Source organism: Mangrovimonas spongiae, assembly GCF_003944795.1.
In the GTDB taxonomy this organism is placed as follows: Bacteria; Bacteroidota; Bacteroidia; order Flavobacteriales; family Flavobacteriaceae; genus Mangrovimonas; species Mangrovimonas spongiae.
In genome coordinates this window covers 288358-346028 of sequence record NZ_RWBG01000004.1, presented here as the reverse complement: position 1 = coordinate 346028, position 57671 = coordinate 288358, and the positions used below count along the sequence as shown (strand labels likewise).

The 57671-nt window shown below is 33.2% G+C and carries 54 protein-coding genes, 2 tRNA genes and 1 riboswitch (2 of these 57 only partly in view); of the genes, 31 read left to right on the top strand and 25 right to left on the bottom strand.

Annotated features, from left to right (window positions below; all coding sequences use genetic code 11):
• Positions 1 to 383: the 3' portion of a phosphoribosyltransferase family protein gene (locus EJA19_RS10600; RefSeq protein WP_125468335.1), read on the top strand. Its footprint begins 121 nt before the window's first position; only the last 383 of its 504 coding nucleotides appear in the window; its start codon lies off the left edge, out of view; its stop codon occupies positions 381 to 383.
• Here EJA19_RS10600 and EJA19_RS10595 read toward each other — a convergent pair.
• On the bottom strand, positions 375 to 893 hold the full coding sequence (locus EJA19_RS10595) for a shikimate kinase (RefSeq protein ID WP_125468334.1): 519 nt from the start codon (positions 891 to 893) through the stop codon (positions 375 to 377). The genes EJA19_RS10600 and EJA19_RS10595 overlap by 9 nt on opposite strands.
• Positions 894 to 1021: 128 nt before the next feature.
• Between EJA19_RS10595 and EJA19_RS10590 the strand changes: the two genes are divergently transcribed.
• Positions 1022 to 1094 (top strand) — tRNA-Lys (locus EJA19_RS10590).
• Between the two features lie 60 nt (positions 1095 to 1154).
• Positions 1155 to 1240, top strand: a tRNA-Leu gene (locus EJA19_RS10585).
• A 6-nt stretch (positions 1241 to 1246) separates the two neighbouring features.
• Here the strand turns inward: EJA19_RS10585 and EJA19_RS10580 are convergent.
• The 6 genes from EJA19_RS10580 to EJA19_RS10555 all read right to left on the bottom strand — a co-directional run bounded on the left by EJA19_RS10580 (position 1247) and on the right by EJA19_RS10555 (position 9552).
• Positions 1247 to 1810 carry a TlpA family protein disulfide reductase gene (locus EJA19_RS10580; RefSeq protein WP_125468333.1) on the bottom strand — a complete coding sequence of 188 codons (564 nt, stop codon included), beginning with the start codon at positions 1808 to 1810 and terminating at the stop codon, positions 1247 to 1249.
• Between the two features lie 77 nt (positions 1811 to 1887).
• Positions 1888 to 4152 carry an aconitate hydratase gene (locus tag EJA19_RS10575; protein WP_125468332.1) on the bottom strand — a complete coding sequence of 755 codons (2265 nt, stop codon included), beginning with the start codon at positions 4150 to 4152 and terminating at the stop codon, positions 1888 to 1890.
• Positions 4153 to 4367: 215 nt separating this feature from the next.
• Positions 4368 to 5321: an AAA family ATPase gene (locus EJA19_RS10570; protein ID WP_125468331.1), complete on the bottom strand. Its 954-nt coding sequence runs from the start codon at positions 5319 to 5321 to the stop codon at positions 4368 to 4370.
• Positions 5322 to 5324: 3 nt separating this feature from the next.
• Positions 5325 to 6782, bottom strand: a complete 1458-nt coding sequence (locus EJA19_RS10565; protein WP_125468330.1) for a peptidylprolyl isomerase — start codon at positions 6780 to 6782, stop codon at positions 5325 to 5327.
• Positions 6745 to 7602 (bottom strand): peptidyl-prolyl cis-trans isomerase, encoded by an 858-nt coding sequence (locus tag EJA19_RS10560; protein WP_125468329.1) that lies wholly within the window; start codon positions 7600 to 7602, stop codon positions 6745 to 6747. Before EJA19_RS10560 ends, EJA19_RS10565 begins: the two co-directional genes overlap by 38 nt.
• A complete protein-coding gene (locus EJA19_RS10555) occupies positions 7603 to 9552 on the bottom strand; it encodes a peptidylprolyl isomerase (RefSeq protein WP_125468328.1) in 1950 nt (649 codons plus the stop codon).
• Positions 9553 to 9776: 224 nt separating this feature from the next.
• Here EJA19_RS10555 and EJA19_RS10550 point away from each other — a divergent pair, with 224 nt between their 5' ends.
• Positions 9777 to 10637, top strand: a complete 861-nt coding sequence (locus tag EJA19_RS10550; protein WP_125468327.1) for a hypothetical protein — start codon at positions 9777 to 9779, stop codon at positions 10635 to 10637.
• Positions 10638 to 10716: 79 nt separating this feature from the next.
• Complete coding sequence (locus EJA19_RS10545; protein ID WP_125468326.1) at positions 10717 to 11172, top strand: SRPBCC family protein; 456 nt, start codon at positions 10717 to 10719, stop codon at positions 11170 to 11172.
• A 2-nt stretch (positions 11173 to 11174) separates the two neighbouring features.
• Here EJA19_RS10545 and EJA19_RS10540 read toward each other — a convergent pair whose 3' ends face one another.
• The 3 genes from EJA19_RS10540 to EJA19_RS10530 form a co-directional block, all read right to left on the bottom strand.
• On the bottom strand, positions 11175 to 13607 hold the full coding sequence (locus EJA19_RS10540) for a T9SS type B sorting domain-containing protein (protein WP_125468325.1): 2433 nt from the start codon (positions 13605 to 13607) through the stop codon (positions 11175 to 11177).
• Between the two features lie 149 nt (positions 13608 to 13756).
• Positions 13757 to 14989 (bottom strand): glycosyltransferase, encoded by a 1233-nt coding sequence (locus tag EJA19_RS10535; protein ID WP_125468324.1) that lies wholly within the window; start codon positions 14987 to 14989, stop codon positions 13757 to 13759.
• Between the two features lie 5 nt (positions 14990 to 14994).
• Entirely contained in the window at positions 14995 to 15471 is a 477-nt protein-coding gene (locus EJA19_RS10530) for a heme-binding domain-containing protein (protein ID WP_125468323.1), read from the bottom strand.
• A gap of 35 nt (positions 15472 to 15506) precedes the next feature.
• On the opposite strand from EJA19_RS10530, the gene EJA19_RS10525 reads away from it, so the two are divergent.
• Positions 15507 to 16073, top strand: coding sequence for an adenylosuccinate lyase (locus EJA19_RS10525; RefSeq protein ID WP_125468322.1), 567 nt, complete (start codon positions 15507 to 15509; stop codon positions 16071 to 16073).
• A gap of 70 nt (positions 16074 to 16143) precedes the next feature.
• Complete coding sequence (gene purB, locus EJA19_RS10520; protein ID WP_125468321.1) at positions 16144 to 17487, top strand: adenylosuccinate lyase; 1344 nt, start codon at positions 16144 to 16146, stop codon at positions 17485 to 17487.
• A gap of 256 nt (positions 17488 to 17743) precedes the next feature.
• Here the strand turns inward: purB and EJA19_RS10515 are convergent, their stop codons facing one another.
• The 4 genes from EJA19_RS10515 to EJA19_RS10500 are packed head-to-tail and all read right to left on the bottom strand — an operon-like array spanning position 17744 to position 19885.
• Positions 17744 to 18295, bottom strand: a complete 552-nt coding sequence (locus tag EJA19_RS10515) for a DUF4252 domain-containing protein (RefSeq protein WP_125468320.1) — start codon at positions 18293 to 18295, stop codon at positions 17744 to 17746.
• Between the two features lie 20 nt (positions 18296 to 18315).
• Entirely contained in the window at positions 18316 to 18876 is a 561-nt protein-coding gene (locus tag EJA19_RS10510) for a DUF4252 domain-containing protein (RefSeq protein WP_125468319.1), read from the bottom strand.
• 27 nt (positions 18877 to 18903) lie between these two features.
• Positions 18904 to 19389 carry a hypothetical protein gene (locus EJA19_RS10505; protein WP_125468318.1) on the bottom strand — a complete coding sequence of 162 codons (486 nt, stop codon included), beginning with the start codon at positions 19387 to 19389 and terminating at the stop codon, positions 18904 to 18906.
• The gene (locus EJA19_RS10500) at positions 19376 to 19885 is read right to left on the bottom strand and encodes an RNA polymerase sigma factor (RefSeq protein ID WP_125468317.1); all 510 of its coding nucleotides are present in this window, start codon (positions 19883 to 19885) and stop codon (positions 19376 to 19378) included. Before EJA19_RS10500 ends, EJA19_RS10505 begins: the two co-directional genes overlap by 14 nt.
• 133 nt (positions 19886 to 20018) lie before the next feature.
• On the opposite strand from EJA19_RS10500, the gene EJA19_RS10495 reads away from it, so the two are divergent.
• Positions 20019 to 20759, top strand: coding sequence for a hypothetical protein (locus EJA19_RS10495; protein WP_125468316.1), 741 nt, complete (start codon positions 20019 to 20021; stop codon positions 20757 to 20759).
• Positions 20759 to 22186 (top strand): S41 family peptidase, encoded by a 1428-nt coding sequence (locus EJA19_RS10490; protein ID WP_125468315.1) that lies wholly within the window; start codon positions 20759 to 20761, stop codon positions 22184 to 22186. Before EJA19_RS10495 ends, EJA19_RS10490 begins: the two co-directional genes overlap by 1 nt.
• Before the next feature lie 33 nt (positions 22187 to 22219).
• On the opposite strand, the gene EJA19_RS10485 is transcribed toward EJA19_RS10490, so the two are convergent.
• Entirely contained in the window at positions 22220 to 24148 is a 1929-nt protein-coding gene (locus EJA19_RS10485; protein ID WP_125468314.1) for a TonB-dependent receptor plug domain-containing protein, read from the bottom strand.
• A 68-nt stretch (positions 24149 to 24216) separates the two neighbouring features.
• Positions 24217 to 24451: riboswitch (cobalamin riboswitch) on the bottom strand.
• A 67-nt stretch (positions 24452 to 24518) separates the two neighbouring features.
• On the opposite strand from EJA19_RS10485, the gene EJA19_RS10480 reads away from it, so the two are divergent.
• The 9 genes from EJA19_RS10480 (at position 24519) to EJA19_RS10440 (ending at position 33239) form a co-directional block, all read left to right on the top strand.
• A complete protein-coding gene (locus EJA19_RS10480; protein ID WP_240640266.1) occupies positions 24519 to 25661 on the top strand; it encodes an ABC transporter substrate-binding protein in 1143 nt (380 codons plus the stop codon).
• Positions 25662 to 26690, top strand: a complete 1029-nt coding sequence (locus EJA19_RS10475; RefSeq protein ID WP_125468312.1) for a FecCD family ABC transporter permease — start codon at positions 25662 to 25664, stop codon at positions 26688 to 26690.
• A gap of 63 nt (positions 26691 to 26753) precedes the next feature.
• Positions 26754 to 27548 carry an ABC transporter ATP-binding protein gene (locus tag EJA19_RS10470; RefSeq protein WP_125468311.1) on the top strand — a complete coding sequence of 265 codons (795 nt, stop codon included), beginning with the start codon at positions 26754 to 26756 and terminating at the stop codon, positions 27546 to 27548.
• Positions 27549 to 27684: 136 nt separating this feature from the next.
• Positions 27685 to 29010: a DNA recombination protein RmuC gene (gene rmuC / locus EJA19_RS10465; protein WP_125468310.1), complete on the top strand. Its 1326-nt coding sequence runs from the start codon at positions 27685 to 27687 to the stop codon at positions 29008 to 29010.
• Between the two features lie 9 nt (positions 29011 to 29019).
• Positions 29020 to 29388, top strand: a complete 369-nt coding sequence (locus tag EJA19_RS10460) for a 6-phosphogluconate dehydrogenase (protein ID WP_125468309.1) — start codon at positions 29020 to 29022, stop codon at positions 29386 to 29388.
• Positions 29385 to 29939: an acyl-CoA thioesterase gene (locus tag EJA19_RS10455; RefSeq protein WP_125468308.1), complete on the top strand. Its 555-nt coding sequence runs from the start codon at positions 29385 to 29387 to the stop codon at positions 29937 to 29939. The genes EJA19_RS10460 and EJA19_RS10455 overlap by 4 nt, the downstream gene beginning before the upstream one ends.
• A gap of 88 nt (positions 29940 to 30027) precedes the next feature.
• A complete protein-coding gene (locus EJA19_RS10450) occupies positions 30028 to 30645 on the top strand; it encodes a SatD family protein (RefSeq protein WP_125468307.1) in 618 nt (205 codons plus the stop codon).
• Positions 30642 to 31193: a DUF3307 domain-containing protein gene (locus EJA19_RS10445; RefSeq protein WP_317124827.1), complete on the top strand. Its 552-nt coding sequence runs from the start codon at positions 30642 to 30644 to the stop codon at positions 31191 to 31193. The genes EJA19_RS10450 and EJA19_RS10445 overlap by 4 nt, the downstream gene beginning before the upstream one ends.
• Before the next feature lie 150 nt (positions 31194 to 31343).
• Positions 31344 to 33239, top strand: a complete 1896-nt coding sequence (locus tag EJA19_RS10440; RefSeq protein WP_125468306.1) for a BamA/TamA family outer membrane protein — start codon at positions 31344 to 31346, stop codon at positions 33237 to 33239.
• Positions 33240 to 33254: 15 nt separating this feature from the next.
• On the opposite strand, the gene carB is transcribed toward EJA19_RS10440, so the two are convergent.
• Complete coding sequence (carB, locus tag EJA19_RS10435) at positions 33255 to 36107, bottom strand: carbamoyl-phosphate synthase large subunit (RefSeq protein ID WP_125468305.1); 2853 nt, start codon at positions 36105 to 36107, stop codon at positions 33255 to 33257.
• 101 nt (positions 36108 to 36208) lie between these two features.
• Entirely contained in the window at positions 36209 to 36367 is a 159-nt protein-coding gene (gene rpmH / locus EJA19_RS10430) for a 50S ribosomal protein L34 (protein ID WP_097443816.1), read from the bottom strand.
• A 234-nt stretch (positions 36368 to 36601) separates the two neighbouring features.
• Here rpmH and EJA19_RS10425 point away from each other — a divergent pair, with 234 nt between their 5' ends.
• Positions 36602 to 37174, top strand: coding sequence for a tetratricopeptide repeat protein (locus EJA19_RS10425; protein ID WP_125468304.1), 573 nt, complete (start codon positions 36602 to 36604; stop codon positions 37172 to 37174).
• Positions 37175 to 37179: 5 nt separating this feature from the next.
• Here the strand turns inward: EJA19_RS10425 and cls are convergent, their stop codons facing one another.
• From cls to EJA19_RS10410, 3 genes are read right to left on the bottom strand one after another with little or no spacing between them, the layout of a single operon-like run.
• On the bottom strand, positions 37180 to 38631 hold the full coding sequence (gene cls / locus EJA19_RS10420; protein ID WP_125468303.1) for a cardiolipin synthase: 1452 nt from the start codon (positions 38629 to 38631) through the stop codon (positions 37180 to 37182).
• 7 nt (positions 38632 to 38638) lie between these two features.
• A complete protein-coding gene (locus EJA19_RS10415) occupies positions 38639 to 39562 on the bottom strand; it encodes a lytic transglycosylase domain-containing protein (RefSeq protein WP_125468302.1) in 924 nt (307 codons plus the stop codon).
• A 53-nt stretch (positions 39563 to 39615) separates the two neighbouring features.
• Positions 39616 to 40278, bottom strand: a complete 663-nt coding sequence (locus EJA19_RS10410; RefSeq protein WP_125468301.1) for an alpha/beta hydrolase — start codon at positions 40276 to 40278, stop codon at positions 39616 to 39618.
• A gap of 117 nt (positions 40279 to 40395) precedes the next feature.
• On the opposite strand from EJA19_RS10410, the gene EJA19_RS10405 reads away from it, so the two are divergent.
• Complete coding sequence (locus EJA19_RS10405; protein ID WP_206075169.1) at positions 40396 to 40692, top strand: GNAT family N-acetyltransferase; 297 nt, start codon at positions 40396 to 40398, stop codon at positions 40690 to 40692.
• Between the two features lie 14 nt (positions 40693 to 40706).
• Here EJA19_RS10405 and EJA19_RS10400 read toward each other — a convergent pair whose 3' ends face one another.
• Both EJA19_RS10400 and mtaB read right to left on the bottom strand, forming a co-directional pair.
• A complete protein-coding gene (locus EJA19_RS10400; protein WP_125468300.1) occupies positions 40707 to 41231 on the bottom strand; it encodes a hypothetical protein in 525 nt (174 codons plus the stop codon).
• A gap of 105 nt (positions 41232 to 41336) precedes the next feature.
• Entirely contained in the window at positions 41337 to 42665 is a 1329-nt protein-coding gene (gene mtaB, locus EJA19_RS10395) for a tRNA (N(6)-L-threonylcarbamoyladenosine(37)-C(2))-methylthiotransferase MtaB (protein WP_125468299.1), read from the bottom strand.
• 55 nt (positions 42666 to 42720) lie between these two features.
• Between mtaB and EJA19_RS10390 the strand changes: the two genes are divergently transcribed.
• Positions 42721 to 44379, top strand: coding sequence for an ABC transporter substrate-binding protein (locus tag EJA19_RS10390; protein WP_240640265.1), 1659 nt, complete (start codon positions 42721 to 42723; stop codon positions 44377 to 44379).
• Here EJA19_RS10390 and EJA19_RS10385 read toward each other — a convergent pair.
• Together EJA19_RS10385 and EJA19_RS10380 are read right to left on the bottom strand one after the other, a co-directional pair.
• Positions 44376 to 45551 carry a GlmU family protein gene (locus EJA19_RS10385; RefSeq protein WP_125468298.1) on the bottom strand — a complete coding sequence of 392 codons (1176 nt, stop codon included), beginning with the start codon at positions 45549 to 45551 and terminating at the stop codon, positions 44376 to 44378. The two genes, EJA19_RS10390 and EJA19_RS10385, sit on opposite strands and share 4 nt — an antisense overlap.
• Positions 45552 to 45672: 121 nt before the next feature.
• Entirely contained in the window at positions 45673 to 45924 is a 252-nt protein-coding gene (locus EJA19_RS10380) for a type B 50S ribosomal protein L31 (RefSeq protein ID WP_036118055.1), read from the bottom strand.
• 178 nt (positions 45925 to 46102) lie between these two features.
• Here EJA19_RS10380 and EJA19_RS10375 point away from each other — a divergent pair, with 178 nt between their 5' ends.
• From EJA19_RS10375 to EJA19_RS10345, 7 genes are all read left to right on the top strand, one after another.
• Positions 46103 to 46633 (top strand): DUF4199 domain-containing protein, encoded by a 531-nt coding sequence (locus EJA19_RS10375; RefSeq protein WP_125468297.1) that lies wholly within the window; start codon positions 46103 to 46105, stop codon positions 46631 to 46633.
• A gap of 40 nt (positions 46634 to 46673) precedes the next feature.
• Entirely contained in the window at positions 46674 to 47621 is a 948-nt protein-coding gene (locus EJA19_RS10370) for a glycosyltransferase family 2 protein (RefSeq protein ID WP_125468296.1), read from the top strand.
• 54 nt (positions 47622 to 47675) lie between these two features.
• A complete protein-coding gene (locus tag EJA19_RS10365) occupies positions 47676 to 49400 on the top strand; it encodes a phospho-sugar mutase (protein ID WP_125468295.1) in 1725 nt (574 codons plus the stop codon).
• Positions 49401 to 51230, top strand: coding sequence for an ABC transporter ATP-binding protein (locus EJA19_RS10360; RefSeq protein ID WP_125468294.1), 1830 nt, complete (start codon positions 49401 to 49403; stop codon positions 51228 to 51230). It begins immediately after the preceding gene.
• Between the two features lie 266 nt (positions 51231 to 51496).
• Positions 51497 to 52039 carry an RNA polymerase sigma factor gene (locus EJA19_RS10355; RefSeq protein ID WP_125468293.1) on the top strand — a complete coding sequence of 181 codons (543 nt, stop codon included), beginning with the start codon at positions 51497 to 51499 and terminating at the stop codon, positions 52037 to 52039.
• A 32-nt stretch (positions 52040 to 52071) separates the two neighbouring features.
• A complete protein-coding gene (locus EJA19_RS10350; RefSeq protein ID WP_125468292.1) occupies positions 52072 to 52566 on the top strand; it encodes a hypothetical protein in 495 nt (164 codons plus the stop codon).
• 1 nt (position 52567) lies between these two features.
• Positions 52568 to 53017: a sensor of ECF-type sigma factor gene (locus EJA19_RS10345; protein ID WP_125468291.1), complete on the top strand. Its 450-nt coding sequence runs from the start codon at positions 52568 to 52570 to the stop codon at positions 53015 to 53017.
• Positions 53018 to 53032: 15 nt separating this feature from the next.
• Here EJA19_RS10345 and EJA19_RS10340 read toward each other — a convergent pair whose 3' ends face one another.
• On the bottom strand, positions 53033 to 54142 hold the full coding sequence (locus EJA19_RS10340) for a WD40/YVTN/BNR-like repeat-containing protein (protein WP_317124826.1): 1110 nt from the start codon (positions 54140 to 54142) through the stop codon (positions 53033 to 53035).
• 37 nt (positions 54143 to 54179) lie between these two features.
• On the opposite strand from EJA19_RS10340, the gene EJA19_RS10335 reads away from it, so the two are divergent.
• From EJA19_RS10335 to EJA19_RS10325, 3 genes are all read left to right on the top strand, one after another.
• On the top strand, positions 54180 to 55394 hold the full coding sequence (locus EJA19_RS10335) for an RsmB/NOP family class I SAM-dependent RNA methyltransferase (RefSeq protein WP_125468364.1): 1215 nt from the start codon (positions 54180 to 54182) through the stop codon (positions 55392 to 55394).
• Positions 55395 to 55402: 8 nt separating this feature from the next.
• Positions 55403 to 57286, top strand: a complete 1884-nt coding sequence (locus EJA19_RS10330; RefSeq protein ID WP_125468290.1) for an endonuclease — start codon at positions 55403 to 55405, stop codon at positions 57284 to 57286.
• Between the two features lie 73 nt (positions 57287 to 57359).
• On the top strand, positions 57360 to 57671 hold the beginning of the coding sequence (locus tag EJA19_RS10325) for a fructosamine kinase family protein (RefSeq protein WP_125468289.1). Its footprint extends 549 nt past the window's final position; 312 of the gene's 861 nt are visible here — the first part of the coding sequence; the start codon lies at positions 57360 to 57362; the stop codon falls past the right edge of the window.

Sequence of the window (57671 nt, the reverse complement as noted above, 5' to 3'; positions counted from 1 at the left end):
ATAGTAACGGTTATACGCTTGCAAAAAAAATAAAAACTACACTTAGCAAGATTTCTGATTTAGATATTACACTTTGTAAAGTAATTATAGATAAAAAGCATCCGTTAAACGACATTAAAACGTCTTTAAAAGCATCTGAATACACCAACAAGTCAATCGTCTTAGTAGATGATGTTTTAAATTCAGGGAGTACTTTAATTTATGGGGTTAAACACTTTTTAAACGTCCCTTTAAAGCAATTTAAAACAGCTGTTCTGGTTAACAGAAACCATAAAAAATACCCAGTGAAAGCCGACTTTAAAGGTATTTCTCTTTCAACATCACTAAAAGAGCATGTTGAAGTCGTTTTAGAAGGAAAAGTGTTTGAAGCGTATTTAGAATAATAAGGCTACTATTTGGTTTACCACTTTTTCTGGGGATAAATCATCAACATCTATTACTAAATCGCTTTTTAAATAAAATTTGGAACGTTCAAATAAATGTTTCCCTACAAATTCAGTTAAACTAGCACGATCATCTATATGAGAAATAAGTGGTCTCTTCTCCTTCTCTAGGATTAATCTATCTACCAAAGTTGGTATTTTAGCTTTTAAATATACCGTTACAACATTATCCTGAGCTTTAATTTGCTCCATATTATGTCCATAACAAGGTGTCCCTCCTCCCAAAGACACCACATGATTATCATACTTAAAAAGTTCTAATAAGTATTTATATTCTTGCTTTCTAAAGTAAACTTCTCCTTTATTTTTAAAAATAGTCGAAATAATAGCGTCTTCTTTTTCTTCAATAAGATTATCAAAGTCTAAAAAGTTAAAATCTAAAATGGCTGATAATTGTTTACCAATAGTTGATTTTCCGCTTCCCATGTAACCGACTAAAAAAATATTCATATGCTTATAAACTGATAATTAAAACACTAACTAAATTCAATACAAAAAAACGAAAAATTATCTAAAAAAGGGTTTGGAATATTGATTAAAGGTTATATATTTGCACCCTCGTTAAGAGAAACACAGGAGACTTGGTAGCTCAGTTGGTAGAGCATCTCCCTTTTAAGGAGAGGGTCCTGGGTTCGAGCCCCAGCCAAGTCACAAAAAAAGTTAAGCATTTCGCTTAACTTTTTTTATTTTTACTTACCTCTATTATATTAAGCGCACGTGGCGGAATTGGTAGACGCGTTAGGTTGAGGGCCTAATGACCGCTTTTGGTCGTGGAAGTTCGAGTCTTCTCGTGCGCACTTATATTATTCCTTTAGCAATTGGTTTATTAAGCTTCTTACTTTATCACTATTCCAATTTGCTGCTCCTGTTTTATCTATTACAATATTTCCTTCTTTATCTATTAAAAACGTTCTAGGAATACTACTTACATCAAAGTCTGATGGATATTGAGTTATAGAACTATGCACATTAAAAGCATACTTGTTCTTATTTAAAAACTGTTGTAAAGTTTCAATATCTTCATTGGAAACAAAATAGAAATCAATTTTATCATTATAATCCAGATATAATTCGTTTAAGTTAGACATTTCTGCAATACATGGTGGACACCAAGTTGCCCAGAAGTTAATAAGCACTACTTTTCCTTGAGACTCTGAAAAATTAGATTGATTACCGTTTACATCTTCTAAACGCCAATTATACGTCGTTATTTTCTGTCTATCTTCTTTATTTATTGTTGAGGGTGAAATGAGCGCTAAGCCTTTTTGTAGAAACACCTGTATTGGTTGTCGTGTTTGCGGAATAATAAGTAAAGCTATAAACACGAAAAATACTATGTTTTTTATTTGTGTTTTTTTTAATTTCATATGAAAATGAGTTTAGGTACATCATAAAAAAAGCTCCTGTGTTTCAGGAGCTTTTAATAAAAATATCTATTCCTTGATTATGCGTTTTGAGCGGCAATAAGATTTAATGCAGAACCTGCGTTATACCAAGCAATTTGAGCTTCGTTATACGTATGATTTACTTTTATTTCATCTTTACTACCATCTGCATGAACTATTTCGATAGTTAATGGCTTATCTGGTGCAAATTCATTTAAATCTAAGAAATTGAAAGTATCGTCTTCTTGAATTAAATCATAATCACTTTCATTATCAAATGTTAAAGCTAACATTCCTTGTTTCTTAAGGTTTGTTTCATGAATACGTGCAAAAGACTTAACAATTACAGCAGCAACACCTAAGTGTCTTGGCTCCATTGCCGCATGTTCTCGAGATGATCCTTCACCATAGTTGTGATCTCCTACAACAATTGTTTTTATACCTTTAGCTTTATATTCACGTTGTGTATCTGGTACACCTGCATATTCACCTGTAATTTGGCTCTTAACCATATTGGTTTTCTTGTTATAAGCATTAACAGCACCAATTAAACAGTTATTAGATATGTTATCTAAATGCCCACGGAAACGTAACCATGGTCCAGCCATAGAAATATGGTCGGTTGTACATTTTCCGAAAGCTTTAATTAACAGCTTCGCTCCTTTTATTTCGTCACCTATTGGTTTAAATGGTGTTAATAGCTCTAACCTTTCAGAGTCGTCGGCAACAACAACTTCTACATTACTACCGTCTTCAACTGGATTAACATAACCGTTTTCTTTAACTTCAAAACCTTTTGGTGGTAATTCCCATCCTGTTGGTTCATCTAACATGACTTCTTCACCATCCTCATTAATTAACGTGTCTGTCATTGGATTAAAGTCTAAACGACCAGCAATAGCGATAGCTGCTGTCATTTCTGGAGAAGCTACAAAGGCATGCGTATTTGGGTTTCCATCGGCACGCTTAGCAAAGTTTCTGTTAAATGAGTGTACAATACTGTTTTTTGGAGCGTTCTTAGGGTCTTCATAACGCGCCCATTGACCAATACAAGGCCCACAAGCATTGGTGAATATTTTAGCATCTAGTTTTTCAAAAATATCTAAAATACCATCACGCTCTGTTGTATATCTTACTTGTTCTGAACCTGGGTTAATACCAAACTCAGCTTTTGTTTTTAATTTTTTATCTAAGGCTTGCTGTGCAATTGAAGAAGCTCTTGATAAATCTTCGTAAGATGAATTTGTACAAGATCCAATTAATCCCCATTCTACAGCTAAAGGCCATTCGTTTTGTTTAGCTTTATCTGTCATAGTACCTACTTCAGTTGCTAAATCTGGCGTAAACGGACCATTTAAGTGAGGCATTAATGTAGATAAATCGATTTCAATAACTTGATCGAAGTATTGTTCTGGGTTCGCATAAACCTCATCATCTGCAGTTAAATATTCTCTAATTTTGTTTGCTTCATCTGCAACATCTTCTCTATCTGTAGCACGTAAATAACGCTCCATAGAGTCATCGTAACCAAAGGTTGATGTTGTAGCTCCAATTTCGGCTCCCATATTACAAATGGTTCCTTTACCTGTACAAGATAAGTTTTTAGCACCTGGTCCAAAATATTCTACAATAGCTCCAGTTCCTCCTTTTACGGTAAGAATCTCGGCCACTTTTAAAATGACATCTTTAGGTGCAGTCCAACCTGAAATATTTCCAGTTAACTTTACCCCAATTAATTTAGGAAACTTTAACTCCCAAGCCATTCCTGCCATAACATCTACAGCATCGGCTCCACCAACACCAATAGCTACCATTCCTAATCCTCCAGCATTAACTGTGTGAGAATCGGTACCTATCATCATACCTCCTGGGAAGGCATAATTTTCTAAAACGACTTGGTGAATAATTCCTGCGCCAGGTTTCCAGAATCCAATACCATATTTATTTGATACTGATGCTAAAAAGTCAAACACTTCGCTACTGGTTTCGTTGGCACGCTTTAAATCGGCCGCAGCACCTTGTTTCGCTTGAATTAAGTGATCGCAGTGTACTGTTGTTGGAACAGCAACTTTATCCTTACCGGCTTGCATAAATTGTAACAACGCCATTTGTGCCGTTGCATCTTGACAAGCAATACGGTCTGGAGCAAAATCTACATAATCTTTTGATCTTGTGTACGCTTTTGTTGGCTCGCCATCCCATAGGTGAGCGTATAAAATCTTTTCTGAAAGTGTTAATGGTTTACCTACCACTTCACGTGCTTTATCCACGCGCTTTGGCATTTCGGAGTAAACCTTTTTAATCATATCAATATCAAATGCCATATTAATTTTTAGTTTTTTTATTGTAAGTCTCGCAAAAATACAAATTTTGCTACGATTTTAAAAATATGTAACAAATAAGGTTTAAGCTTGAGATATTTTCAATAAAACAACAAAAACAGCAATGTAAAATACGATATTCTTAATTTAAGAATTAAAAATGTAATAAATTAACAACCTAAACTTAAATAAATGAGGATTGAGTTATTTAGAAAGAATTAAAATAAACTTTTGATGATTTCTTTCTCTGAAATTCCTTCGGCCTCTGCCTTATAGTTTTTTATAATTCTGTGTTTTAAAATACTATGCGCTACAGCTTGTACATCTTCAATATCTGGTGAGAATTTTCCATGAATAGCAGCGTGAGTTTTTGCTGCAAGAATTAAATTTTGCGAGGCTCTTGGTCCTGCTCCCCACTCAATGTAGTTTTTTACTAAATCGGCTGCTGTATTAGAGTTAGGTCTTGTTTTTCCTACTACTTTTACAGCGTATTCCACAACATTATCGGCAACGGGTATTTTTCGTATTAAATTTTGAATATCTACAATTTCTTGTGCCGTAAATAAAGGATTAACGGTTTGCGTATTATCTGCTGTGGTAGATTTTACCACATCAACTTCTTCTTGGAAAGAAGGATACTCTAAATCTACAGCAAACATAAATCTATCTAATTGTGCTTCTGGCAATGGGTAAGTTCCTTCTTGCTCTATTGGGTTTTGAGTTGCTAACACGAAATACGGCAAATCCAACTTATAATGATGCCCTGCAACGGTTACTGCGCGCTCTTGCATAGCTTCTAGTAAAGCGGCTTGTGTTTTTGGTGGTGTACGGTTTATCTCGTCTGCAAGAATAATGTTTGAGAATACAGGGCCTTTAATAAATTTAAAATGACGGCTTTCATCTAAAATTTCACTACCTAGAATATCGCTTGGCATAAGATCTGGTGTAAACTGAATACGTTTAAAGTCTAATCCTAAAGCTTGGGCAATGGTTTTTACCATTAAAGTTTTTGCCAATCCTGGAACACCAATTAATAGTGTATGTCCGCCAGAAAAAATAGAAATTAATACTTGCTGAACCACATAGTCCTGCCCAACAATTACTTTAGCTATTTCTGCTTTTAGCGCATTATACTTTGTTACAAATTCTTCGATCTTAGCTACGTCTGACATATATTATTGTTTTAACCAATTTCCTGAAAAATCGCAATCTTTATACTCGCCATTAATTTTAATGTAAGTATCCATTATTTTTTCGTCTTGCCATTTTTCGATTGCTTTAAAACGCTTTTCGTTTAGTGCTAGTTCTTTAATTTTTAAATAGTCTTTGGAGTAATCTGCCACATGTTCGTTGACTCTGTCTGTAACACGCATAATTTTAAATTTCATTATGCCTGTACGCGTCGTCTCGGTAATTATAGGACTAATTTCGGCTTCTTCTAAATCTTGAATTTGCCCATATAACTCTGGATCCATTTTTGTTAATTCAAAGTTATAATCTTGCGTGGCAGGATTAATTAAAAATCCGCCTTCACTTCTGGTTTCTTTTTCGTCACTTGATTCTCTGGCAGCATCTTCAAAAGAAATATCTCCTGAAACTATGCGTTCTCTAATATTTTCTATTTTCTCTCTAGCTTCTCTTACTGCTGATTGAGATACTTCTGGAATAAGTAATATATGTCTTACATCGTATTCTTGCCCTCTAACTTTCTCTAAATAAACAATATGAAATCCAAAATCGGTTTCGAAAGGATCTGAAATTTCACCTTCTTGAAGCGAGAATGCAGCTTCGCGAAACTCTTTAACCATTCGTGGTTTATTTCGGTTTAACGTGTATAAGCCTCCATTGGCTTTAGATGCTTGATCATCTGAATACAGAACAACTTTGGAACGAAAATTCGCTCCGTTTTCTTGAACGTCGGCTTTAAATTGCTTTAATTGATTTATGGCACGTTGTCTGTTTTCTTCTGAAACTTCGGGCTCTATCACAATTTGCGACACTTTAAGTTCTGTACCAAAGGTTGGTCTTTCGCTTTCTGGAATTTTATTAAAGAACTCACGTACTTCTTCTGGTGTAACTTCTAGCTCGCTAACAATTTTCTTTTGCATTTCGCCAGCCAATCGTTCAGATTTATTGATTTCGAACATTTCTTCGCGAAGTTCTTTTTCAGATTTTCTGTTGTAGAAAGCGATTAATTCTTCCATGCTTTTTCCAGATTGTGCCATCATTTGCTGAAGTTGATAATCTACGCTAGAACGTATTTCGGCATCGGTTACTTCAATACTATCTTGTACAGCATGGTGTGCGTATAGTTTATCTTCTAGCATTTTTCCAAATAACTGGCATCTAGACACGCCTTGTAAAGAAGCTCCGCTAGCTTTAAGTTCTAAGATTGTTTTATCTATATCGGAATCTAGAATAATATAATCACCTACTACTGCTGCTACACCATCTATTTTTCTGGTTTGAAATGATGTTAGAGAATCTTTTGTGTTTGTTACAGCTACTTTAGTACTATCGTCTGAAATTATTTCTTGTGCTGTTGAAAACAGACTAAGAAAACAAGTAAGTGCAGTAAATAATATGGTGTTGGTTTTAATGGTAAATTTCAAAGTTTTTATTTTTTGTTGCATCTTTAGTAATATCTTTCTCCAGCTCTTTAATAAGCTCTAACTTTCTTTTATTTATAACAATTTCGTCTATTGTAGGTTTTACGTATTCTAATGGTGCTGTACTGTTACGCGTTAGCACATCGTTTACGTGCATCAAATATAAACCTAATGAATCTTTAAGTTGTATAAAATTAGATTTTTTTAACAGTTGGGTTTTATTTTCGATGGTTATTGCAGGAACTTTGTCGACTACTTGATCTAGTTTAATCCAAACCGAGTCTTTTAACGAATAGGATTTAAATTGAACCGATATCGAATCTAAATGTTTTTTATCGCTTGCATTAAAACGCTTAAATTTTTCTTTAATCGTCTCTAGGTTAATAGCATTTTCATCTATATGAATGTAACGGAATTTTATTAAATCTTCGTTTAAACTAAATACCGACTTATTGCCTTCGTAATAGGATTGAGCTTCGGAAAGCGTTACTGTTGTGTCTATATTTTTATCTACCAAGGCCTCTAAGTAAGCATTGGAAAACAAATCGTTTTTATACTTTACTGTTAAATCTTCAAATGCTTGTATTTGCTCTTCGGATAAATTGCGTTTTGCACCTTCAACTAAAAGTTGTTGGGTTGCCCAACGGTTTATGTAATTAGTTACTAAAACAGTACTATCGTCTTTAGATAAATTGTCTGACAACAACTTTTCTACATCTTCTTTATACAAGTAGGTGTCGTTTACTCTAGCTATGGGAGTTCCTTCTTCTGTTTGTTTAAAAAAGTGACAAGAACTTAGCGTAACTAAAAATAGGCTTAACAGTATATATTTAGATGTGTGCAATTATTGATTAATTTGAGATTTCACTTTACTTAATACGGCCTCGTTAACGACAACAGTATACTTTTCATGAAGTTGTTTTACAAACTCTTGCTCTTTATAATTTTGAAAATCTGTTAAAACAAGACCTTCAATCTCATTAAATTCTTTTAATGTTTTTGGAAGCACATCTTTTACATTAACAACCAAAAAAGCGTCATTTTTATGGTATATTTTCGACACGCCTTTTTTAAAATTAAAGTCTTCTGGTAACGATTGATGATTTTTCTCTAAAACTCCAGAAGTAAAAATTACATTCACCTTATTATCTTGATTGATTTTGCTTTTAATACTTTCTGTCGTTTCGCCGTTGGCAAGCATTTTAGATACTTTTTTAATAACACTTTTCTTTGCCGATGATGCCACTACAGCATCTATTCTTGTATTCCAAAAGTAATTTTCTTTATTTTTTTCGTAAAAAGCTTTTAAGCCTAAGGTATCTTCTTTAGCGGCATTCCAAATTTCTGTCTCCATTAGGTCAAATAATAACAATCCGTCTCTATATTCAGTAATAATATTGGCATACTCTTCATTTACATCTTCTAAATGCGCTTCTCTGTATTCAATTAAATGATTTCCTAAAAACACCTTATATTGTTCTTCTACTAAAACATTAATTGGTTTTTTACCACTTTGTCGTCTTTGTGTCTTGACCAAATAGTTTCCAAAATCTGAATATTTTAATTGCAAATCGCCAATTTTAACTAAGTTTTCTTCCGATTTAAAATCTTCTGGTAATTGCCAGGTTCTTTTAAAGTAATCTTCATTTAAAATTGATTTAAAATAGTCTAAAGCATCGTTATTTGTTGATATTTTATAATCCTGCTTAAGTTTATTTACTAAAGCCTCGTTTATAAGTTGCGACCTGGAATCCCTTTTTACTTTTGCTTCTAATTGAGATTTCATATCGTTAAAAGATCCCATAGGTGATATCTTGTACAACTTAACAATGTGCCATCCAAATTGCGTTTGAAATGGCTTTGATACTTCACCTTCTTTTTGCAATGAAAAAGCAACATCTTCAAACTCCTGAGAACTTAATTGCCCACCTTCAAAAGCAGGTAAAAGGCCACCTTTTTTGGCAGAACTTATATCATTTGAAAATTGTTTAGCTAAAGCTTCAAAATCTTCTCCTTGCTGAAGTTTTTGATATATTGCATTAATTCTTGTTTCGGCATTTTCTTGTGTTGTATTTTCTTTATTATTTGAAATCATGATATGAGCCACCGTGCGTTCTCCCCGAGATGCTCTTTTATCATCGACTTTTACAATATGATACCCAAACCTTGTTTTAAATGGCATAGATATGTCTCCTACAGGTGTATTATATGCAGCATTTTCAAAGTTATAAACCATTTTAAATCCTGAAAAATACCCTAAATCTTCTGCAAAAATAGTCTTTCCGTTATGTACATCGTTTTTTACACTTTCAAAGCCCTCGTTTAAAACTCTTTCTCGCAACTTTATTAACTCGTTATAAGCAAAAAGAGTGTCTTCTGGTTTAGGGTTTGGATTAAGTTTAATTAGAATATGACTTGCTTTAATCTCGTTAGTTACCCTTTCGTAAGCTTCTTCTACTAATTCGGTTGTTACTTGATTGTTGGTTAGGTAGTTTTTGGCTAGTTGCTTTTTATAGCCTTCTAGCTCTCTTTGGTAAGATGTTTTTTCATCAAGGCCTAATGCTTGTGCTTCTTTAAGTTTTAATTTATAATCTATAAATAGTTTTAAATATTCGTCTACATCTTTTTGCGATTCGTCTTTAACCAAATCTAAATTCTTCTTAAAAACTCTTATAAATTCTTCTGAGTAAACGGGGCTATCATCTACAGTAAATAATATATCGTTTTGAGAAGTTTGCGCCTGCAATACACTTGAACAAAAACATATTGCAAGAAAAAAATAAATACGAAGCATACTTTTATTTTAATATGAATACCTGCAAAAATAAAACAATTAGTCTATTAAGCAATGTTTATACGATGCAAGAAAATGTTAAAACAAAATTGCTTATTTAACAATAAAGCAACCCTGTTTTTAATTATTTATTAACACGAAAACGTTGTAGTTGTGTTTTACGCAAAAATAAAACCTCTTATTTGCTATATTGTAAAGACTATTAACTAATAAACAATTTTTATATGAAATTAAAACTACTTTTTCTTATTTATGTAATTTCTATACCTAGCTTAATATTTTCGCAATCTGTAGGGTTTCTTGGAGATTTTAATGACTGGGGAAACGATGTTAACATGAATACGACTGACAACATTACTTTTACCCTAAGTAATTATTATTTGCCTGATACAGGGTTAAAATTTAGACAAGATGATAGCTGGGATAATAATTGGGGTGGCACCACTTTTCCAACCGGTACTTGGGCTGATAACAACATTCCTGTAGAAGCTGGTTTTTACGACATTAGTATCGACATTGGGTCTACCGAGTATATTTTCACACCTGTTTCACCTTCCGATCAAAATGTAGGTCTTATTGGTGATTTTAACGGCTGGTCTAGTGATCTTGTTTTAAGCACAACCGATTATATTACTTATACCGCCAACAACGTAGCTTTAACTGCTGGTGAAGTAAAATTTAGACGAGATGGCAACTGGAATGTTAATTACGGCGGAACTACTTTATCTGGCACCGCTGTACCAAACTCTGGAGACAATATTCCAATTCCTAGCGATGACAATTACGATATTTCATTTAATATTAACACGTTAGAGTACTCCATTACAGAAACTCCAACCATGTCTATTAACAATGTTTCTAAGCAAACTAAAATATTTTTAACAAATAACCATTTACACATTAATGGTTATCAAGGCATGGCTACTATTACCGTTTATGATGTTTTTGGTAGAGTTATACAACAATCAAGTAATACTATAACTAATGACTTTAAAAAGCTTATTTCTTTACCAAAAAACCAGCTTTTACTTATTAAAGTTGAAGGCACTAACCTTAAAAAGGTTATTAAAGTAATTGCTCGATAAATATGCAAAAAACCATCTTAAAAAAGCGATTGTAAATACAATCGCTTTTTTTATTACTTTTAATAAAAGTTCATAAATCATGAAATACCAAGTAGAAGTTGTTGTAGAGTGCCCGATTGAAGAATTTGTAAAAAAATTTGATAATATGTCCAATATGAAACATTGGCAACGGGGATTAAAATCTTATGAATTTTTATCGGGTAACCCTGGGGAAATTGGTTCTAAAACAAAACTTATTTATAACATGGGAAAACGTCAAATGGAACTTATAGAAACCATTACTAAAAAACAACTTCCTAACGAATTTCATGCAACTTACGACACTAAAGGCATGCATAATGTACAAGAAAACTTTTTTAAAGAAACCCAAAACGGCCATACTAAATGGATCTCAAAATCTGAATTTATACCTACAAAATTTATTTATCGGTTAATGACATTACTTATGCCAGGCGCTTTTAAAAAACAATCCAAACAATACATGATGGATTTTAAAAGGTTTGCCGAAGACGGCGTTTCTGTCACAGAAAACTAGCGTTATCTTATTAAAGCAAAGTGTCCTTTTAATATTCTATGTTCTCCGGCATTAGTTATCATTCTAGCCATAAACCAATAGTCTGAGCTCGGTAAGTTTGCGCCTTTCAAGGTACCATCCCAGCCACCTTCAAAAGGAGTTATTGTTTGTATCATTTTACCATACCTATCGTAAATTGTAATGTAAGACGTTAATTTATATCCTTGTCCGGCTCCTTTAATGTTCCAAGTGTCATTTACATTATCTCCATTGGGAGAAAAGAACTTTTGATGTCCTAAGATTGAAAAATCTAATTCAGTCATTCCACAACCATTCTTGTCTCTAACGTAAAGTGTGTAACTTCCATAAGGCAAGTTATTAAAATACGGCATGTCTTGATAAGGACCAGAACTGCTTCCTATTGAAAACTCATAGTGTCCATCTCCTAAATGTTGTGTATTAATGGTTATACTATTAGTCTCACTAAAGTCTGTAATAGAAATATCTTCGTAACTTATATTTGGACTTGAAGAGGTTACAACCGATATGTTTTTAATATCAGAAAAACACCCATTTTCATTCTCTGCAATTACAAAATATTCGCCTCCAGAACCGACTTCTAAAGTAGGTCCTGTTCCTAAAATAGTTCCTGTAATATCTAACCACTCATAATTGTAAGTACCTTGAGGGTTGTAAATACTTAACGCAACTAATTCCTCATTTGAACAGAAAACCGTCCTATCATCTAACTGAAATTCTGGCTTAGGCTGAACTACTAAATTTAAATGCCCACCAATACCATAACAACCACCATTATCATCTTCAATTCTGACATAAAGAACTTCTGAAAAAAGATTTTGATTGGTATAAGGAACTGTAGCATTTATTTCATTTAATTCTAGCTGGGCATCTTCAAGAGTTTCGTAAAAATGAACACTTAAATTTTGAGTATCAGGAAATACATCTAAAACATCTTGTTCAGCATTCAATAGATTAAACTCTTCTATGCCTTCTTCACCAGTATCACATACCTCTAATGTTACTAAAAAATCATCGGGTAAAGCTGTGGTAGAAATCTCTAAATTAACCGTAATAACTTTAAAACATCCATTTTCTCCTTCTACTCTAACATAGATTTCGCTGGAATTAATATTATTATATGGATAAGCCTCTAATGAGTTTATTCCTTGATTGGCATTAGAAATATCGTCATAATATGAAATGGTGTAGGTTGATGTCTCTCCGTTTGTTATTAAATCTCCTATTTCATTTAAATTGAAATTAGTAAATCCGTCGGGAATGCCATCCTCATCGCAATTATTAAATGTAATTGGCGAATTTACTTCTGGTAATGCATAAACCGTAGCTGTTACAGGTACTTTCTCACCTTCTAAACAGTTGTTTGCCGTTGCCAAGGCGTAAAACGTAGTTGTTTCATTAATTTCAGGGGTAACAAACGTATTTCCAGTAGCAATAACATTTCCCGCTTCTGAGCTAAACCAATACACCGTACCTATTGAAGTTTGTACTTCTAAGGTTACGGTACCATTACCACAACGTTCTGCTTCTAATGTATTAATTATTCTAGGAATATTTAATTGCGTACTGGCTGATAAGTTTAACGTAGGATCTCCAGGCATACCGCCATATTCAACAATATAGCCTTTTGGTTCATAATCACCATCACCGCCAACATTAGGTAAGTCGTTCCAAGAACCTTGTACTCCTAATCCTGGTGCTGTAATATGTGCATAATCTTCTTCTCCTAAGTTGTTAGGCTCACCAGTATTCCAAAAGGCAAAATTTGGTGTAGATCCGTTTGTTCCACCATTCCAAAATATAGTCCCAGATTCTGGACCAGTAACCCATTTCCATTCGCCTTCTGTTTCGGCATCACTTCCGCCAATCCAACCTGTTCCAGCCGCTTGCTCTCCTGATAATTGTGCTTCGTCTTCAGATAGAATTGTTACTAAATAACCTTGCAACCCATAATAGGTTCTATTTTCAGCTAAAACTTTTGCGTCGTCCCAAGAAACACCTACATCGGCAACATACTCGTAATAATGTCCTGTAGAAGGCAAATAGTTAGCCTCACCTATGGTGAAAGAAAATGATTTTTCAAACTCTAAATCTATTGTAGTACTTTCAAAAACCACATCGTAAACTGCTGCAATTAAATCGGTATAAGCGACTTCATTTCCCGCAATTCCTGTTAAGGTTAATTTCCCTTGATTAGCATCCCAACTTGTTTGAATATTTGGGTGCGCCCCGGTTAACTCCAAAACATCACTACCAACTTGATATCCTGTAGAAATTTGGATGTAAAGAGCTTCTATTGTTGTATCATCAGGATCATCAATATTAAAAAAAGATACAATAGGCGTTTGGCTTAATGGACAATAAATTTGATTTCCAGTAGCTGTAATATTTGGAGGCTGGTTTTGAGAAAAACTCAAAATGCCATAACATAAAAAGAGAATAGTTATTAAAACACGGTTAAACAAAATAGCATTGATATTTATAAAGAAGGCTAAAAGTAATAAAATTAGATGGTCTACCTAAATTAAGAATAGATAAATACTTATAACAAGTATAAAGCTTGTCTTTATTTATTCTTTTCTTCTATCCATTTAGACATGAACTTGGTACTTTGGTGAAGATGATGTTGCAAAATACTTCCTAAAAAATTGTCTTGACGATGAGATTTTAAATTAGACTTTATGACTTTTAATTTACCCCAAAAATTATCTTGATGCTCATACTTGCAAAATCTTTGTTCTAATACGTTAAATCCATTTTTTTGCGATTCTTCCCAGAAAGATTCTTGACTATAAAGCTGGATTGTTTTTTCTACAAACTCATTAACATCATCACTTACAAAGCCGTTTGGTTGAGATGTTCCAAACATGCCTTCGGCTGCTATAGTAGACATGGCACACGGTGTTCCGTTTCTCATGGCATCAATTAGCTTACCTTTTAAACCGGCTCCAAACTGCAAAGGCGCTAAACACACACGAGACGATTGCATTACGGTATCTAAATCATCGACAAACCCTTTAATTAAAAACCCTTCTTTTATATTATGTAATTGGGTAACTTTTTGCGATTGATAAGCACCATAAATATGAAGTTCGGCATTAGGAAGTTGTGCTTTAATTTTTGGCCAAATAGTTTGCTTTAAATATAAAACCGATTGGTAATTAGGCTCGTGTAAAAATGTTCCTACTGTAATAAAATGATCTCTAGATTGATATCTGGGTAGCTTTTTTAAAGCTTTATTAGAAATTGAATTTAACATAAAAGGCAAATACAATAAAAGTGATGCATCAACATGAAACCTTTCTTGCAATAATGCCATTTCGTACTCCGAAATAAGTAAACTTAAATCGCAACGTAATATACTGGCTATTTCACGTTTTGCAGTATCGTTATAGAGATAATCATCATTAAATAATTCTTTATCTTTAAATGCTTGCTGTCTGCCTTTTCGTAAAAAATGTAAATCCTCTGTATCTAATATTCTTATAGCGTTTGGGCAACATTCTGCGACACGCCAACTAAACTGCTCTTCGGTTAAAAACCTATCAAATAAAACGATGTCTGGTTTTAACTCTGCCAGAAAATCATCAAAACTAGAATTGTTTAGTGCCACCTCAACTTCATGGATACCTATTTGCTCTAAGTTAAAGGCATTTTGGGTTTTCTTGGTTGTTGTAGCAAATGTTACATCGTAATTATGTGATAAGAAAAATGCTATTAACTGCATCATTCTGCTTCCAGCTGCAGAACTTTTTGGCTCTGGCCATACAAAACCAATTATTAAAAGTTTGTGTTTCAAAATGACTACTCTGGTCTTGGCTCTAAGGAATATTTAAACTTTACTTTATTAACCCAAGCTACAACAGCTTCTATTTGTGCATCGGAAAGTTTGGCTTCTTTATGCACCCAAGTATAAGACTCTAAAGGCATTTCTTTTTTTTCAACTAGTTCGCCAACTTCGTCTAATTTATGTTCTTTCTTTTTTGCCGAATACGACTCCCATTTTGAAAAATCTAACTCTTCTTTACCGTGTTCTATATGATCGTTTAACCAATAGTTAACAGGAGTAATTTTACTATACCAAGGATATCTTGTAACACTACTATGGCAATCAAAGCACGTTTCTTTAAGTATTAGTTTAACATCTTCTGGCGGATTTGTCTCTGCTAAAAACGGTTCTAATGTTACTAAATCGCCATCATTTTTTTCTGGCCCAAAAAATTGCGCTATAACAAATACTGCCAAGAGCAAAAACAAGATTTTCTTTAAAGTATTTTTCATTTTGATTAAATTTAGAGATAAAAATAGGAAAAGCCTTGACAACAAAACAACTTTACGACGAATTAAATTATGTTAATCATTCTAGAGAAAAACGTCTAAAGTATGCCAACTTGCTTCTAAATAATACAAATCTAGTTCCTAAAACTTTAGATATTTTATTTATGGTAGATGATAAAATATCGTGTCGCGCAGCTTGGATTATGGAGTTTATGTGTAGTGAACAACTAGATGCTATTATTCCGCATTTAGATTATTTTACAAAAAACATTAAAAAAGTTCATTTCGATTCGGCTGTACGTCCAGTAGCAAAAATTTGCGAATACCTTGCTAAAGCCTATTATGCTAAAACAGATAACGCCATAAAACAAGCATTAACAAACACCCATAAAGAACGTATTATAGAGGTTTGTTTTGATTATATGATTACCGATGAAAAAATAGCACCTAAAGCTTATTCTATGAACACACTCTTTTTATTTGGGCAGGATTACGCTTGGATTCATCCAGAACTTGCTTTAATTTTAGAACGCGACTACCACATACAAAGTTCAGGTTTTAAAGCAAGAGCTAGACACATTTTAAAAAAAATAAAGAATTCTTAAAAACGGGTATTAACCCTTCACTCTTCTACTTAAAACCGTTATCTTTGCCACTTCTTTAAAACAACACATCATGACGTTAACACAACTAAACGCCATATCGCCAATTGACGGTAGATACCGAAACAAAGCCGAAGCGCTTTCAACATATTTTTCTGAAGAAGCACTTATTAAATATCGTGTTCTTGTAGAAATTGAATACTTTATTGCATTATGCGAAATTCCGTTGCCGCAATTAAACAATTTTGACCACACACTTTTTGACGCGTTAAGAAACATATATAAAGAATTTACAGCCGAAGATGCGCTACAAATTAAAACCATAGAAAGTGTTACAAATCACGATGTAAAAGCCGTTGAATATTTTATAAAAGAAAAATTCGATGCTTTAAACATTTCTGAATACAAAGAGTTTATTCATTTTGGATTAACATCTCAAGACATTAACAATACCGCTATTCCTTTAAGTATTAAAGAAGCGATGAACGATGTTTATGTACCTGAATATTTTAAAACACTAAACACGCTTAAAGAGCTGGTTATAGAATGGAAAGACATTTCTATGTTGGCAAGAACACACGGGCAACCTGCGTCGCCAACACGTTTAGGAAAAGAAATTGATGTTTTTGTAAAGCGTTTAGAAGAACAATTTAATTTATTAAACGATATCCCGAGTGCTGCCAAATTTGGGGGTGCCACAGGAAATTACAATGCGCATAAAGTTGCTTATCCTAACATAGACTGGAAAGCCTTTGGTAGTAAATTTGTTCAAGAAAAATTAGGCCTTTACCATTCGTTTCCAACAACACAAATTGAGCATTACGACCATATGGCGGCGTTATTTGATTGTTTAAAGCGTATAAATACCATTATTATAGATTTAAATCGCGATATATGGACATACGTTTCTATGGACTACTTTAAACAAAAGATTAAAAAAGGAGAAGTTGGAAGTAGTGCCATGCCACACAAAGTAAATCCTATAGATTTTGAAAACTCCGAAGGTAACTTAGGAATTGCCAATGCCGTATTCGAGCACTTAGCAGCAAAACTTCCTATATCTAGATTACAAAGAGATCTTACCGATAGTACGGTTTTAAGAAACGCTGGTGTGCCATTTGCACATACAATTATTGGGTTTAAAAGCACACTTAAAGGACTAAACAAACTCCTTCTTAATGAAGCTAAGTTTAATGAAGATTTAGAAAATAACTGGGCTGTTGTTGCAGAAGCTATTCAAACTATTTTGCGTCGTGAAGGTTATCCAAATCCTTACGAAGCTTTAAAAGGGTTAACTAGAACCAATGAAAGAATAACACAGCAATCTATCTCAGAGTTTATTGATACTTTAGAGGTTTCTAACCATATTAAAAACGAATTAAAGAACATTACACCTAGTAATTATACTGGAATTTAATTTATGCTAACAGACAAACAATCTTTAGCTCTTTGCGCTTTTGTATTTATAGGGTTTTCCTTTTTTGGGATTTTAGACCTATTAAATAACTACGCTATTTCAGGCACATTATTACTGTGTTTTATACTGGTTATTGTTAATTTGATAATTAATAAATCTTCCGGAGAAAGTGAGGATGATGTTCAAGATTAATAACACAAAAAAGGCTCGCATGTTGCGAGCCTTTTTATTTTTTAAAAACTATATCGTCTAGCTTTTAAATATTTTTAAAGAAACCTTCCAATCCTTTTAATTGTGTTGTATCAATATCAGCTTCTCTAATGGCTTTTGTTAACGTAACTATTTTACTTGGCGACATATTATCACCTAAAACTCTTACTATGCCAAAGCCCATATCTTTAGAGCTTCCAAAAACTACAAACTCATCTACACTATCGTCCTCGCCTAAATACTTTATAACAACTTTTCCACCGCGATCGTTAAATTCCATCAAATCTTTATACTTCGTATCGTTTAAAATGGTTTTTACTTTTGCAACTTCAGTATTATAAGTTGTTAAATTACCAGAGTCTTTAATTTTATACCCTAAAAAGTTTAATTTTTCAACAGACTCGTAAGCGGCTTTTTGCTCTTCTGTTAATGTAGCCTTATCAAACATTACGATTGATGTTGGCAAATCTGCCGATGTAAAATCTGGGGTTTCTTGTCGGTCTACAAAATAGGTTTGTAACGTTTCTCCCGAATTACAGCTTGCTAGCATAACACATGCTAGCAAACCATAAAGGTATTTTTTGATTGATTGTATCATAATTGGATATAATTTATTTATTATTTTTTCTCTTCAAGATGTTCGCCACCTGGAATGTTCATTTTTTTGGTAAGTCTTGAAATTTGATTCAAGTCGATGTCTCCTGTTAAAGAAACAATTACAGTTTCAACATTTCGTTTCTTACCGTTAACTTCAATATCTGCTCCTTTTGTTACTTGAGAAAGACCATTAACAAACATTAAAAATTCACTTACATGATCTTCATCTTTACCTTCTTTAATATAAAATTTCATTTCTACACCATCATCTTTAACTTCCATTAATTCACTTAAAGAGCTTTTTCGTGATGTTACCCAACCTACCACATCTTTAGATATCGTTTCATTATCTGTAACAATGGTTTTAAAACTGGTAATACTATTTACCATATTTAAATACTCTTGCGCTTCAGGATCGTCGGTATTAATATCCATCTTTGCTAACATTTGGAACATTTTAGGCTTAATAGACACGTAAGTTACCTCTGGGTTTTCGCTGTATTTAGCAAAAATATCTTGTGCCATACCTGTTAACGGCAATAACATAATTGCCATAATTAAAAGTGCTATTCTATTTTTCATTGTATTACTATTTATTAAATTTATGATTTACTTTTTAAAAATTAAACTAGTTGTTTTATCCATTTCATTAAGGTAACCTACTTTAGAAACGCCTTTGTTGTACGTGTTTAAGTACTCTAGTTTTTCGGTACCTTTATTGAAATTACTTGAGATTAATTCTAACGACTGTACAAGTTGGTTGTAAGCTACTTTTGGGTCGTCGTAGGTTCCTAGGTCGTCTTGTTGTTGAAATACATTAGACTTGAAATAAAACCCAATTAAAAGAACGGCTACAGCTGCAACAGAAATCCATTTGGTATAAAAAGATACACTGCGTTTAGATTGTAATGGAACGTCTTTGGTAAACTGCTCTTTTTCATTTACTAAAAAATAAGTAAACATAGCTTTGTAACTCTCAAGGTGTGGCGGTACAGTTTCGTTAGTAAAATAGTGTTTTAACTGTTGCTCTTCTTGAAGCGTTGTTTCGCCATTGTCATACTTTTCTAGTAATTTTTCTATATTATTTAATACCATAATTATGCGTATTAGTTAATTTTTCTCGTATTGCTTTTCTTGCTCGTGATAAAGCCACTCTAACTGCTGTGTTATTCATATTTAGCATTTTGGCTATTTCGTCGTAATCGTATTGTTCGATATCTCTTAATTGAATAACCATTTTTTGTTGTTCGGGTAATTCTTCTATAATTTTCGATACCCAATTTACACTATCGTTAACTTCTATCTCTTTTTGCAACGATACATTGTGGTCTTTATAATTACTATGAACAATTTTTAAATTTTGTGCTTGTTTCGATTTTAATTTATCCAAGCAAAAGTTTTTAGTCATGGTCATAGAAAACGCCTCAACATTATTATAACTTTCTATTTTAGCTTTGTTTTTCCACAACTTTATAAGGACTTCCTGTGTGGCATCTTCCGCTTCTTCGGTAGATACTAACAATCGTTTTGCTAAACGAAACACCTTATCCTTAAAAGGCATGACAATATTTAAAAATTCGTTTTGGTTCATTTTTTTGGTTAGCTAAAATAACTTTTACTGCTATTTACCTTTACGACGATTAAGTATCTTTTTTGTTACAAAAAATTTTCATTCTATTTTAAAGTAAGTATTTTTAAAGGGTTCTTAATTTAAATTTTAAAATATGTTTAAAAAGTTGTCTTTATCTCTAATTTGTACTTTTATATTGTCTTGTTCTTCTGACGATTCCAATTCTAATGATAATAGCTCTCAACTAACGGGAAAATTAAAAAGTATAGAATGGAATATAGCTGAACCTGAATCTATAGTTAAAAGCACTTACAATTATGATTCATCTGGTTTATTAGAATCTGCAACAACCACTTACGGAAATAACACGCCTTCTACCACAACTTATTACTACAATGGTAATGGTCAAATTTGGAAAGTAACAGATATTACTAGCACAACCGAATATGAATTTAACAATAACTTAATTGTTTCTTCAACAAGGACATTTAATGATAACACATATTATAGAGAATATGAATACAACGAACAAAACCAATTAACACTTGTAAATTACTTTAATAATTCTACTATTGAAGGGTACCTTGTATTAACCTATAATGATTTTGGTAATCTTACCAACACAACCGAGTACATAAATGGTGAAGTTAACGAAGTATATAATTATGAATACGATTCTTACAACAACCCCTTTTTAACAGCTTTTGAGAACCAAGAAATTAGTAAAATAATTCAATATAGCTTAAATAATAAAACAGAAAGAGCCTGGACTAATAATATAGGAACCACTACTTTTACTAGAGAATATTCATATAACGAACTTGGTTACCCAATAACTATGAGTGAATATCAAAATAATGTTTTAAATAGCACAACTGAATATACTTATTATTAATGAAAACCATTAAAACTATCTTTCTACTTATTTTATCATTAAGTCTTTTTAACTGCTTTGATGATTTAGACGATAATCCCGCAACTACAACCGATATTAACGACTTTGTTTATCGCGGCATGAACATTTTTTATTTATATAAATATAATGTTCCAGAATTAGAAACCAATTTATCGCAAACGTCAAATTACAATAGTTATTTAAATAGCTATTCCTCTCCAGAAACTTTTTTTGAAAGTCTAATTTATCAACGTGAAACGGTTGACAGGTTTAGCTGGATTACAAACAACTACATTGCCTTAGAGCAACAATTAAATAGCGGCACAAACCTAAGTAATGGCTTGGAGTTTAATTTTTATTACGAACCAGGAAGCAGCACCAATGTTTTTGCTATTATCAGGTTAGTTTTAAATAATAGCGAAGCTTCTAGCCAAGGCTTACAACGTGGACAAATTATTCATGCGGTGAATGGTACCGAATTAACAGCCAATAACATTTCATCGCTTTTTAATCAGAATAATTACACGCTTAATTTTGCCGATTATAATGACAATGGCACTCCAGAAAATAACGATGATTTTATAGAACCTAACAACACAAGTATTTCGTTATCTAAAACAGTTTATACTGAAAATCCCGTTTATAGAACCGAGATTATCGATGTTAATGGTGAAAACTTAGGCTATTTGGCTTACAACAGTTTTACTCCAGATTTTAACACCCAATTAAATAACGCCTTTTCGACCTTTCAAGCTAATAATGTGCAACATTTAGTTTTAGATTTAAGGTATAATCCTGGAGGTTCTGTTAACTCAGCAACACTCTTAGGAAGCATGGTTACAGGACAATTTAATGGCGCTATTTTTGCGAAATTAAACTACAATGCCGATTTACAAGCCAATAACTCTATTTATAATTTTAGCAATAATTTTGATGGTACTTCAATTAACAGCTTAAACCTAGATAAAGTATATGTATTAACTTCGGGCAGTTCGGCTTCGGCAAGTGAAATGATTATTAATAGTTTAAAATCGTATGTTAATGTTGTTCAAATTGGAAGTTCTACCACAGGTAAATCACAAGCTTCCATAACTATTTATGATTCGCCCGATTATTTAAGCAGAAGCGATGCTAATCCAACACATACATATGCTATGCAACCACTTGTTGCTATTACTGTAAACACTAACGATGAACAAGTCCCTGCTACTGGTTTAGCACCAAACATTGAAGTTATTGAAGACCCAAAAAATTATGGCATTTTAGGTAATGAAAACGAACCATTATTAGCAGCTGCTATTGCCGATATATTAGGAACTGGAAGAACGGCTCCTTCTTCTTTTGAAAAAGCCAAACCTATCTCTACAAGAATAAACTTATCCCCTTTTGAAGATAATATGCATATTTCTCCTGAAGATATTAAATAAAAAAAGCCGCTCACTTAGAGCGGCTTTTTTGTTTTATAAACTTAAATTAAACCCAATGTTTACGTTTCGACCTCGTGTGGTGTAACCATACAATTCTTGGTAATCTTCGTTAAAAATGTTATTTACATTAGCAAACAATTTCAGTTTGTTGCCCAAAATAGTATGGCTCACATAAAAATCTAACAAACTATAGCTTTCTAGAGTAACATCCTCTGTAGCAAATGTTGTATTGTTAAAATATGCTTCGTTTCTATCGTCGTTATACTGATAGGCTAAACTCAAAAAGGTATTTTTTAAAACATTATAATCTAATCGCGCGTTTCCTTTAAATTCTGGAATACGCAAGTTTAAATCATCTTCAACCTTAGTGTAGGTCATATTGGCATTCAACTTTAAAGCTTTTGTAATCGTGTAATTTGCTGTAAATTCTAATCCACTAGCTGTAAAGTCATCAGCAACATTATCATATTGATACACATAACTTCCCATATCTACAAAATCGATAAAATTGGTTTCATTTCTTGTAAAATACACTAAACTTAACGTTGCTTTATCTTTAATTCCTGCTTCTAAACCAACTTCTATAGTTTGATTTTCTTCAGGTTTTAAATCGGTATTCCCATAAGCGGGTTCAAATAATTGATACAATGAAGGCGTAATATAAGCTGTACTATAGCTGGCCATTCCTTTTAAGTATCCAAAACCAAATGCTTTTCTATAAGATGGGTTTATATTATACACAACGTGGCTTCCATATTCGCTATGATTATTTAAACGTGCACCTGCATTGACATTTAAACCAAAATCTGACACATACACCACATTGGCATACGGATCTACAATATTAAATGTCGCAGTTTCTGGATTAATGCTTTGCTCTAAAGTTGACGCTCCAAATGGAATAACATAGCTTTCCATATCGTTTTCCTGAAAGTTCACCCCCAAAATGGTGTAAAATTTATCGTTGAAGTTATACCTATTAAAAAGATCTGCGACCAAACTTGTTGCAAAATACTCCGCAGGATATCCCGATTCAATCACGCGTTCCACATCGTTGTATGCGGCATTTAAAGTAATGCTTCCTTTGTTGTAAGTAAACTCAGGAGCAATCCCAATACGATATTGCTTACTAGTTGAGCGATTATCGGCATCCATAAATGTAGAAGCGTCATCAAAATCGGTCTTAAACTTATCAAAACCAGCATAAGCCGTAACCTTAAACTGTTTTGAAAACGCATACCCTAATTTCACATTTCCATTAATAGAATTGTAAACGTCGGACTCTGTTCCCTTAGACATTGCTGATAATCCATCGGTATATTGATTACCAAAGCTAGCCAAATAGTTAAAATCACCTAAAGTACCATTTACAGAGACATTATTTCTAAAATCTTCTACCGCATAGTTGTTATCGTCTTGCGATTGATTGGTACCAAAAACACTTCTAAAATTAGCCGTAATCTTATCTTTTGAAGCGTCTTTCAATTTAATATTAATTACCGCTGTGGCAGCTCCTGTACCATACAATGTACTAGAAGCCCCTTTTAAAATTTCAATGCTTTCTACCTGATCTGGATTAAGTAAACGTAAATCAAAATCGTTAGCAATTTGCGATGGATCGGTTAATGCTATACCATCAATAAGCACCAACACTTGACGGTTTCTACCACCACGAACATAATATGCCAAGTTTTGCCCTGCATTACTTTTAGTACCGTTAATTTCAATACCTACTGTGGAATTGATAATTTCTGCAATGGTTTTACCCTGTAAATGTTGAAGCTCTTTCTGTGTGATTTTGGTAATTACTTTACCAGAATTTTCACGTTTTAAGTTAAATTTTGAGTCGGTAATTACGACTTCTTCTAATTGTTCTACCTGTGTAGAATCGGTTTGTTGTTGTGCAAATCCAAAAAATGATGCCGCACAAAACGCACTAATAAGCAACGTTTTTTTGTTCATTTTAAAAATAAATTGTTCGAGAAAGTATGGTAATGCATACTCAAACTTTTATCCCGAAAGTTCGACTTAATTTGTTTTTGAAGTTGGCAGGTCTCCTGACTTACATTTAGCTGTTTTACCTTCCCAGTTTTCACCAGTGGTTTTTTTGAAGTAAACAGCAACTCTTTTTAAGAGATGCCCAATCAAATTGGGCAATATGCTTACAGTTGCGGGAACAGTTCTGGACTTGAACGATAATCTCACCAGATTCCCTTTTAATCGATATTGCAAACACAACACCGAACCAAAATTCGCTGCAAAACTAAACAATTTGCACTATGTTTTAACTATAAGATGAAATAATATTACTTTTGAATGAAATTTTACTATTTTGAAAAAACTACTCTTATTTATTGCACTTTTGGGTATTGTGGCTTGTAAAAATGAGCCTAAAACGCTTGACAACAACAAACAAGATATTGCAGTATCTCACTTCAAATATGCTAAGGGGTTTCATATTGCTTCCAATAAAAACTTTAAAGTTCTTACTATAAAAAATCCTTGGCCTAAATCAGAAAAATCATTTAAATATGCTTTAATTCCCAGAGAAAATCTTGCTACACTTACTTTAAATAGAAATGAATTTGATGGTATTATCACTACACCCGTCGAAAAAATTGTAGTAACATCTACAACACACATCCCCGCATTGGAGTTATTAGAAGTTGAGCAAACCTTAGTAGGTTTTCCTGGCACCGATTATGTGTCATCTAAAAAAACACGTGCCTTAATAGACGGTGAAAAAATTAGAGAACTAGGAAAAAACGAAGGTATTAACACCGAAGTTTTGTTAGAACTTCAACCAGAAGTCGTTGTTGGTTTTGGCATAGATGGTAATAACAAAACATTTGAAACCATTAAAAAATCTGGAATTCCTGTAATGTACAATGGCGATTGGGTAGAAACATCGCCCTTAGCAAAAGCCGAATGGATTAAGTTTTTTGGTGCCTTATTTAACAAAACAGCCAAAGCCGATTCCATTTTTAACACGATTGAAAAAAATTATAACCAAGCCAAACAACTAGCTTCAAAAGTTAAAAGAACGCCAACAGTTTTAAGTGGCGCTTTACACAAAGATGTTTGGTATTTACCAAGCGGTACTAGTCCAGAAGCACAGCTCTTAAAAGATGCCAACGTCAATTATTTATGGCAAGACACCGCTGCCGAAGGGAGCTTGGCTTTAAGTTTTGAAGCGGTCTTTACCAAGGCCAAAAATGCCGATATTTGGTTAAGCCCGTCATACTACAATTCTTTGGAAAACCTAAAAAAAGCTAATGAACATTATACGCAATTTGATGCGTTTAAAAATAAAAACATCTATTCGTTTGTTAACATAACAGGACCAACTGGGGGAGTTACCTATTACGAAAAAGGCACCGCTAGACCAGATTTGGTTTTAAAAGACATTATAAAAGTGTGTCACCCAAATGTATTACCAAATTATCAAACTCACTTTTTTAAACCCTTACCATAATTGCCTAATCAAAACACATACAAGTTACCGTTTACAGTTTTAATTATTTTACTGATAATATGCTTTTTAGGAAATCTCAGTTTGGGATCTGTTTCAATTCCAACGACTGCGGTTTTTAAAAGTTTATTCACCACTATTGACAACGAATCGTGGCAATATATTATTCTTAATTACCGATTACCAAAAGCCTTTACAGCAATTTTAGTAGGTTCTGGATTAGGGATTTCTGGGCTGTTAATGCAAACCTTATTTAGAAACCCACTCGCTGGACCATTTGTGCTTGGTATTAGTTCTGGAGCTAGTTTAGGTGTTGCAATCGTCATTCTTGGCGCAGGCATTTTTGGTGGTAGTTTAGCCACACTTTTACTTTCAAAATGGAGTGTGGTAATTGCTGCAAGTTTAGGCAGTTTTTTAGTATTATTATCGGTCTTAGCAGTATCTTTAAAAGTTAGAGACACCATGGCCATATTAATTATTGGGTTAATGTTTGGAAGCATTACAGCTGCTGTTGTAAGTGTTCTTGCTTATTTTAGTTCTGCCGAACAACTGCAACAATACATTTTTTGGGGTTTTGGTAGCCTTGGTAACCTATCTTGGAATGAACTGTTTATTTTCTTTTGCATTTACCTTTTAGGCTTAGTTATGAGTGTGATTTCAATTAAAGCGCTTAACACTCTCCTACTAGGTGAAAATTATGCTAAAAGTTTAGGGTTAAACATTAACCAAAGTCGGTTTATTATTATCATAGCAACAAGCTTATTAGCTGGTACTATAACTGCGTTTGCTGGTCCAATTGCGTTTATTGGATTGGCTATTCCGCATATGGTACGACAAGTTTTTACAACATCCAACCATAAAGTATTACTGCCTGCTATATTTTTGTTTGGCGCTATTGTAATGCTTATTTGCGATAGCATTGCCCAATTACCAACAAGCGATTATACCTTGCCAATAAATGCCATTACATCGTTAATTGGTGCGCCCGTAGTGATTTGGTTATTAGTTAGAAAACGAAAAATGATGTTTTAAATGAGAATCTAAAGTCAGGACAGAAAAAGCAAGAGTCAAGACTTATAGAAAATCAATAGATTAATGACAAAAACAATACAACATACCATTTTAAAAACCAAAAACCTAACCATAGGTTACACTTCAAAAAAGCAGCAAACTGTAATTGCTTCTAGTATTGATATTGATTTGCATCAAGGTGAATTAGTGGGATTGGTTGGCGCTAATGGCATTGGAAAATCTACCTTATTACGAACACTTACCAAAGTACAAGAACCATTAAACGGAACTGTTTTTATTAACAATAAATCACTTTTTGAAACGTCTCATCTAGAACTTTCAAAAAGCTTAAGTGTCGTGCTAACCGAGCAACCAGCCTCTAAAAACCTCACTGTTTTTGAACTTGTCGCTTTAGGCAGGCAACCTTACACCAATTGGGTTGGCAATCTTTCTGAAAAAGATACAACTATTATAGAAAAAGCATTAATACAAACCAATATTAAATCATTAAAAGATAGAATGTGTTTTGAGCTAAGCGATGGTCAACTTCAAAAAGTTATGATTGCACGCGCTTTAGCCCAAGATACCGACTTAATTATTTTAGATGAACCCACTACACATCTAGATATGTACCACAAAGCCTATATTTTAAAACTCTTAAAAACACTAGCTAAAAATACCAACAAAACCATTCTATTTTCTTCACACGAGATAGACTTAGCCATTCAATTATGTGACAGAATGGTCGTTATGACAAACAATAAAGTAGTATCGGATATGCCCTGCAACCTTATTTCCAAAGGAATTTTTAATGATTTATTTCCAAAGGATATGATTGCTTTTGATAAAAAAACCGGGAGTTTTAGAGTGAAAAAGTAGCATTCAGTCTACAGTAGCAATTTTCAGTATTAAATCCAAAAATCTTCCAGCTTCCAAACTTCTATCTTCGCACTAAATAATTTATCTTTGATAAAATTCAACTTAAAAAACATTTCCATCATCACAGGAACAAATTATGACCAATAGCTTAATTCTTATCCTTGCCATTATTATTTCGGCTGCCATTGGCGGTTACATTGGCCTAACTATTGCCAAACTTAAAAGTAAAAGTGATAAAAGTACGCTTGAAGAACGCCAAAATCAATTAAACCTCACCATTAGCGAGTTAAAGGAAAATCTGAATAAAATTGAGACTGACCGAGAGTCTATCCGTAAGGAAAAAGAGTTTTTAAGTGCTGAGTTAACACGCCGCAATGCCGATTTTGAAAACCTTCAATTGCAAAACGAAAAACGCGATAAAGAACTGGAAGAACGCCAAGAACAGTTAAGAAACGAGTTTAAAATTTTGGCCAATACTATTCTTGAGGAAAAATCAAGCAAATTCACCGAGCAGAATAAAGAAAACATCAAACAAATCTTAAATCCGTTACAGGAAAAAATTAAAACCTTTGAGGACAAAGTTGAAAAATCTCAGAAGGAAAGTATTAGTATGCATTCGGCTTTAAAAGAGCAGTTATTAGGACTAAAAGACCTTAACCAAAAAATGACTCAAGAAGCCAACAACCTTACCAAAGCGTTAAAAGGCGATAGCAAAATGCAAGGTAATTGGGGCGAATTGGTCTTGGAACGTGTTTTGGAAAAATCTGGTTTGGAAAAAGACCGCGAGTATGTGGTACAGCAAAACTTTAACCGCGAAGATGGATCGCGCGTTATGCCAGATGTGGTGTTACACTTACCCGACGGCAAACGTATGATTATTGACAGTAAAGTATCCTTAACCGATTACGAACGCTTTGCCAATGCTGAAGACGACGACAAACCGATGCATTTAAAAGCACATGTAAACTCGATAAAAAAACACGTCGACCAACTTTCAGCTAAAAAATATGAAGATTTATACGATATGGAATCGCCAGATTTTGTATTGATGTTTATTCCCATAGAACCCGCTTTTGCCATTGCTTTAAACGAAGACAATACGCTTTACAACAAGGCTTTTGAAAAAAATATTGTTATTGTTACGCCTTCTACCCTTTTAGCAACCCTACGAACAGTTGACACCATGTGGAGCAACGAAAAGCAACAACGTAATGCTCTTGAAATTGCTAAACAAGCGGGTGCACTTTACGATAAATTTGAAGGTTTAGTGACCGATTTAACTAGTGTTGGCAAAAAAATAGATGCTGCTAAAAGCGATTATTCCAACGCAATGAATAAATTAGTAGAAGGTCGCGGCAACCTTATTGGTCGAGTGGAAAAACTTAAGAAAATGGGAGCCAAAGCCAAAAAATCGTTACCAGAACCTATTTTAAAACGTGCTATTAACGACGAAGACGAATAACTTTATATTATGAAATATCTCATCCGCTTTTTAATTATTGTAGTTGTAGCCTTTTTAGGCTATTTATCCTTTTTATATTTTGCATCTTACAGTGAAGGTGTTCGCGCTGGACGCTTAGTAAAATTTAGTCACAAAGGGGTTATTATAAAAACTTGGGAAGGCGAAATAAGCCAAGGGGTTTCCGATGCCCAAGTGTTTACATTCTCTGTTGAAGACAAAGAAAAACAAGTTATTGAAGACCTTACTAACCTACAAGGCAAACTTGTAAAGTTGCATTATTTTGAACGTTTCGGGAAACTATTTTGGTTAGGAGATACCAAATATTTTATCACTAAAGTAGAAGAAGAGAAAAATGCCAATAACTTTCTAGGACCATGACACACGATTTTAAAACTGTAGACTCTTCTAGAGTTTCTATCTCACAACTTATGCAACCCTCGCATTCCAATTTTGGTGGTAAAATACACGGCGGTTACATTTTAAGTTTAATGGATCAAATTGCCTTTGCTTGCGCCTCCAAACACTCGGAAGCCTATTGTGTTACAGCATCTGTAGATACGGTAGATTTTTTAAACCCAATTGAAATTGGTGAATTGGTTACCATGAAAGCTTCTGTAAATTATGTTGGGCGTACCTCAATGGTGGTTGGTATTCGTGTGGAAGCCGAAAATATTCAAACAGGAGCCATTAAACATTGTAATTCTTCGTACTTTACTATGGTAGCCAAAGATGATTATGGTAATTCTGTTACCGTTCCTGGATTGATTTTAAACGATAAAACTGAAGTAAAACGCTTTTTAAAAGCTATTAAAAGGAAATCTACTAAAATCAACAGACAAAAAGAGTTTAATAGCAATTCTTTTTCCCTAGATAATTACATAGAAAACCTAAAAGACTACAATATTAAAATAGATTTACCTAAAAATTAGCTTTAATAAAATTCCATAAAAAAGGAATATATTTTATTATTCCATAAAAAAGGAATATATTTATATATCCTATAAAAAAGGAATAATTATGACAAGTGTAATTACAGGTGATATTATTAATTCTACAAAGTATAAAAAACCAAACGGTTGGCTAACACTTTTAAAAGAAGCGTTACATTATTTAGATAAGACATCTAATAAATGGGAAATATACCGTGGTGATAGTTTTCAAATAGAGATACAAGACTATGCTACTAGTTTTGAAGCTTGTGTATACCTAAAATCTTGTATAAAAACCATTAAAAATCTAGATGTTAGATTAGCCATAGGAATTGGTGAAAAATCTTTTGAGGGTAACAATGTTACCGAATCTAACGGAGAGGCTTTTGTATTTTCTGGCAGAACCTTAGAAGAATTAAAAAAAGAGAAACGTAATCTTAAAATTAAGACATCAAACTTTGATTTAGATAAAACGTTAAACTTATATTTTAAGTTAGCCTCAATTGCTATGGACAATTGGACAACAAATTCAGCAGAAGTTGTAAAACTGTATTTGGAAAATCAAAACAAAACTCAGGAAGAAATCGCAAAACTAATAGGTATAAATCAAGAGGCTGTTAGCAAACGGTTAAAAAGAGCTTACTTTGAAGAAATATTAGAACTGGATAAAATGTTTAGACAGAAAATTGATACCTTAAAGCAATGATTTTATTAACTAAACTCATATTGGCACACTTAATTGGCGACTTTTTACTACAACCTAAAAAATGGGTGAAAGAAAAAGAAAAGAGAAAATTAAAGTCGCCTAAACTTTATATACACGTAGGTATTCATGTGCTTTTAGCCTTTTTAATAGTTTGGGATATCACACACTGGAAGTTAATTATAACCATAGGTGTTTTACATTTAATTATTGATGGATTAAAGCTCACTTTTCAAAAGAAAAACACCAAACGCCTGTGTTTTTTTATAGACCAATTATTACACCTTATTACCATTTTTATTGTCTTTATTCTATTTACTAAAAGTGATTTTAGCCTCTCCTTGTTTAACACTAACAAAGGGCTCCTTCTACTTACATCTTTAGTATTTTTAACTAAGCCAACCTCCATTATTATGCAAAGCATCTTTAGCAAATGGAATATTAACAAGCTAACTAAAGGTAACGAATCGCTTAAACATGCTGGTAGCTATATTGGTGTTTTGGAACGTATTTTAGTGTTTATTTTTATTATCACAAACCACTTTTTTTAATAACCGCTAAATCTGTTTTTAGGTTTGGCGATTTACAAGAAAGCAAACAAAGAAAACTTACCGAATATGTTTTAATAGGCACCTTAATAAGTTTCGGGATTGCCATTCTAACAGGCTTACTTTTTAATTATTTGATTTATTAAGTTTATAATGAAAACACCTGTATTAAATCAATACTTCTTTTTTGTTTTTTGTACTCTTATTTGGGGAACTTCCTATACCCAAATAAAACAACCAAAAGATTCTATAAGAACTCAAGACACTTTACAGGTTAAAGAAGATAAGCTTCAAAATTTTGTTGAAAAAAATAAAAACAATAACAAGTTCAATAAATTTCTCTACAAATACTTAGTAAAAAACCCACGTTCACAAGAAGGAGAAGAAACCACTAAGCAATTTCGAGAAAGGCACCGTTCCTTTAAAAAAATGGAAGGTAAAATTATTAGAAACATTCATGTAATAAGTCAAGACCCTTTTGGTTACTCGGTTTTAGATACCACACAAAAACCAGAGAAATGGATTGAAAGAGCTGGAAACGATTTACATGTTAGAACCAAAGATTTTATTTTAAAAAACTACTTACTTCAAGAAGAAGGAGATGCTTTAGACTCACTAAAAATAGAAGAATCTGAGCGTTTAATAAGAAGCCAACGTTTTATAAGGCGCGTAAGAATAGAAGCAAAAACCATAACATCATCTTCAGATAGCATTGATTTATATGTATATAGTTTGGATGCTTGGACCATAGTTCCTGGATTTTCTTACGCTAACAAAAAAGCCAATTTCAAACTAAGAGACAAAAACTTTCTTGGTCTAGGACACGATTTTTCCAATACGTATAGAGAAAATTTTGAAACGAAAGCCAATTCCTTTAAAACCAATTATCGTGTTCCAAATATTGAAAACACCTATATAAGTCTTAATATAGATTATGATGTTAATGAAGCCAACCAATACACAAAAGGCATCTCTATTAATAGAAACTTTTTCTCACCATTAACACGTTGGGCAGGAGGTATTCGGTTAAATCAAAGAACATATTCTGATAGTATTCCAAATACCTTAGAAATTCCTACGCAACACTTTAAAACAAGCTTACAAGATTATTGGGCTGCCATATCTTTAAACCTGTTTAAAAACACCGCTTTTTTTGGTTCGAGAACAAGTAAATTTATAGTATCAGCCAGATATTTTAATCAAAAATATTTAAATAGTCCAGGACTAGATCTAGATCCATATAATTTTTATTCCGATCAAAAATTCTTGCTCTTTGGCGTTGGTGTTGCACAACGCTATTATGTACAAGATAGATTTATAAAAAATTATAATATCGTAGAAGATGTTCCTATAGGAACTACGCTTGGTATTACTTCAGGTGTTCAAAATAAAAACGGATCTAATAGGTTATATGTAGCAGGTCGGGCGGCCATAGGAAACTATTTTCGCTTGGGTTATTTTGGTTCAGAATTACAATACGGCACATTTTACTCGCATGGAAAAAGAGAACAATCTCTTCTATCTATAAAGGCTAATTACTTTACAAAACTCTTTAGTTATAGAAATTGGAAATTTAGAAATTTTATTTGGTCAGATTTTATATTTGGAGAAAACAGAATCGATTTCTATGGCGACCAAGTAACTCTTCGAGACGAAGACAGCCCTGGAATCTCAGGGTTTAATAGCATAGAACCGTTAGGTACAAAGAAATGGATTACAAACTTTGAACTGCAGTCCTACTCGCCCTACTCATTACTTGGATTTAGGATTTCTCCCTTTATCAATTCTTCTATTGCTTTAATTAGTAAAGAAAATGAAAACCTGTTTAAAAGTAAACTATTTAGTAAAATTGGGTTTGGAATTATGTTTACTAACGACTACTTAGTTTTTGATAATTTCCAAATCTCTGTAGCGTGGTACAATAGTATCCCATATGAAGGAAATAGTATCTTCAAATTTAATGCAGTAGATAATCAAGACTTTCAATATATAGACTATGAGTTTGGTAAACCCAAACTCATAGAATATAATTCTAGAACAATTAATTAATTATTGGACTAGTTTTTATTTGCTTAAGTACATTTTACGTCTTGCATAAAGATCGTAAAACTCATCATCTTTTAAACTTTCTATAAACAAGATACTTTCTCCAGTACTCTTCATCTCTGGCCCTAATTGCTTATTAACATTTGGGAACTTGTTAAAAGAGAATACAGGTTGCTTAATAGCGTAACCGTCTAAGTGAGGTTTAAAATCAAAATCGGTTACTTTTTTATCTCCCAGCATTACTTTTGTTGCGTAATTTACATAAGGCTCTCCGTATGCTTTTGCTATAAACGGCACAGTTCTGGATGCTCTTGGGTTAGCTTCTATAATATAAACCTTATCATCTTTTACCGCAAATTGAATGTTTATTAAACCAACGGTATTTAATGCTAATGCTATTTTTTTGGTGTGATCTTTTATCTGCTCCATAACTAAATCCCCTAAATTAAATGGCGGTAATGTTGCATTACTATCTCCTGAGTGAATTCCGCATGGTTCAATGTGTTCCATAATACCAATTATATAAACATTTTCTCCATCACAAATGGCATCGGCCTCGGCTTCTATCGCACCGTCTAAATAGTGGTCTAAAAGTAATTTATTGTTTGGTATGCTTCTTAATAAATCTACAACATGCTCTTCTAATTCCTGCTTGTTAATAACAATCTTCATACCTTGCCCGCCAAGTACATAAGATGGTCTAACTAGAATTGGAAAATCTAATTCATCGGCTACTTTTAAAGCTTCTTCTGCTGTTTCGGCTGTATCAAATTTTGGATAAGGAATATTGTTTTCTTTTAGCAATGTAGAAAAGCTTCCACGATCTTCTGCTAAATCTAACGATTGGTAACTAGTTCCTAATATTTTTATACCATAGCGGTCTAGTTTTTCTGCTAGTTTTAAAGCTGTTTGTCCACCTAACTGTACGATAACACCTTCTGGTTTTTCGTGTTTAATAATATCGTAGATATGTTCCCAGAACACAGGCTCGAAATACAGTTTGTCGGCCGTATCAAAATCGGTAGAAACGGTTTCTGGATTACAGTTAATCATTATGGTTTCGTAACCACACTCCGATGCTGCTAAAATACCATGTACACAACAGTAATCAAACTCTATACCTTGTCCTATTCTATTTGGTCCAGACCCTAGTACAATAATTTTTTTCTTATCGGTGACTTCACTTTCATTATCCACAAAACGCTCCCCGTTTGCTGTTTCCACGTCATTTTCAAACGTTGAATAATAATATGGCGTTTGTGCTTTAAACTCTGCAGCACAAGTATCTACTAATTTATAAACACGTTTTACGCCTAATTCTTCACGTTTATTATATACTTGACTTTCCAAACAATCTAACATGTGAGCTATTTGTCTGTCTCCATAACCTTTTTGTTTGGCTTCAAGTAATAAATCTTTATCTATCGTATCAATCGTATAAGTTGAAATTTCTTTTTCTATAGCATAAAGTTCTTCGTATTGTTTTAAGAACCACATGTCTATTTTTGTGATTTCGTGAATACGGCTTAAAGGAATTCCCATTTGGATGGCATCGTAAATGACAAACACACGATCCCAACTAGCGTTTGTAAGCTTGTCTATAATTTGGTCGTAATTTTTGTACCCTTTTCCATCGGCACCCAAACCATTACGCTTTATTTCTAAAGATTGTGTTGCTTTGTGTATGGCTTCTTGGAACGAGCGTCCTATACCCATTACCTCTCCTACTGCTTTCATTTGAAGGCCTAATGTTCTATCACTACCTTCAAATTTATCAAAATTCCAACGTGGTATTTTTACAATTACATAATCTAATGTTGGCTCAAATAAAGCCGAAGTAGATCCTGTTATTTGGTTGCTTAGTTCATCTAAATGATACCCCAACGCTAATTTTGCAGCTATTTTTGCAATTGGATATCCTGTAGCTTTACTTGCCAATGCTGAAGAACGCGATACACGCGGGTTAATTTCAATAGCAATAATATCTTCATTCTCATCTGGAGATACAGCAAACTGCACGTTACATCCACCTGCAAAATCGCCAATACTACGCATCATATGGATGGCCATATCACGCATTTTTTGGAACGTTCTATCGCTTAAGGTCATGGCTGGTGCTACGGTTATAGAGTCTCCTGTATGAATCCCCATAGGGTCCATGTTTTCTATAGAACAGATAATAACCACATTATCGTTAGCATCTCTTAATAGCTCAAGCTCATACTCTTTCCACCCAAGTAGGGCTTTATCTATCATTACCTCATGAATAGGTGAAATTTCTAATCCACGACTTAATAATTCATCAAAATCGGCTTCATCATAAACAATAGCCGCTCCTGCTCCTCCTAAGGTAAATGACGAACGGATACATAAAGGAAAGCCAAAATCTTGCGCGATTTCTTTTCCTTTTAAAAATGATGTTGCTGTTGCTTGAGGTGCCATGGGCACACCAATTTTTGTCATTAAATCTCTAAACTGTTCTCTATCTTCGGTAATGTTAATAGCATCAATATCAACACCAATAATTTCTACACCAAAATCTTCCCAGATACCTTTTTCATCGGCTTCTATACATAAATTTAATGCTGTTTGGCCTCCCATTGTTGGTAAAACAGCATCTATTTGCGGGTGGTCTTTTAGTATTTTTACTAATGATTTTGTTGTTAGTGGCAATAGATATACATGATCGGCCATGGAAGGATCGGTCATGATAGTTGCGGGATTGGAATTAATAAGAATGGTTTCTATTCCATCTTCTCGCAAAGAACGTAAGGCTTGCGTTCCAGAATAATCGAATTCGCACGCTTGACCAATAATGATTGGTCCAGAGCCAATAATTAATATAGACTTTAAGTTTGAATTTTTAGGCATTGTGTTGTGTTGTAAGGTATTGCAAAATTAATTAAAATGAGATATAAAAAAAGGCGCTACTATTAGTAACACCTTTAAATATATTAACAATTGTTAATTCATTATTTTTTATGTCTTAATTCAGAAGATACAGATAATTTCTTTCTTCCCTTTGCTCTTCTGCGAGCAAGGACTTTTCTTCCATTAGCTGAGGCCATTCTTTCTCTAAAGCCGTGCTTATTCTTTCTCTTTCTCTTAGATGGTTGAAACGTTCTTTTCATTTCTTTATATCTTTAACTTCTTGATTAATTTCTTTTATTACTTGAGACAATAAGTCTCTAAAACTGCGGCGCAAATATACAAAGCCTTTTTTATTTGACAAACCTTTATTTTAAAAATATTTTTCAATAAAATTTTAGTTTCTTTGTAACCTGAATTCACATTAGGTGAATATTGAAGTTTTTTACTTTAAAAAATTTACATTAAATATAAAATATCAACATAAAAAAACAATCATGTACAATAAAATTTTCAAATTAATCATTGCCGGTTTAATCATAGCTTTTGCTGTTTACCAATTTACAGAAGGTTATATTGGAAATGGTATTATGCTTATTTTATTGGCTGCGGTTTTTGTGTTTTTCTATTTTAAAAACGAATTTATTTTGCTAGCCTTTTTAAGATTGAGAAAACAAGACTTTGAGGGTGCCAAAAAATGGCTGAATAAAATTAAAAGCCCAGAAGCATCTCTTGTAAAGAAACAACAAGGTTATTATAATTACCTACATGGTATTATGGTTTCTCAAGATAATATGAATGCTGCCGAGAAATATTTTAAAAAAGCGATTTCTTTAGGGCTTTCTATGGGGCATGATTTAGCAATGGCAAAATTAAACTTAGCTGGTATAGCTATGGCTAAAAGACGTAAAAGAGAAGCACAAATTTTACTTAAAGAAGCTGAAAAATTAGACAAGCACGGTATGCTAAACGAGCAGATTAAAATGATGAAAGAAAACATGAAACGTGCTCAAATGCCTAATCAACATTTTGGTGGTCATAGACAGCAAAGACCAGGTAAAAGACGATAAGCTCCTTACAATAAAGGTGACCAAAGCCTACAAAGCGACTCTTGAAGTCTGATAAAATTTGAGCGTTTCTCCCAAACGTTAATATCTATTTTATTACAATCTTGTAAATCTTTTAAAAATTGCTTTTTAAGATCTACACTTACTTGTTCATTGTAAATTATGGCATTAACTTCAAAATTAATATTAAAGCTTCTATAGTCCATATTTGATGTTCCTACCGTACAGAAAATATCGTCAATTACAACTGTTTTGGCGTGCACAAAGCCTTTGGTATAATGATAAACCTCTACACCTGCTTCTAATAAAGGTTGTAGAAAAGAATTGGTAGCGTGTTTGGCGGTCCAAGAATCCGATTCGTAAGGCACTATTAATTTTACATCAACACCACTCTTATCTGCAATTTGCAAGGCTGTAACTATTTCATCGTTTGGTATAAAATAAGGCGTTGTAATATATACGTAATCTTCGGCTGTTGTAATGGCTAACATAAGAACTTCCAGAATATTAGCCCAATCTGTATCTGGACCACTTCCTGCTATTTGCACCGCAACATCATCATTATAGTGTATTTCAGGGAAATAGCTTGTTGTAATATTTATGGTTTCTCCTGAAACAAAATCCCAAGTTGTTAAAAAATGAATTTGAAGTTGCTTTACAGCTTCGCCAACAATTCTAACATGAGTATCTCTCCAATATAGTTTGGAGTCGGTATAATTCATATACGTATCGGACATGTTAATACCGCCAACATAACCTATTTCGCCATCTACTATAGCAATTTTTCTATGGTTTCTGTAATTCATTTTTCCTGCAAATCGCGGAAATAGCACCGGCATAAAGGGGAAAAATTCAACTCCAGATTGTTTTAGTTTGTGTTTGGATTTTTTAGATATTTTACTACCTACATCATCGTAACTAACTCTAACTTTTACTCCAGATTTTGCCTTTTCACACAAAATATCGATAACCTGCGTACCTATTCTATCATCTTTAATGATATAATATTCTAAATGAATATGATGTTTAGCGCCGTCTAAATCTTTTAATAAGCGCTTAAATTTTGCTTCACCATTAAAAAGCAACTCTACGTTATTATTTAGTGTTAATGGTGAATTATCGCTATTATGAAGCAGTTTTACAAGTTTCACTTTTTTATCTAATTGCTTTTTTACCTCTTCTAATTCTCGTGTATTAAGTTCTAATTCTTCTTGAACTCTTTTTACAACAGATTTATTTAAGATTCTTTTCCGATTAAAGATTTTATTTTTTCGGTATTCTTGACCAAAGAAATAATATACGACTAGTCCAAAAAACGGAAAAAACACTAATACAATAATATAAGTAAGTGTTTTGGATGGATTTATGTTTTTAAATAAAATTGTTATGGCAGCCGAAATGGCTAAAACATAGTTTAATACTATTAAAATGTTCCAAAAATTATCCTTTAAAAACTCCAATGATGTGTTATTTTAAGTAGACTCCCTCTTTAGGTATGTCTATAAAATACTGCTTACGTGATTTGTTATTTAAGTGCTTTTCACGCAACCACGGGTTATGTATTTTTAATATTTTATAGTTAATTCCAAATTTTTCAGAAAATGCGGTAAAATCTGTAACAGCGGTATCTACCCCAACTTTATATGTAGGCACATTTTTATACAAGTCTTTATCTCTAAAGTTAAAGCCATATTTGTCTGGGTGACTTAAAATTTCTTTTAAAGCTAATATTCTAAATACATAACGTCCTGTTTCCTGTCCTAATAACAAATCGTAATAATCGGATACGTTTTGTCTTTCTAATTCTTTTGAAACACCATAATTACCTGCATTATACGCTGCTGCAGCTAATGTCCATGACCCAAAACGCTCTTTAGATTTTTTTAAATACTCGCAAGCTACTTCTGTAGCCATTTCTAGATTATAACGTTCATCTACATTATCATTAATTTCCAATCCATATTCGCGTCCTGTTGTTTTCATTATTTGCCAAAAACCACGTGCTCCAGCAGGCGATACAGCATTGGTTAAGCCACTTTCTATAACTGCTAAGTATTTAAAATCGTCTGGCACACCATGTTTTGCTAAAATAGGCTCGATAACAGGAAAGTACTTTTTAGCACGTTTAAACATTAACAACCCGTTGGATTGCCAATAAGTGTTTACCAAAAGCTCTCTATCTATACGTTCGTATATATCTGGATTATTTAACGGAACAGGTTCGCCAGAAAATTCTAAATATTCAGGTACCTGAAGTGCATAAACATTATAATCGTTTACAAGTTTTTTTTCAAAATTTTCGTCTGTAGGAGCATCTTGGAAAGCGTTCACAAAAATAGATGCCACAAAAAACAGCCCTAAAAGCGCCATTACATTTTTAATCCATCTCATAACTATCATGTTTTTTTATAAAATTAATAAAAGCTTTTTAATTTAAATTGGTTTTAGCTTAAAATAAGTTTAGGTAAATGCTCATTAAACCATTTATATCTATTTAATATCATAATATGCGTTCCTCCTTTTACTGTAATACAGTTTTTTATGTGATAATACGGAAACACAAGATCTTTATCGCCATGAATATGAACAACTCCTTCTAAAGGTTTTACAACGTCCCAACAAACTATTTGTTGTATGGACCACCTCATATAATGGGCATCGTTAACAGATAAGTATTTCTTATATAATTCTACACGTTTAGTGGCCCTTTTACCAAGTGCAAAACGTGCTAAAAAATCCAAATCTTTAAATGCTCTAGCAGGAATAAGTTTATAAACCTTAATATATTTTGCAAATTTTAAGCGTTTAGGTAACTCATATTTAGTTTTAACTGTTGAAACAATTATAACTTTTCTCGCTTGCACATACTTTTGCATTTCTTGCACCAAAATACCTCCAAATGACACACCAAGAAGCACGACATTATCATGAGTCACTTTTTTAGAGAGGCGCTTAGCGTAGTTGGTTAAACTTTCGTTTTTTAATGGAATTTCCCATTCTAACCAATGCGATTCAAACTTATCTGAAGGCAGTTCTATATTCTCGAAAATTTTAGGGTTTGCAGCCATTCCTGGCATAAAATAAACGTGTATAACTTCGGCGTTCATGGGATATAAACCATTAAATATGTTCCTATTAACAATAATTTTTCGTAAATTTGCGTTACAAAACTATTGAAAATAGTACTTACTCCTAAACATTCCTAGTAAATAAAATATTTTATTATGATTGATGCAGCTGATCTTGTAGATAATGACTTTTTACGCCAGTTTGAATTAAAAGTTGATGACCATTTAGCAAAAATTGAATATTCGCTTCAAGAACGAAAAATATTCTTAACAAAGCTAGTTGTTCCTGAAGAAATTGATTCGGCAGAATTTCAAAACGAGTTTATAAAAATTGTGTTCCAAAATATTGAAGAACGCAATTTAAGTGTTGTCCCTACAAGTCCTGAAATAGCTAAATTTATTAGAAAAAATAAGCGTTATAAAAGTATGTTGCCTGTTGGTGTTAGAATTTAAAAACGGCTTATTATTTATTTTACAAATGTATAAGTCAAGTTTTGAGATACCGATATATCTCCTGTAATGTGGTCTTTAGCTATAAAGCCATTCGCAACAGTTATAGATAACGTATTTTCGCTTACTGTAAAAGATGATTCTACTCCAGCATGATTAATAATTCCAATTCCATCTTCTAGAGTATAACTTATAGGTTCATCAACTCTATCTCCATTTGTAGAACTAGTAATCATAAAGATTAACTTTCCATCTTCTTCTTTTGTGTTGTAAGTAGTTTGGGCACTAAAATAAATAGTCCCACTTGTTTCATTATTTATAATTAACTCCGAATGACCTAAATATCCAGGTGTTTCAAATAAAATAGTACTCGCAACACCATCATTATTAACATCTAAAGGTGTTTCTAAGGTTATTTTATTCAATCCCCAAACACCTTCAATGCCAGATGGTTCATTAGCAACATCATCTTGATCGCTTGAACAAGCAAAAACGACTGTAAGTGATGCTAAAAAAAATAGCTTATTTATAAATTTATGCATGGCAATATAATTACTGGAAATAAAAGTAATTTTACACCTAATAATTACCCAAAAAAATAGCTGAAAGACTACTGAAAACCGATGAGTTACAAAAAATAAGGAGATTTAATTTACCGAAACACTTAAAAACTCGAATCTTACCAAACCATCCTCATCTATCTTGGTAAGTTCAACATCATGTAACGTGTTAACAAGTTCTGGGTTCCATGGTGCTTTAACTTTAACATAATTTTCGGTAAACCCATGAATGTAGCCTGCTTTGTTTTCTCCCTCAAACAATACCGTACGTTTAGTGCCTAATTGGTTTTCATAAAATGCACGTCGCTTTTTTACAGATAAACCACGCAGCATTTTACTTCGTTTAGAGCGTACTTTTTTAGGGACGACGCCATCCATTTCGGCGGCTTCGGTATTATCGCGTTCAGAATAAGTAAAAACGTGCAGATAAGATATATCTAATTCATTTAAAAAGTTATAAGTCTCTAAAAAATGTTCGTCGGTTTCTCCAGGAAAACCAACAATCACATCAACACCAATGCAAGCATGTGGCATAACTTCACGAACTTTAGCTACACGATCTACATAAAGCTCACGCATGTAGCGGCGCTTCATTTTCTTTAAGATAGTGTTGCTGCCACTTTGCAACGGAATATGGAAATGCGGTACAAAAGCTCTGGATTTTGACACTAAATCTATCGTGTCGTTTTTTAATAGATTAGGCTCTATTGAAGAGATGCGCAAACGTTCTATCCCTTTTACTTTATCCAATTCGGTTACCAAATCTAGAAACGTATGCTCGTGCTTTTTATTACCGAATTCGCCTTTTCCATAATCGCCAATATTAACACCTGTTAACACAATTTCCTTGATGCCTTTTTCTGAAATCTCTTTGGCATTTTGTAATACATTTTCCATGGTATCACTACGTGAAATACCACGAGCTAATGGAATGGTACAATAGGTACATTTGTAATCGCAGCCGTCTTGAACTTTTAAAAAAGCGCGCGTTCTATCACCTATAGAATAACTTCCCACGTAAAAATCGGCTTCATCAATTTCACAAGAATGGACTTCACCTAAATCGTTTTTAGATAAATCGTTTAAATAATCGGTGATTTTGAACTTCTCGGTAGCGCCAAGTACTAAATCCACGCCATCAACATCGGCCAATTCCTGTGGTTTTAATTGCGCATAACAGCCTATTGCTGCAACAAACGCTTCTTCATTAGCTTTTTGTGCTTGCTTAACAATGGTTTTAAAACGCTTGTCGGCATTTTCGGTTACCGAGCATGTATTAATCACATAAATATCAGCTTTTTCAGAAAAGTCAACACGATCAAACCCTTCATTGGTGAAGTTTCTAGCAATGGTTGATGTCTCCGAGAAGTTAAGCTTACAGCCTAATGTATAAAATGCGACTTTTTTACGTTCCATATTTATTTAAGCAAACTTTGTTTTAGGACGTGTTAAAATTTATCTTTACAATTAAATGGCTGCAAATTTACAACTAAATAATAGAATGATAAAACCCTTACTACCAAACTTAAACGCTTTAATATATTATTTTACAATTAGTTGTCTAGCATTATGTCTTTTTTGCTGCGAAAAACAAGCCACAAAAAATAACGATCATTTGGTTTTTCGTTATAACGAGCATAAAAACATTGGCTCTTTGGATCCAGCATTCTCTAAGGACTTAGCTGACATTTGGGCTACAAATCAGTTATTTAACGGCTTGGTAGAGATGGATGACAGTCTAAATGTAAAACCAAGCATTGCTAAACATTGGATAATAACCGATAGCGCTAAAACCTACACATTTACTTTACGACATGATGTTTGGTTTCATAAACATCATCTTTTTGGAAAAGACTCTACGAGAACTGTTACTGCTTATGATTTTGAGTATAGTTTTAACCGCCTTATTAATCCTAAAGTAGCATCACCCGGTAGTTGGGTTTTAAATAAAGTTAAAAGTTTTAAAGCGATAAACGATTCTACCTTTCAAATACAATTAAAACAACCTTTCCCTGCCTTTCTAGGCTTATTAACCATGAAATACTGTAGCGTTGTTCCTAAAGAAATAGTAGAACACTACGGTAACGATTTTAGAGCAAACCCGATAGGAACTGGCCCATTTAAGTTTAAACGCTGGGAAGAAAATATCAAATTGGTATTTAGGAAAAACCACAACTATTTTGAAACCGATTCCAAAGGTAAAAAGCTTCCTTATTTAGAAGCTGTAGCCATTACATTTTTACCCGATAAACAAAGTGAGTTTTTGCAATTTGCTCAAGGTAATATTGATTATGTTTCTGGGCTTGATGCGTCTTATAAAGATGAAATTTTAACTGCAAAAGGTGTGCTTAGAAACAAATATATTAAAGACGTAAATATGATTCGTGCTCCATATCTAAACACCGAGTACCTAGCGTTTTATATGGATTCTAATGTTTCTGAAATCCAATCAAAATTACTACGACAAGCTGTTAATTATGGATTTGATCGAAAAAAAATGATGACCTACTTACGTAACGGTATTGGTATTCCTGCTAATGGTGGTTTTATTCCCAAAGGATTGCCTGGGTATAATGATGCTATAGGGTATAATTATCAACCTGAAAAAGCTAAACAACTCGTAACTCAATTTAAAACTGAAACAGGTATAACAACTCCAGAAATTACCATAACCACTACTAGTAATTACCTAAGTTTTTGCGAGTATATTCAACGTGAATTACAAAAAACAGGATTAACTGTTACTGTTGATGTTATTCCTGCTGCTACTCTAAAAGATGCTAAAGCTAATGGTAAATTGGATATGTTTCGTGCCAGTTGGATTGCCGATTACCCAGATGCCGAAAATTACTTATCGCTTTATTATAGTAAAAACTTTGCACCAAATGGCCCAAACTACACACATTTTTCAAGTCGTGTTTTTGACCAATTATATGAACAAGCTTTTACCGAAACAAACACAAAAGCACGTGAATTGCTTTACACAAAAATGGATAGTCTTGTTATGCAAGAAACTCCCGTTGTGGTTATGTTTTATGATGAAGTCGTACGTTTTACACGAAAAAACGTTACTGGTTTAGGTATAAACCCAACTAATTTGTTAGATTTAAAACGCGTTCGTAAAAATTAACGTCTCCTAAACTTAGCTGTTTCTTCAAAAACGTGTTCTAGAATGGCTTTGTCGGTTTCGGAAAGCTCGATATTTCTGCGAGACATAACAACTTTAGCAACCTCAAAAGCTTTTTTAGTTAAGTATGTTGTAAACCCGTTGTTGCCTCCCCATGAAAAGCTAGGCACAAAATTTCTTGGAAAACCGCTACCAAAAATATTAGCGCTTACACCAACGATAGTTCCAGTATTAAACATGGTGTTTATACCACATTTACTATGATCACCCATCATTAAGCCACAAAATTGCAAGCCTGTTTTAGCAAAACCTTCGGTTTCGTAATTCCACAAACGGACTTCGGCATAATTATTTTTTAAATTGGAATTATTACTGTCGGCACCAATATTACACCATTCGCCAAGCACAGAATTTCCTAAAAAGCCATCATGTCCTTTATTAGAGTAGCCAAAAATTACCGAGTTATTAATTTCGCCACCAACCTTACTATAAGGACCTACTGTGGTTGGTCCATAAATTTTAGCCAACAATTTAACCGTAGCATTGTCGCACAAGGCAAATGGCCCACGAATCACACTACCTTCCATAATTTCGGCGTCCTTACCAATATATATTGGCCCATTCTCGGCATTTAATGTTACAAAATTAAGTTTCGCACCTTTCTCGATAAAAATATTTTCTGAGGCTAGAGTATTTACTGTTTTAGGTATTGGTTGCGAACTTCTATTTTTTGTTAGTAATTCAAAATCGACTTCAATTGCCGAACCGTTTTTACTAAAAATATCCCAAGTATGTTCAATTTTTAAAATATCATCTGAAAATTCTATGGCTTCGTAAGCCTGTAAATCTACATCTTCTTGCGAGTCTTTCGTATAAAAAGCAATGACATCTTCATCTTGAAAAATGGCTTGATTTTCTTTAAGGTTTTTAATCATTTCAATCAACTCATAAGTTGGCAAGAAAGAGGCGTTAATCATAATATTATCTTCCATTTCCACCATAGGGAACTTATCAGACAGGTAATCCTCGGTTACCGTTGTTGTTGTAATTCCTAAGAAAGTTTCCCACTTTTCGCGTATGGTGAGAATACCTACTCTTATATCTGCCACAGGTCTTGTATAAGTGAAGGGTAACAGGTTATTTCTTGAGGGACCATCAAAAAGGATGTAGTTCATTTAGTTGAAAATTTAGATTGATATGTAAGTTGCATTGTCTCAAAAATAGCTTAATTATAGTAACAAAAAAAGCCTTCAGTAAAAAACTGAAGGCCTAACAAAAATTATATTTAACGCTATATTATTTTTTAAATTTAGCGTATTTGTTTTTAAACTTATCAATACGACCGGCAGAATCTACTAACTTAGACTTACCTGTGTAATAAGGGTGTGATGTTCTTGAAATCTCCATTTTAACTAATGGATACTCAACACCATCAACCTCAATAGTTTCATTTGTATTGGCTGTAGATTTTGTTAAAAAAACATCGTCGTTAGACATGTCTTTAAACGCTACCATTCTATAATTTTCTGGATGTATTCCTTTTTTCATCACTAAATTCTTTAATCGTTTCGGTTTTTTCGAGGTGCAAATTTAAGCATTTTTTACAATTGAACAACTCTTTTTATATTTTTTATTATGTTAAAGTTCTGTAACGTTTTGGTATCTTTGTTTACTAACTAAACATAATCATTACTAACTAAACATAATCAACTAAAAACACAAACATATGGAAAAATCAGTGAAATCAATTGCAATTAATTACGGCCTTTATCTTGGTGGTATCTTAGCCTTACTTTCTGTTTTAGCTTATGCTATAAATTTAGATTTATATACAAAAGCGTGGTATGGTATTGCCTTACTATTACTTGTTATTGTATTTGGTATTATCTCTACTGTAAAAACCAAAAGTGCACTAAAGGGTATTATCAGTTTTAAAGAAGCGTTTACGTCCTACTTTTTAACGGTTCTTATAGGGATTGCTATTAGCTCTGTAGTGAGTATTTTAATTTTTAATGTAATCGATCCTGAAGCTGCTATTGTATTGAAAGAAAAAATTGTAGACTCACAGGTACAAATGATGAGAAACTTTGGCGCTCCAGAAGAAGCTGTAGCCGAAGCTGTAGAAAAAATGGAAACCGAAGGTAACATGTTTTCTATAGGTAATGTTGTACAATCCCTAGTTTTTCAATTAGTAGGTTTTAGTATTGTTGGCTTAATCGTTGCTTTAGTTTTGAAAAAGAACGAAGAAAACGCTTAAAATTCTTACTTTTGAATATTGTTTTATTTAAACGCATTCAATGAACATATCAGTAGTCATACCACTACTTAACGAACAAGAGTCTTTAAAAGAATTACACGATTGGATTGCAAAGGTTATGCAGTCCAATCGTTTTTCTTATGAAATTATTTTTATTGATGATGGTAGTACCGATAATTCTTGGAACACCATTCTAAAGCTATCCAAAGCTGATAAGCATGTAAAAGGTATTCGTTTTTTAAAAAACTTTGGCAAATCGCAAGCGTTACACGCCGGGTTTTATGAAGCCAGTGGCGATGTTGTTATAACCATGGATGCCGACTTACAAGATAATCCTGAGGAAATCCCAGAACTGGTTTCCATGATTACTAAAGACGGTTTCGATATGGTTTCTGGTTGGAAAAAGAAACGTTACGATAATACTTTTACAAAAAATCTCCCTTCTAAATTATTTAATTGGGCAGCACGAAAAACATCTGGCGTTAAACTACACGATTTTAATTGTGGTTTAAAAGCTTACCATATTAATGTGGTAAAAAATATTGATGTTAATGGTGAAATGCATCGTTACATCCCCGTATTATCTAAAAATGCTGGATTTACAAAAATTGGCGAAAAAGTTGTTAAGCATCAAGCCAGAAAATACGGCGAAACCAAATTTGGTATAGATCGTTTTATACATGGTTTTTTAGACCTAATTACCATTTGGTTTTTATCGCGTTTTGGCAGAAGACCTATGCATTTATTTGGAGCATTAGGCGTTATCATGTTTGCTATTGGCTTTGGGTTTTCACTATACTTAGGTTTAGACAAACTCTTTTTAAACCCTTCTGGAAGGTTAATTACACAAAAACCACAATTCTATATAGCTTTAGCCACAATGATTATTGGAACTCAATTTTTTGTCGCTGGTTTTTTAGGTGAAATCATCCTAAGAACTAAACCAAACAAAAAACGCTATTTAGTTAAAGACAAGCTAAATTTTTAGCCACTTAACAGTTCTTATTAAAAGTTGAAAAACTTTATATAACAAACTATAAAAATGACACATTTAAAACCTGAAATACAAGAGCAAATTAACACTTGGTTGACCCCTACTTTCGATGAATCTACACAAAACGAAATTAAAGAACTCCTTGCCAATAACCCCAAAGAACTAGAAGAAAGTTTTTATAAAAATTTAGAGTTTGGTACTGGTGGTATGAGAGGTGTTATGGGCGTTGGAACCAATCGTATTAATAAATATACGCTTGGAAAAAACACCCAAGGGTTAAGTAACTATTTAAAAGTGCAATTCCCCGGTGAAGACTTAAAAGTGGTTATTGCTTACGATTGCAGAAACAATAGTAACACGCTAGCAAAAGTTGTAGCCGATGTCTTTTCGGCAAACGGTATAAAAGTTTTTTTATTTGAAGACTTACGCACCACACCAGAATTATCTTTTTCGGTAAAATATTTAAACTGCCACTGCGGTATTGTTTTAACCGCTTCGCATAATCCACCAGAATACAATGGTTATAAAGTATATTGGCAAGATGGCGGCCAATTAGTTCCGCCACAAGATGGTGAGATTATATCAGAAATTAATAGGCTAGATTATGCCGAAATTAAATTTGAAGCAAACAACAGTTTAATTGAATATATTGGCGAAAAAGTGGATAATGCTTTCATTGATGCATCCGTAAAAAATGCCAATTTCACTTCAAATAAAGCCAAAGACAACCTTACAATTGTGTTTACCTCGTTACATGGTACATCTATAACAACTATTCCAGAAACCTTAAAACGCGCTGGCTACAAAAATGTTCATATTGTAGAAGAACAAGCCCAGCCAAATGGTAATTTTCCTACGGTTAAATCGCCAAACCCAGAAGAACCAGCAGCACTAAAAATGGCCTTAGATTTGGCCGAAAAAGTTAAAGCCGATATTGTTATTGGCACCGATCCAGATAGCGATCGTCTTGGTGTTGCAGTAAGAAATTTAGACAACGAATTAACCCTTTTAAATGGTAATCAAACTATGGTTGTCATGACAGAGTTTTTACTTAATAAAGCAAAAAATGACGGGTTTAAAGGTAATGAGTTTATTGGTTCAACAATTGTGTCTACACCTATGATGGAAGTTCTTGCTAATGATTATGGTGTAGAGTATAAAGAAGGACTTACTGGCTTTAAATGGATTGCAAAAATGATAAAAGACTTCCCTAATCAAGATTTTATTGGTGGCGGCGAAGAAAGTTTTGGCTTTATGGTGGGCGACTTTGTTCGTGATAAAGATGCTGTGACCTCTACCCTTTTAGCTTGCGAAATAGCTACAAAAGCAAAAACCGAAGGGATTTCTTTCTACGAAAAACTACTACAACTTTATGTTTCGCATGGATTTTATAAAGAACGTTTAGTATCCATAACTAAAAAAGGCATTGAAGGCGCTCAGGAAATCAAACAAATGATGGTTGATGCCAGAGAAAACCCAAGATTAGAAATTAATGGCTCTAAAGTGGTTACACTGGAAGATTATAAAACATCAATTGCTAAAAACGTTATTCAAAATACAGAAACTGTGATTAATGTTCCTAAATCTAACGTATTAATTTATTACACCCAAGATGGTAGTAAAATAGCATTAAGACCAAGCGGCACCGAACCTAAAATAAAGTTTTACATTAGCGTTAATACCCAATTAGACAATGTGGCAGACTTTAAACAAATGGAACAAGAATTGGAAACTAAAATTGATGCTATCCTAAAAGATATGCAGCTTAATTAGATGAAAAAAATAATAAACCAATTACTTCCTTTTATTAAAAAGTTTAAAAGACACGTCTTTTTTAATGTGTTTTTTAACTTACTCTACGCCTTTTTTAGCGCTTTAGCTTTTATATCATTAATACCAATGCTAAATGTGTTATTTGATAAAACAGCTATTGTTAAAGAAGCTCCTAAATGGGAAGGGATTTTAAAAATAAAAGACTACGGCGAACAATTATTAAACTATAAAGTAAGTGGTTATTTAGAGGATGGTAATCCGCAAATGGCCTTAGTAATTGCCGTAGTTATTGTTATCTCTACCTTTTTGCTAAAAAATATGTTTGGTTATTTTGCCATGCAACATGTTATGTATCTCAAAAATGGTGTTTTAACCGACTTGAGAAAAACCATGTACAATAAAATTATTAGCCTGCCTATTAGCTTTTATTCTAAACGACGAAAAGGCGACGTTATGGCTAGAATTTTAGGCGATATTAACGAAATGCAAAACTCCTTTTTTATTGTATTAGAGTTAATTGTAAGAGAGCCAGCCACTATTATTTTCTCTTTAATACTTATGTTTACTATAAGTTGGGAATTATCCTTATTCGTACTATGCTTTATACCAATAGCTGGAATTTTAATCTCAAGAATAGGAAAAAGCTTAAAAAAGAACTCCTTAAAAGCACAACAAGAATCTGGTAGATTAATTTCTATTGTTGAAGAATCGTTAACCGGATTAAAAATTGTAAAAGGCTACAATGCCGAAAATATTTTTAAAAAGAATTTTATCACTTCAGCTGATAAAATTTTAAAATTAAAAAATAAAATTGGCTTAAAAAACAATTTAGCAGGCCCCATTAGTGAAGTTTTAGGTATTATTACCATTGCCATTTTATTATGGTATGGTGGTAAATTAGTCCTAGTAGATAAAGTTATTGAAGGCACAACCTTTATCGCCTTTATGGGACTTTCGTACGCTATACTAACCCCTGCAAAAGCCATAAGTAAAGCGTCTTACAAAGTTAAAAATGGTATTGCTGCTGCAGATCGTGTTTTCGAAATATTAAATGAAACAGATAGCATGGAAGATCTGCCAAATGCTACAGAACTTGATACATTTAAAGATAAAATATCTATTGATAACATTTCCTTTAAATATGACGATGATTATGTATTAAAAGACTTTTCAATAGAAGTTCACAAAGGAAAAACTGTTGCCTTAGTTGGCCAATCTGGTAGTGGAAAAAGTACGATTGCCAACCTTGTCAATAGATTTTACGATGTAAATAAAGGAAGTATTTCTATTGATGGTAATGATGTTAAAAATATTACCAAAAAATCACTTCGGGCTTTAATGGGACTTGTAACACAAGACTCTATTTTATTTAACGATACTATTAAAAACAATGTCTCTCTAGGAAAACCGGATGCTACCGAACAAGAAATTATCGAAGCTTTAAAAATTGCTAATGCATGGGAATTTGTACAAAGCCTACCAAACGGTATTGAAACCAATGTTGGCGATGCAGGAAATAATTTTTCTGGCGGACAAAAACAACGTTTAAGCATTGCAAGAGCCGTACTTAAAAATCCGCCTATTATGATTTTAGACGAAGCGACTTCAGCTTTAGATACCGAAAGTGAACGCCTAGTGCAAGACGCACTTGAAAATATGATGCGTAACCGCACCTCTATTGTTATTGCACATAGATTATCAACTATTCAAAATGCCGATACTATTGTTGTTATGCAAAAAGGAAACATTGTAGAGCAAGGTAATCATAGCGAATTAATGACTCAAAATGGTGTTTATAAAAAACTAGTAGAAATGCAAAGTTTTGAATAACCCATAAACGAAATAATCCTACCTATTAAAAAAGGACAAATCCAATTAGATTTGTCCTTTTTTGTTTACTGCTAGACTTGGGGCAGACTAACAATAAGTAGGTTTGTTAATGTAAACATAACGTAATAAAATGTAAAAAACAAGAAAAAAATGCATTTTATCGATTTTTAATGCATTTAAACGATTATTTATTAAGTGTTCATGTTAAAAAAATGTCGCAAATAAACTTTTAATAACTACATTCGTCTTAGTAACAAAGCGTATCATTGAATACAGAAAAAGACTTAATAAAACGATTAACCACTAAAGGTACAAAAGATAACGCCTTTAAAGAACTGCTACACCTATACAAAGAGCGGCTATACTGGCATATTAGAAAAATAGTTCTGTCTCATGACGACGCCGATGATGTGCTTCAAAATACATTTATAAAAGTCTTTAAAAATATTGATAAGTTTAAAGGAGATAGCCAATTATATTCTTGGATGTATCGCATTGCCACAAACGAATCTCTCACCTTTTTAAAAAAGAAATCGAAAAGATTACAAATATCAGACGAAGAATTACAACAACAAACTATTAACAACCTAGAAGCCGATGTATATTTTAATGGAGACGATATTCAATTAAAACTACAAAAAGCTATAGCTACTTTACCACAAAAACAACAATTGGTTTTTAATATGAAGTATTTTGATGATATTAAATATAAAGATATGGCCAATATATTAGACACCAGCGAAGGTGCACTAAAGGCCTCTTATCATATGGCAACAAAAAAAATTGAAGCCTATTTAAAATCAAAATAAACCATTTAGTATAAAAACAGTCTAAGTATTAGATGAGTAACAATTTTAAACATAGTAAACAACACGGATTTTCAACACCAGAAAACTACTTTGATTCTTTTGACGCTAAACTATTACAGCAATTAAAAGAAGAGAAAGCCTTACACCAAGTTAAAGACCCTGGTTTTAAAGTACCAGATTATTATTTTAACGAAGTTGACGGTCTTATAATTAAAAGCGTATCCAAAAAACCTAAGGTTATTACTATGCCTTTGCTTAAAAAAACGCTCTATACAACAGGAATTGCAGCTAGTTTATTATTAGCTTTTTCGCTATTTTTTAACAAGAACAATATAAGTTTTGACGATGTAGAAACCACATCTTTAGAAACATACATTGAAAGTGATTTTGAACTACAAGACTTTACTACTTTTACAACAAACGACGATTTAGACATTACTAGTTTTTCAGAAGTACATTTTTCCGAAGAACATTTAGAAAACTATATATTAAACAACACACCTATCGAAGACTTAATTTTAGAATAACATGAAAAAATTACTCACATACCTATTAATTTTAGGAGTATCATTTTCAAGTATTGGGCAAGATAAAAGTAAAAAAGAAAAAATTGATGCCTTAGAGATAGCCTATATCACAGAACATTTAAACTTTACAAAGCAAGAAGCTCAAAAATTTTGGCCCATTTACAATACTTTTGAAGACAAAGAAGACGAATTGCGTTATAAAATGAGAAACAAAAAACATAACACAAACTTCGAATCTTTAAGTGAACAAGACGCTAAAAAGCTTATTGCAGATTTTAATTCACTTGAAGAACAAATGCATAATCTACGTAAAAACTATACACAAGATTTACTACAAATACTTCCTGCCAAAAAAGTGTTGCTTCTTAAAAAAACGGAAGAAGAGTTTAGACGTAAAATGTTTGAGGAGTTTAAAAAACGTCGTAGTCAAAATTATAAAAAAAGAGGTTAGAGATAATCTCTTTTTTTATGGGGTAAATGTTAGTTTACATATCCTTCCTGCACCTGCAGCATAAGCCACACTATCGTTTAAAAATCTAATAGTATAAAACCCTTCGTCGCTTAAGTGTGTCCAAGACTCACTCGCATCATTACTATAATCAATTCCTTTAAAACCAACCGTAACAAGTTCTTTCCCTGCTCTATTGGGGATGTATTGCACACAACTTCGGTATCCTGGATCTTTATTTTCAGCAACTAATTGCCAAGTTTTGCCACCATCAATCGTTTTAATTTTATTAGCAGAATTATCCTCAGGATTGGTATAATCGCCACCAAAAGCAACCCCTTTCAATGGGTCATAAAAAGCAATAGAATAAATACCTTCGGTATCTTTGTCTTTTACAATTGGGGTATCAAAAACCTCCCACGATTGTCCTTTGTCTGGTGAATAGTAAACTCGTCCAGCAGTAGTGGCTACCCAAGTATGATTTCCAACAATAGCAATATTAGTATTACTTGCAGCAAAAGCACCTTCATTTTCAATAGTATTTGGCAAAACATCACAAGGTAACTTCTCCCATGTTTCTCCACTGTTACGGGTAATAATAATGCTTAAACAACCGTGTGTAGCATCGCCAATTGCAATCCCTTCATTTTCATTCCAAAAAGCCATCGAATCATAAAAAACGTTGTCGTGTTCTTCTTTATAAACCAATTCCATATCACCTGAATTACCTGTTTTATACAACAAAGCAGGATTACCTACACTAAGCATAAAAAAATCCTCATTATTATTAGCTACTGCTCTAAATTGAATATCTAGAGAATCATATTCTTGTTTCGAAAGTAACCATTTATCATTTTCGGCATGATACAAGCCATAAGTGTTATTATTAGCAGCAAAAGCTAAACTATGTTTGTCTAAAATTTCAATAGCTCTAATGCTTAATGTGGAATCTTGTAAAATAGTTTCTATGGTTACATTTGAAAATTGTCTTGACCTAAACTTCTCCTCGTCTTTACAAGACCATAGAAAAACCAAACTAATTAATACAATATAAACACGTTTCATAAGATGAATTTTTAAGAAAGATACTTCTATTCGTTCTAATAATAAAAATATTCGTGTATTCATGTGATTTAACGTAACTTTGCACGCTTATACAATTGAAATGCGATTACACAGAAACCTATGTTTTGCCGTTATAGATGGCTTAAATAATATATTTAACGACGGGGAATATGCCGACAAGGTTATTCAAAAACTTTTAAAGCGTGATAAGCGCTGGGGAAGTCGCGACCGATCTTTTATTGCCGAAACCACTTACGATATTGTACGCTGGAAACGCCTTTACGCCAAAATAGCCGATGTAAAAGAACCTTTTGATCGTGATAATCTTTGGCGATTATTTGCCGTATGGGCAACCTTAAAAGGTATTCGTTTACCCGATTGGAAGTATTTTGAAAACACGCCAACTCGCAAAATAAAAGGCCGTTTTGATGAACTTTCTAAAATTAGAAAATATCGCGACTCTATTCCAGATTGGATAGATGACGTTGGTGTAGCAGAACTTGGTGAAGACCTTTGGACAAAAGAAATTGCCATGCAAAATGTTCAAGCCGATGTTATTTTAAGAGTCAATACTCTAAAAACCACAAAAAAAGAATTACAACAACGCTTACAATCTGAAGATATTGAAACCGAATTTTTAGACGGTTATCCATCTGCATTAAAACTAAAAGAACGTGCTAATGTATTTAAAACTGAGGCTTTCAAAGATGGTTGGTTTGAAGTACAAGATGCCTCCTCGCAATTAGTTGCCGAGTTTTTAGATGTAGAACCTGGCATGAAAGTGGTTGACACTTGTGCTGGAGCTGGTGGTAAAACCTTACATATAGCGGCTTTAATGCAAAATAAAGGACAGGTTATTGCTATGGATATTTACGAAAGTAAATTAAGAAAGCTAAAAACTCGTGCTAAAAGAAATGGCGTTCACAATTTTGATATGCGTGTGTTGGATTCTACAAAACCGATTAAAAAACTATATAAGAAAGCTGATCGCGTTTTAATTGATGCGCCTTGTTCTGGTTTAGGTGTTTTACGCAGAAATCCCGACGCCAAATGGAAATTAGAACCAGAGTTTCTGGATAGAATACGAGTAACACAACAAGACGTTTTACAAAAATACTCCAGAATGGTAAAACCTGGTGGAAAACTAGTTTATGCCACTTGCTCTGTATTACCATCAGAAAATCAAGAACAAGTTGACAAATTTTTAACATCAGAATTCGGTAAAGACTTTACTTTTGTAAAAGACAACAAAGTTTTAGCACATCAATCTGGTTTTGATGGCTTTTACATGGCATTGTTAGAAAAGAAAAAATAATATTTATAATGAAACAATTTTACTCCCTTTTTTTACTCCTAATAACAACTACCGTGTTTGCACAAGTGCCAGCAGGTTATTACGACTCTGCTACAGGAACGGGATACACACTTAAAACACAGCTTAAAGAAATCATTGATGATACCGATGATAATTTAGCAACAGAATACCTACATAACGACCAAGGTTATAATGCCATGGATGGCTTTATCGCTACTTACGATTTAGATAATTATTACGAAACGGGAAGCAACACTATTCTTGACCCATATTCTGAAAATCCAACAGGAACCGATCCTTATACATTTTCGCCTGTAAACGATGAGTGTGGAAACTATGTCAGCGAAGGCGATTGCTATAACAAAGAGCATGTTATCCCCCAATCTGTATTTAGCGAACAAACTCCTATGCGTAGCGATGCGCATCATTTATTACCAACCGATGGTCGTGTAAATGGCTTTAGAAGTAATTTCCCTTTTGGTGTTGTAGATAATTCACAATTAGTGTCGCAAAGTGGTATTTCAAATCCAACACAAAACGGTTCAAAACTTGGCGGCAACCTAGATAGTGGATACTCTGCTGGATATTCAGGTACTGTTTTCGAACCTATTGATGAATTTAAAGGCGATATCGCGCGTATTTACTTTTACTTTGTAACACGTTACGAAGACAACATGAGTAATTGGAGTGCTTACGCCATGTTTGATGGTAGTAATAACAAAGCCATTGCCGATCCGTTTTTAAATATTTTAATTACTTGGCATCAAAACGATCCTGTTTCTCAAAAAGAAATAGATAGAAACAATAATATTTTCAATAATCACCAAAGTAACAGAAACCCTTTTGTTGATCATCCAGAATGGGTTGCAGAAATTTGGAATGTGACACCAGATACCGAAGCACCAACAGCTCCAACAAACTTAGTCGCTTCAAATCCTACAGATACCTCTATTGATTTAAATTGGAGTGCTGCTACCGATAATATTGCTGTAACAGCTTACGACATTTATGTAGATGGCGTTAATACATTTAATACAAATACAACAAACTTTACAGCTACAGGGCTTCAACCAGATACTAATTACTGTTTCACTATAGTTGCTTTAGATGCCGCTGGAAACGAATCTGGATTAAGTAACCAAGATTGTGAAACAACAACTAATAACGGTTCTTCTGGAGGTGTAGACATTTTCTTCTCAGAATATATTGAAGGAGGAAGCAACAACAAAGCTCTAGAAATAGCTAATTTTACAGGTGCCGACATTACAGATATGTCTAGTTACTCGTTAAAACTTAGTAGTAATGGTAATTCTAGTTGGACAACGACCTACAGTTTCCCCGGAAATGCACAAATAGCTCATGAAGATGTATATGTTATTGCCAACGGAAGTGCTACAATTTGCACTTCAGAATACGATGACTTAAATAACTCTATTACAGGATTTAATGGAAATGATGCTATTGGGTTATTTAAAAATGATGTTTTAATAGATATTATTGGAACCCTAGGTGACGGCACTACTTTTGCGGAAAACACGACGCTAGTAAGAAAACCTACAGTAAGCGAGCCAACAACAACATTTAACATAAATGAATGGGATAGTTACCCGCAAGATAACTGTGATGACCTGGGTAACCACCAAACGTTAAGCATTAAAGAAAACCACCTTGCTGATTTAACTATTTACCCTAACCCTGTAAAAGGTAATTACATTAGGGTATCGTCAAATAAACCTTTGCAATATGAGGTTTACAATATTTTAGGAAGATTAGTAAATAAAGGAAAGACAACTAATGGAACTATTGCTGTTCAAATGCTGAATTCTGGTGTTTATATTTTAAAACTTTCAAACGGAAATCAGCAAATCACCAAAAAACTTATTAAGAAGTAAAAACAAGCTACTTATATTTTAAAAGCCATCAATATTTTGATGGCTTTTTTATTTTTATAACCTTTGGTTAACCATGAATGAAGCTTTTCTAAAACATATTGAAAACAGTCTTAGCGCCAAAATTAAAAGCATGACGTCCGTTTCAGGTGGCGATATTTCTTCAGCTTTTAAAATCATAACTTCAGATCAAAGTTACTTTCTTAAAACAAATACAGCTTCAAATACATTAAACATGTTTCAAACTGAAGCCGAAGCCCTAAAAACCATAGCCCATACTAATACAATCGCTACGCCAAAGGTTCTTGATTACTCTAAATTTGAAAACATATCTTATTTACTTCTAGAATTTATTGAAAGTAAATCCCCTTCCTCAAAAGATTTCAAA

Excerpts from the sequence above, each read along its gene's own strand:
- rpmH (WP_097443816.1), bottom strand. The coding sequence starts at position 36,367 with ATGAAAAGAACGTTTCAACCATCTAAGAGAAAGAGAAAGAATAAGCAC.
- EJA19_RS10575 (WP_125468332.1), bottom strand. The coding sequence starts at position 4,152 with ATGGCATTTGATATTGATATGATTAAAAAGGTTTACTCCGAAATGCCA.
- EJA19_RS10385 (WP_125468298.1), bottom strand. The coding sequence starts at position 45,551 with ATGAACTACATCCTTTTTGATGGTCCCTCAAGAAATAACCTGTTACCC.
- EJA19_RS10375 (WP_125468297.1), top strand. The coding sequence starts at position 46,103 with ATGGAAAAATCAGTGAAATCAATTGCAATTAATTACGGCCTTTATCTT.
- EJA19_RS10350 (WP_125468292.1), top strand. The coding sequence starts at position 52,072 with ATGAGTAACAATTTTAAACATAGTAAACAACACGGATTTTCAACACCA.
- EJA19_RS10505 (WP_125468318.1), bottom strand. The coding sequence starts at position 19,389 with ATGGTATTAAATAATATAGAAAAATTACTAGAAAAGTATGACAATGGC.
- carB (WP_125468305.1), bottom strand. The coding sequence starts at position 36,107 with ATGCCTAAAAATTCAAACTTAAAGTCTATATTAATTATTGGCTCTGGA.
- EJA19_RS10345 (WP_125468291.1), top strand. The coding sequence starts at position 52,568 with ATGAAAAAATTACTCACATACCTATTAATTTTAGGAGTATCATTTTCA.
- EJA19_RS10545 (WP_125468326.1), top strand. The coding sequence starts at position 10,717 with ATGAAATACCAAGTAGAAGTTGTTGTAGAGTGCCCGATTGAAGAATTT.
- EJA19_RS10400 (WP_125468300.1), bottom strand. The coding sequence starts at position 41,231 with ATGCATAAATTTATAAATAAGCTATTTTTTTTAGCATCACTTACAGTC.
- EJA19_RS10530 (WP_125468323.1), bottom strand. The coding sequence starts at position 15,471 with ATGAAAAATACTTTAAAGAAAATCTTGTTTTTGCTCTTGGCAGTATTT.
- EJA19_RS10370 (WP_125468296.1), top strand. The coding sequence starts at position 46,674 with ATGAACATATCAGTAGTCATACCACTACTTAACGAACAAGAGTCTTTA.
- EJA19_RS10365 (WP_125468295.1), top strand. The coding sequence starts at position 47,676 with ATGACACATTTAAAACCTGAAATACAAGAGCAAATTAACACTTGGTTG.
- EJA19_RS10515 (WP_125468320.1), bottom strand. The coding sequence starts at position 18,295 with ATGATACAATCAATCAAAAAATACCTTTATGGTTTGCTAGCATGTGTT.
- EJA19_RS10335 (WP_125468364.1), top strand. The coding sequence starts at position 54,180 with ATGCGATTACACAGAAACCTATGTTTTGCCGTTATAGATGGCTTAAAT.
- mtaB (WP_125468299.1), bottom strand. The coding sequence starts at position 42,665 with ATGGAACGTAAAAAAGTCGCATTTTATACATTAGGCTGTAAGCTTAAC.
- EJA19_RS10455 (WP_125468308.1), top strand. The coding sequence starts at position 29,385 with ATGACACACGATTTTAAAACTGTAGACTCTTCTAGAGTTTCTATCTCA.
- EJA19_RS10405 (WP_206075169.1), top strand. The coding sequence starts at position 40,396 with ATGATTGATGCAGCTGATCTTGTAGATAATGACTTTTTACGCCAGTTT.
- EJA19_RS10485 (WP_125468314.1), bottom strand. The coding sequence starts at position 24,148 with ATGAACAAAAAAACGTTGCTTATTAGTGCGTTTTGTGCGGCATCATTT.
- EJA19_RS10340 (WP_317124826.1), bottom strand. The coding sequence starts at position 54,142 with ATGAATACACGAATATTTTTATTATTAGAACGAATAGAAGTATCTTTC.
- purB (WP_125468321.1), top strand. The coding sequence starts at position 16,144 with ATGACGTTAACACAACTAAACGCCATATCGCCAATTGACGGTAGATAC.
- EJA19_RS10415 (WP_125468302.1), bottom strand. The coding sequence starts at position 39,562 with ATGAGATGGATTAAAAATGTAATGGCGCTTTTAGGGCTGTTTTTTGTG.
- EJA19_RS10510 (WP_125468319.1), bottom strand. The coding sequence starts at position 18,876 with ATGAAAAATAGAATAGCACTTTTAATTATGGCAATTATGTTATTGCCG.
- EJA19_RS10570 (WP_125468331.1), bottom strand. The coding sequence starts at position 5,321 with ATGTCAGACGTAGCTAAGATCGAAGAATTTGTAACAAAGTATAATGCG.
- EJA19_RS10360 (WP_125468294.1), top strand. The coding sequence starts at position 49,401 with ATGAAAAAAATAATAAACCAATTACTTCCTTTTATTAAAAAGTTTAAA.
- EJA19_RS10495 (WP_125468316.1), top strand. The coding sequence starts at position 20,019 with ATGTTTAAAAAGTTGTCTTTATCTCTAATTTGTACTTTTATATTGTCT.
- EJA19_RS10490 (WP_125468315.1), top strand. The coding sequence starts at position 20,759 with ATGAAAACCATTAAAACTATCTTTCTACTTATTTTATCATTAAGTCTT.
- EJA19_RS10330 (WP_125468290.1), top strand. The coding sequence starts at position 55,403 with ATGAAACAATTTTACTCCCTTTTTTTACTCCTAATAACAACTACCGTG.
- EJA19_RS10460 (WP_125468309.1), top strand. The coding sequence starts at position 29,020 with ATGAAATATCTCATCCGCTTTTTAATTATTGTAGTTGTAGCCTTTTTA.
- EJA19_RS10380 (WP_036118055.1), bottom strand. The coding sequence starts at position 45,924 with ATGAAAAAAGGAATACATCCAGAAAATTATAGAATGGTAGCGTTTAAA.
- EJA19_RS10555 (WP_125468328.1), bottom strand. The coding sequence starts at position 9,552 with ATGCTTCGTATTTATTTTTTTCTTGCAATATGTTTTTGTTCAAGTGTA.
- EJA19_RS10550 (WP_125468327.1), top strand. The coding sequence starts at position 9,777 with ATGAAATTAAAACTACTTTTTCTTATTTATGTAATTTCTATACCTAGC.
- EJA19_RS10410 (WP_125468301.1), bottom strand. The coding sequence starts at position 40,278 with ATGAACGCCGAAGTTATACACGTTTATTTTATGCCAGGAATGGCTGCA.
- EJA19_RS10450 (WP_125468307.1), top strand. The coding sequence starts at position 30,028 with ATGACAAGTGTAATTACAGGTGATATTATTAATTCTACAAAGTATAAA.
- EJA19_RS10425 (WP_125468304.1), top strand. The coding sequence starts at position 36,602 with ATGTACAATAAAATTTTCAAATTAATCATTGCCGGTTTAATCATAGCT.
- EJA19_RS10390 (WP_240640265.1), top strand. The coding sequence starts at position 42,721 with ATGGCTGCAAATTTACAACTAAATAATAGAATGATAAAACCCTTACTA.
- EJA19_RS10470 (WP_125468311.1), top strand. The coding sequence starts at position 26,754 with ATGACAAAAACAATACAACATACCATTTTAAAAACCAAAAACCTAACC.
- EJA19_RS10500 (WP_125468317.1), bottom strand. The coding sequence starts at position 19,885 with ATGAACCAAAACGAATTTTTAAATATTGTCATGCCTTTTAAGGATAAG.
- EJA19_RS10445 (WP_317124827.1), top strand. The coding sequence starts at position 30,642 with ATGATTTTATTAACTAAACTCATATTGGCACACTTAATTGGCGACTTT.
- EJA19_RS10580 (WP_125468333.1), bottom strand. The coding sequence starts at position 1,810 with ATGAAATTAAAAAAAACACAAATAAAAAACATAGTATTTTTCGTGTTT.
- EJA19_RS10440 (WP_125468306.1), top strand. The coding sequence starts at position 31,344 with ATGAAAACACCTGTATTAAATCAATACTTCTTTTTTGTTTTTTGTACT.
- EJA19_RS10595 (WP_125468334.1), bottom strand. The coding sequence starts at position 893 with ATGAATATTTTTTTAGTCGGTTACATGGGAAGCGGAAAATCAACTATT.
- rmuC (WP_125468310.1), top strand. The coding sequence starts at position 27,685 with ATGACCAATAGCTTAATTCTTATCCTTGCCATTATTATTTCGGCTGCC.
- EJA19_RS10565 (WP_125468330.1), bottom strand. The coding sequence starts at position 6,782 with ATGCAACAAAAAATAAAAACTTTGAAATTTACCATTAAAACCAACACC.